Consider the following 55,182-nt stretch of genomic DNA (forward strand, 5'->3'; position numbering starts at 1 on the left):
GCCCGTCCGCGCCGAACCGGGCACCGAGGATGGGCTCCCCGGGCGCACCATCCGCAACGTCGTGCACACCAGCATCGGCGGGGAGGTCGCCCGGATAACCCTGTCCAACCTCTTCGGCACCGGCCCCCTCGTCATCGACCAGGCCACCGTCAACACCCGGCCGGTGACTTTCAAGGGCGCCGCCGCCGTCACCGTCGCGGCGGGCGGACGGGTCATCAGCGACCCGGTCGTGGTGCCCGTGGCCCCCGACTCCGACCTCCAGGTCGGCTTCCGCACCCCGCGGGCGGGCGGCCCGGTCACCTACCACCCGAACACGCACCAGACCTCGTACCTGATCGACGAACGCGGCACCTGGTCCACCACCAACTGGCGCTATCTGACCGCCGTGGACGTCCGCAGCCAGAGCGCGCGCGGCGCGATCGTCGCCCTCGGGGACTCCCTGACCGCGGGCAGCGGCTCCACCACCGACGCCAACGCCCGCTGGACCGACGTCCTCGCCGACCGGCTGGGCGGCCGGTACGGAGTCGCCAACGCGGGGATCGCGGGCAACCGGGTCGTGGGCATCGGCCGAGGCACCGGGGGCCAGTCGGGCACCGACCGGCTCGACCGCGACGTCCTGGCGGTCGCCGGGGCCCGGACGGTCGTCGTGGCGCTCGGCATCAACGACGTGCAGCAGCACCCCCAGGAAGCCGACCCGCAGCGGATCGTGGACAGCCTGCGCGCCCTCACCGACCGGGCGCACGCCCGCGGACTCAGGGTCGTCGGCGCGACGCTGACCCCGTTCGAGGGCTTCGCCACCTGGACGCCCCAGCGCAACGCCGTGCGCCTGGCGGTCAACGAGCAGATCCGGGCGGGCGCGGTCTTCGACGCGTACGTGGACTTCGACGCGGCGGTACGCGACCCCTCCGCACCGAACCGGATCCTCGCCCCGTACGACTCCGGCGACCATCTGCACCTCAACGACGACGGATACCGGGCGCTCGGCGACCGGCTGGACCTGAAGGTCCTGGACCGGGCCGGCGCACCCCGGTCCGACGCGCTGTGAGGCCCCGGGGGTGAGGCGCACGGGCCCTGAGGCGCACCGGGCCGTGAGGCGCACGGGGCCGGTAAGGCGCACCGGGCCGGTAAGGCGCACCGGCCCGTGAGGCGTCGAGGAGGGCCGCGGGTGGATGCCGAGGCCCGGGGCCCCGGCCCGCCCCCTCAGAGTTCCTTGCGTCCGCCGCTGCCCGAGCCGCCGTCCGGGCCCCCCAGCTCGCGCCCGCGGCGCGCCTCCCGTTCGGCCTCCTTCGCCTCCTTCAGCCGGCGGCGCTCCGCCTTCGTCCGCTTGCGGTCCACGCCGACGCCGCCCATCAGGGCGAAGCCGGTGATCCGCACGTACGGGGCGTCCGGGGCCGGCTCGCCCTCCTCGTTGGAGCCCTCCCCGAAACCGCCCATGATGCCGACGCCCCGGACATCGACGTTCAGCTCGGGCGGCGCCGTCACATGGACGCCGCCCATGATGGTGATGCAGCGGATGACGGTCTCGCGGTCCTCGAAGTTGGCCTCGCGCAGATCGATCTCGCCGCCGCCCCACATCGCGAACGCGGTGAACACCCGGCCGACCGTCCAGCGGCCCTTCCGGTTGAACCCGCCCCACATCGCGAACGCCCCCGTCGACGTGGCGTTGCCGCCGATCCTCGCGGGCCAGTTCGCCGCGGGGCTCCCCAGGGTGGCGGGCGCGGACGAGCCGACCGGGGCGACCACCGAGCCCGGTGCCGGAAGGTCCTGGACCAACGGCTCCAACTCCCCGTGCGTACGGGCCTTGTAAGCCGTTTCGAGACGCTGGTCGAACTCGTCCATATCCAGTCGGCCCTCGGCCACCGCCTCGCGCAGCATTTCCGCGATCCGCTCACGCTCGGCATCGGAGGCACGCATGTCCGGACTCTCACTTGTCATACCGCGCAGCCTATTGAACGCACCCGTTCCCGGCACAGACATGCAGGCCCATGACCTGCGCGCGCCGCTCCCCGAACGGGCCCGTCACGGTGCGGACTCGTACATCCTGGCGATCACGGCCTCGATGTCCGGTTCCCGCACCGACAGGTCGACCAGCGGGTAGTCCGCGGCGATCCGCGCCACCAGCGGGGCCGCCGACGCGGCGGCGGGGAACGCGAGCCACTGGCGGGGGCCCTCCACCTTGACCGCCCGCAGCACCGGCCCGCCGCCCGGCGCGGCCGACTCCAGCACGATCGGGGGGAGTTCGCTCTCCAGGTCCACCACGAGCATGCGCTCGCTCTCCCCCACCTCGTGGAGGCCCGCCAGCGAACCGTCGTACATCAGACGGCCGTGGTCGATCACCATCACCCGGTTGCACAACTGCTCGATGTCGGTGAGGTCGTGCGTCGTCAGCAGGACCGTCGTCCCGCGTTCGGTGTTCAACTCCTTCAGGAACCGGCGCACCTTGGTCTTGGAGATCACGTCGAGGCCGATCGTCGGCTCGTCCAGATAGAGCACCTCCGGATCGTGCAGCAACGCCGCGGCGATGTCGCCCCGCATCCGCTGCCCGAGCGAGAGCTGCCGCACGGGAACGTCCAGCAGTTCGCCCAGGTCGAGGAGTTCGACGCAGCGGTCCAGGTTCTCCCGGTAACGCCGGTCGGGAATCCGGTACATGCGGTGCATCAGCCGGTACGAGTCGCGCAGCGGCAGGTCCCACCAGAGGGTGGTCCGCTGGCCGAAGACGACACCGATGCGGTGCGCCAGGCGCGTACGTTCGCGAGAGGGGTCGATGCCCGCGACCCGCAGCCGGCCGCCGCTCGGCGTGAGGATGCCCGTCAGCATCTTGATCGTGGTCGACTTCCCGGCCCCGTTCGGACCGATGTAGCCGACCATCTCGCCGCGGGCCACCGTGAAGCTGATGCCGTCCACCGCCCGCACCTCGCGGCGTTCACGGCGCAGCAGGCCGGTGCGGCGGCGGACCTGGAAGACCTTCTCGACGCCGTCGAGCGTGATGAAGCCGTCGCTGTCCACACCCGTGGCCGGGGCCTTGCCCGCGGCTGCGGGAGAGGCCGCGCCCGAGGCCCCGGGCGCGTCCGTGGCCGCGTCCGTGGCCGGGCTCGTGCCCACACCTGCGCCCGTACCCGTACCCGTATCCGTGCTCGTACCGTCACCCATGCCCATGCCCGTGCCCTCCTCCGTGCTCACTGCCGCTCAACTGCCCGTGCTCCGATAGGCCCGCAGCCCCGCCCGCCACGCGATCCCCGCAGCGCCCAGCAGGCCACCGCCACCAGCGGCGGCAGGAACGCCACCCACTCCGGCAGATCGAGCGGGTACTCCCGGTCCAGCACGTACAGCGCCGGCAGCCAGCTGACGAAGGCCAGCGGCACCACGAACGTCACCCCGCGCACGAGGTCCTTCGCGAAGATCGTGGGCGGGTACTGGAGCAGCGTCGTCCCGCCGTACGTGAAGGAGTTCTGCACCTCCGAGGCGTCCTGCGCGACGAACTGGAACGCCGCCCCGGCGACGAAGACCGCGCCGAAGATCGCCGCGCCGCTGAGCACCATCATCGGCAGCATCAGCACCTTCAGCGGCGTCCACGCGATGTCCAGCGCGACCAGCGCGTAGCCGAGGACCAGCAGCCCCTGTGTGATCCGCCCCAGCCGGCGCAGCGCGAACCGGTCCGCCGCGACCTGCGCCAGCACCGGGACCGGCCGCACCAGCAGCGTGTCGAGCGTCCCGTCCCGGACCCGCCGGCCCACCCGGTCCATCGAGCCCAGCAACATGTCGCACAGCCCGAACGCGGTGGCCGACAGGCCGTACAGCAGGGCGATCTCCGGCAGGGTGTAGCCGCCCAGCGCGTCGACGTGCGTGAACATCAGCAGGATCGTCACGAAGTCGAAGGCCGTCACCGCGAAGTCCCCGAGCACCGTCATGGCGAACGAGGCCCGGTACGCCATCGTCGAGCGCACCCACATGGCCATGATCAGCCCGTACGCCCGGACGCCCTCCAGCAGCCGGGGGTGCTCCGGGAACGGGAACGCCTCCGGCGCCCGGGACACTCCGGGCTCCCGGTCCGTCCGCACCACGCTCTCAGCCACCCTGCACCACCACCCTCCTGGTCGCCACGGTCTGCAGCAGACGGCCCGCCAGCAGCAGCACCACCGCCCAGCCGCCCTGGAACGCGTACGCCTCCACCAGCCCCCACCCCGTGTGCTTGCCGAGGAACACATCGGCCGGGACCTGGAGCAGCGAGGACCACGGCAGCGCCCGCGCCACCTCGCCCAGCAGCCCGGGGAACAGGTTCAGCGGCAGCAGCATCCCGGAGAAGAACAGTCCGGCGAGCGACACGATCCGCATCGCGCCCGCCCCGTCCATCAGCCAGAACGCCGACATCGCGACCAGATAGCGCACCGCGAAGCTGACCACCACCCCGAGGAACACCGAGACGAGGAAGGCCGGCCAGGTCCACAGCGAACCGGGGAGCGCCAGGTCGAAGGCGAGCGCCCCCAGGAACATCGGCGCGACGCCCCGGCCCAGCAGATGGAACGCCGCCCGGCCCAGGTCCCCCGCCAGCCACCAGAGCTGGAGGTCGACCGGGCGGTACAGATCGACGGCGATGTCCCCCGTACGGATACGCTCCGTCAACTCGTCCTCGAAACCGCCGCCCATCATGGCGCAGGTCATCAGCAGGGCCTGCCCGAGCCAGACGTAGGTCAGCGCCTGGGACGTGTCGTACCCGCCGAGCTGCGGACGCACGTCCCACAGGGCGACGTAGGTGTACGCCATGATGAAACCGAAGACCGTGTTGGTGAACACCCCCGCGGCCGTAGCCGTCCGGTAGGTGGCGTAGCGCCTGAACGCACCCCCGGCCACCACCGCGTAGAGCCGCACGTCGTCCCCTCTCCCCCGCCGCCACCGGCTCCCGGCACCAAAGCGCACGAGCCTAGTGCAGGCGCACCGGGCCCCGCGACCGTGTTTTCGGGACGGCGATGACGACCGGTGGAGGGAACGGAACAGAGAGAACCGAAGATTTTCGGACTAAACGGGCACTATGGGAGGACTGACCACGCCCGAGGAGCCCCACGGACATGAGCGACGAGCCACAGCACTGGGCCCCCCGCGACCCCTCGGGCGCGGCGGCCTCACCCGGGAACCACCGGGGAGAACCGCCGGGCGACCTCGGGAGGAACCAGAAGGACACCGGGACCGGCGGGCCCGGCGGGAAGGGCCGGAAGGGCCGGAGCGGGAGGAAGCCCCGCACGGGGTGGCGGCGCGCCGTCCCCACCTGGCGGATGACCCTCGGCACCGTCCTCGGCCTCGCCGTCCTGCTCGGCGCCGGAATCTTCGCCGCCTACCGGCTCGTCGACATCCCGGCCGCCAACGCGGCGGCCACCGCCCAGTCCAACGTCTACCTCTACCGCGACGGCAGCGTCATCGCCCGGGACGGCGACGTGAACCGGGAGAAGGTCAAGCTCTCCCAGGTCCCCACGACCGTCCGGCAGGCGGTCCTGGCCGCCGAGGACCGGGACTTCTACTCCGACGACCGCGCCGTGGACGTGAAGGCGATGGTCCGCGCCGGCTGGAACACCGTGACCGGCAAGGGCAAGCAGGGCGGCTCGACGATCACCCAGCAGTACGTGAAGAACTACTACCTCGGCCAGGAACGCACCGTCCTGCGCAAGGCCAAGGAAGCCATCATCGCGGTCAAGCTCAACCGCGAGGAGACCAAGGACCAGATCTTCGAGGGCTACCTCAACACCAGCTACTTCGGGCGCAACGCCTACGGCATCCAGGCCGCCGCCCAGGCGTACTACAGCAAGAACGTCGAGGAGCTCACCACCGCCGAAGGCGCCTACCTCGCCTCCCTCCTGAACGCCCCCAGCGCCTACGACGTCGTCGCCCACCCCGACAACGAGCCCGCAGCCCAGCGCCGCTGGAACTACGTCCTGGACGGCATGGTCAAAGAGGACTGGCTCGACGCGGCCGAACGGGCGACGACGGAGTTCCCCACCCCCGGCGAGACGAAACCGTCCACCGGCCTCTCGGGACAGCGCGGCTACATCGTGCAGGCCGTCGAGGACCACCTCGACCGGCACGGCATCCTCGACGGGAAGACCCTCGCCACCGGCGGCTACCGCATCACCACGACCCTCGACAAGGCCAAGCAGGACGCCTTCGTCAAAGCCGTCGACACCAACGTGACGTCCCGGACCAGCGCCGAACGCAAGGCCGACCGCAACGTCCGCGTCGGCGGGGCCTCGATCGTCCCCGCCACCGGCGAGGTCGTCGCCCTGTACGGCGGTATCGACTACACGAAGCAGTACGTCAGCAACGCCACCCGCCGCGACTACCAGGTCGGGTCCATCTTCAAACCCTTCGTCCTCACCTCCGCCGTCGTCAACGGCTCCACCACCCAGGACGGCCGGCGCATCACGCCCAACACCGTCTACGAAGGCACCAACAAACGCATGGTCGTCGGCCCGCAGGGCCCCACCGACTACGCCCCCGCCAACGAGGACGACGTCGACCACGGCGACATCACCGTGCGCACCGCCACCGACAAGTCCGTCAACTCCGTCTACGCGCAGATGGCCCAGGACGTCGGCCCCGAGAAGGTCCGGGACACCGCCGTCGCCCTCGGCATCCCCACCGACACCCCCGACCTCACCGCCTCCCCCTCCATCGCGCTCGGCACCGCCAACGCCAGCGTCCTGGACATGACCGAGGCGTACGCCACCCTCGCCGACCACGGCCGGCACGGCCGCCACGTCCTCGTCGCGAAGGTCACCAAGGACGGCGCGGAGATCGAGCTGCCCGAGCGCACCACCGACCAGGCCGTCAGCCGCGAGGCCGCCGACACCACCACCGCCGTCCTGCGCAGCGTCGTGGAGGGCGGCACCGGCACGGCCGCCCAGGCCGTGGGCCGCCCGGCCGTGGGCAAGACCGGCACCGCGGAGGAGGACCGGGCCGCCTGGTTCGCCGGATACACCCCGGACCTCGCGACCGTCGTCGCCGTGATGGGCCAGAACCCGGACACCGGCGTCCAGACCCCGCTGTACGGCGCCCTCGGCCTGCCCCGCGTCAACGGCGGCGGCGCCCCGGCCGAGACCTGGGCCGCCTACACGGAAGCGGCGCTGCGCTCCTCCCCGGCCCAGGAGTTCGACCTGGAGACGGCGCCCGGCTCCGACGAGGAGGACGAACCCGAGCTCGACGAGGACTCCGACGGCGGAACGGACCCGTCCTCCTCCGCGGAGCCCACCACCGGCCCCTCCGGCATCACGGAGAGCAGCCCGGCCGGCAGCAGCCCGCCCACGACCGGCACGGACGCCGACGGGGCCGACGGCGGAACGGACAACGGGACGGACGGCGGGACGGACGGCGGAACGAACGGCACCGGCGGTGACGGCGGCAGCGGACGGAACAGGGACAGCCGGGGCGACGACTGACGGAACGGGGACAGCCGAGGCGACGACAGGACGGGACGGGTACAGCCGGGGCGACGACAGGCGTCTTTTCGGTCCGGCCGGTCGGGTCCTACAGATACAACCCGGTCGAATCCACCGAACCCTCGAACCGGTCGGCGGCCACCGCGTGCAGATCGCGCTCCCGCATCAGGACGTACGCCACGCCCCGCACCTCGACCTCGGCACGGTCCTCGGGGTCGTACAGCACCCGGTCGCCCGGCTCCACCGTCCGCACGTTCTGCCCGACCGCGACGACGACGGCCCAGGCCAGCCGCCGCCCCACCGCGGCCGTCGCCGGAATCAGGATGCCGCCGCCGGAGCGCCGCTCGCCCTCCGACGCGTCGTTCCGCACCAGCACCCGGTCGTGCAGCATCCGGATGGGCAGCTTGTCGTCCTCGGCGGAGCCGGTGGCCCCGCGCCGGCCCTCGTGGGTGTTGTCGCTCACGCCCGCAACCTACCTGCCCGGCCCCGGACCGTACGCGTCCGGGTGCGGAACACCACCGGACGCGCACCGGCCGGGCAACGCCACCGGCTACCCGCTGCGGCGCTTGGACAGCGTGAGCAGCCCCACCACGCCGACCACCAGCAGAGCCGCGGGAATCACCCGCTCCAGCCGCGGGGAGCCGTCCTCCGCGACGAACTGAGCCTTCACCTCCGACACCGAACGGTTCACCGCGACGAAGGCCCGGCCGGCCGTCCGGTCCACGGACTGGGCCGCCTTCGCCTTGGCGTCTCCGATGATCGTCTTCGGGTGTACCCGCACCCCGATCTCGTCGAGCACCACAGCGAGCTGCTCGCGCCTGCTGATGATGTCCGCCTCGATCTGCGCAGGGGTCCTGGCATCCGACACTGCGCCGCCTCCGTGGTCGTCGTCCGGTAAACCTTCGTCTGAACCTTCATCGACAGTCTGTCAGCTCGAACCTCCGCACACCCGGCGGCACCCCTATTACCCTCGGTCCCGTCCGACCCGCGCACCACCCGAGGAGAACCACATGAGCGAGCGACTGAAGCCCGGCGACACCGCTCCCGCCTTCACCCTTCCCGACGCCGACGGCAACCAGGTGTCGCTCGCCGACCACAAGGGCCGCAAGGTCATCGTGTACTTCTACCCCGCCGCACTTACCCCCGGATGCACCAAGCAGGCCTGCGACTTCACGGACAACCTCGACCTCCTCGCGAGCGCCGGATACGACGTCATCGGCGTCTCCCCCGACAAGCCGGAGAAGCTCGCGAAGTTCCGCGACACGGAGAACCTCAAGGTCACCCTGGTGGGCGACCCGGCCAAGGAAACTTTGGAGGCCTACGGAGCCTTCGGCGAGAAGAAGCTCTACGGCAAAGTGGTGACGGGCGTGATCCGCTCCACCGTCGTCGTCGACGAGGACGGCAAGATCGAGCACGCGTTCTACAACGTGAAGGCGACCGGCCACGTGGCCAAGATCATCAGGGATCTGGGGATCTGACACCCCTCGGCGCCGACCCGAACAGACCCGCCCCGCACCCGATCCCGACACGCTCCCCGACCGGAGAACGTGTCGAGATCGTGTGAGGGACGTCGCATCGCCCCCCGAAGTCGGTTTGCGACCGCCATGACCGCGCAGAAGCCTTTCCTGGAACACACTCCGAGGAAAGGACCCGGCCATGGCGGCCCCCGACCCCCACCAGGCGGCCGACCCCGAAGCGGTCAAACGCCACCCCACGCTCTTCCGGGCCATCCGGAAACGGCGGAACCCGCGGCTGCGCCGGACGGACATCACGGTCACGGACGACGCGGCGGTCAAGCGGGCCGTCAAAGCGGCCTCCCTGGGTAACGCCATGGAGTGGTTCGACTTCGGGATCTACTCCTACCTGGCCGTGACGATCGGACACGTGTTCTTCCCGTCCGGGAACGAGACCACGCAGCTCCTCTCCTCCTTCGCGACCTTCGCGGTCGCCTTCCTCGTACGGCCGCTCGGCGGCATGTTCTTCGGCCCGATGGGCGACAAGGTCGGCCGCAAGAAGGTCCTCGCGCTGACGATGATCCTGATGGCGGTCAGCACCTTCGCCATCGGCCTGATCCCGTCCCACGAGACGATCGGCATCGGGGCGGCGGCCCTGCTGATCTTCTTCCGGATGCTCCAGGGCTTCTCCACCGGCGGCGAGTACGGCGGCGCCTCGACGTTCATCGCCGAGTACGCCCCCGACAAGCGGCGCGGCTTCTTCGGCAGCTTCCTGGAGTTCGGCACCCTGGCCGGCTACGTCGGCGCGGCCGGCCTCGTGACGGCCCTGTACGCCCTCCTGAACGACGCGCAGATGGAGGCCTGGGGGTGGAGGATCCCCTTCCTCGTCGCGGGCCCGCTGGGCCTGGTCGGCCTCTACCTGCGACTGCGCCTGGACGAGACCCCGGCCTTCCAGAAGCTGGAGGGCGGCACCGCCCACGCGACCGAGGCGGCGGACCACGTCGAGTCCACGGCCAAGGGCGACCTCGCGAAGATCTTCCGGCAGTACTGGCCGACGCTGATCCTCTGCATCTGCCTGGTCGGCGCGTACAACATCACCGACTACATGCTGCTGTCGTACATGCCGACGTACCTCTCCGACGAGCTCGGCTACAGCGAGACCCACGGTCTGCTGATCCTGCTGGCGGTGATGGTCTTCCTGATGACGATCATCAGCCAGGTCGGCAAGCTGTCCGACCGCTTCGGCCGCAAACCGCTGCTGATGACCGGCATGCTCGGCTTCCTCTTCCTCTCCCTCCCCGCGTTCCTCCTCATCCGGGTGGACGGCATCCTCCCGATCACCATCGGCATGCTGATGCTGGGACTCTCCCTCGTCTGCATGCTCGGCACGATGTCGGCGGCGCTCCCGGCCCTGTTCCCGACGAACGTCCGCTACGGATCCCTGTCCGTCGGCTACAACCTCTCCGCGTCGATCTTCGGCGGCACGACCCCGCTGGTGATCACGGCCCTGATCAGCTGGACCGGCTCCAACCTGATGCCCGCGTACTACGCGATGGCGGCGGCGCTGGTCGGCCTGATCGCGGTCGCCTGCATGAAGGAGACGGCCCAGCAGCCGCTGATCGGCTCCCCGCCGTCGGTCGAGACGGACGAGGAAGCCGCGGAACTGGTCCAGTCCCAGGCCCCGGACCCGAAGTTCTGACCCCGGTCCCTCCCGGCCGCCTCGGGCCGCCTTCCTCGGAGGAACGGCCCGTACCGCTCGCGTCGAGCGGTACGGGCCGTTCCGCGTTCCCACCGGATTCCGGGCGTGACTGTCCGATAAACGGTTCGTTACTCCGTACGAGGTCGCGAACGCGCGGCCGGAACGGAGGGGGTCATGGGGTCGGTCCGCTACACGCGCGAGGTCCTGGAAGAGGCGGCGCGCAGGTCCACGAACGCGACAGACGCGGTGCGGTGGTGCGGCGGTGAACCGACGCCCGGCAGCCGACGCTACCTGCGCAAGAAGATGTCGGATGCGGGCGTGGACATCTCGCACTTCGCCACCACCCGGGTACGCCACACGGAAGAAACGCTCCGCGAGTTGGTCGCCCTCTCCACAAGCGTGGCCGAAGTGGTGCGCCGCCTGGGCATCAACCCGGTCGGCGGCAACCAGGCACACATCGGCCGCCGCATCGCCGTGCTGGGGATCGACATCTCGCACTTCGCTCCGGCGGGTCCCGGCAGACGCGGCGCCAAGGCCTCGAAGGACAGTTCCCTGGTACTCCGCACGCCGTCGGAAGGCAGAACCCCCGGGGAACGGCTGCGTCGAGACCTCACACGCCGGGGCGTCGAGCACGCGTGCGTCGAATGCGGCAACAGCGGGGAGTGGCTCGGACAACCGCTCCGGCTCGAAGTGGACCACGTCAACGGCGAGTGGTGGGACAACCGCCCGGAAAACCTTCGCCTGCTCTGCCCCAACTGCCACGCCGCAACGAACACTTACCGAGGCCGCAGGCGCAGGAGCGCGACATGAGCGCCACGTACCCGCGCGATCTGCTGGAGCGCACCGCCGCGGCAGCGAGCAGCCTCGTCGACGTCCTGCGCCGCCTGGACGCGCCCCTGGGCTGCCGATCGCTCCGCTACGTACGCGACCGCCTCGCGCACTACGGCATCGACACGTCCCACTTCGTCGAGGAGAGTCTCCCCGCGCGAGAGCACTGCCGGTATCCGCCGGAGGTGCTCGCCGAAGCCGCCGCCCGCTCGTACAGCATCAGGGAGATGTTCACGCACATGGGCCTGCCGCCGAGCGAGAGCCCGTACGGCTACCTGCGCAGGAGGTTGGACCGGCTCGGCATCGACACCTCTCACTTCACCAGCGGACGCAGGTACGGAACGGGCCCCACGCCGCGTACCGCACTCACCGAGGCGGTCGCCGCTTCCCGCAGTCTGGCCGGCGTTCTGCGGGCCTTGGGGCTGGGCGACGGCAACACCGCTCGCGCTCGGGTGAAGCGGGACATCGAGACGTACGGGTTGTCCACGGCCCACTTCACCGGACAGGCCCACGGCCGCGGCACGCGCTCCCCGAGCCGCAAGACGGCGGCACAGACACTTCGGCGTCTGGACACCGGAGCCTCCCGGACGAAAACGGCTCAGCTGCGGCGAGCCCTGGATGACATCGGAGTGCCGCACGCCTGCGCGAACTGCGGCACCGGCGACACCTGGCGGGGCAGACGGCTCGTCCTGGAGATCGACCACATCAACGGCGACCGGCTCGACAACCGCCGCGAAAACCTCCGATACCTGTGCCCCTCGTGCCACAGCCAGACGCGAACGTTCTCGAAGACGCGCGGGCTCGCACAGTAGAGTGGGGCGCGCGGGTCCGTACCCCAGCTGGCCTAGAGGGCGCCGGTTTAGGTCCGGTGTGTCGTGGGTTCGAGTCCCACCGGGCCCACAGGTGCAGGGCGGCTGCCCCCTTCGTTTCGAAGGGGGCAGCCGCCCGCGCTGTTGTCACCCCGCCAACTCCCGCACCACCGGCACCAACGCCCGGAACGCCTGCCCCCGGTGGCTGATCGCGTTCTTCTCCGCCGGGGTCAGCTCCGCACAGGTGCGGGTCTCGCCCTCCGGCTGGAGGATCGGGTCGTAGCCGAAGCCGTTCGTGCCCGACGGGGTGTGGCGCAGGACGCCGTTCAGGCGGCCCTCGACCACCCGTTCCGTGCCGTCGGGGAGGGCCAGGGCGGCGGCGCAGGCGAAGTACGCGCCGCGGTGTTCGTCGGCGATGTCGCCGAGTTGGGCCAGGAGCAGGTTCAGGTTGGCCTCGTCGTCGCCGTGGGTGCCGGACCAGCGGGCCGAGAAGATGCCGGGGGCGCCGCCGAGGACGTCCACGCAGAGGCCGGAGTCGTCGGCGACGGCGGGGAGGCCGGTGGCGCGGGCCAGGGCGTGGGCCTTGAGGAGCGCGTTCTCGGCGAAGGTGACGCCGGTCTCCTTGACGTCGGGGATGTCGGGGTACGCGTCCGCGCCGACGAGGTCGAGGTCGAGTCCCGCGTCGGCGAGGATGGCGTGCAGTTCGGTGATTTTCCCGGCGTTGCGGGTGGCGAGGATCAGGCGCTTCATGGGGCGATTATCGCCCGGGGCCGCCCGGGCGGGCCGTGGCGCCCGCCCCGTGACGCCGTCGATCGGGCGGGGGCCGCCTCGGTCCTGTCGTCGAACTGCCGTCGTCGCCCGCAGGGCGGCCCCGCGGGGCAGGCGGCAGTGTGACGCCAGGGCCTACGGGCTGCAGACCTTGCCGATCTCCGTCGCCGCGTCGGTCACCGGGGTGATGTCGGGGGTGGCGTCGCCGCCCTCGATGGACGTGCGGACGCTGGTGACGCCTGCCTGGAGGTCGTCGACGGCCTTGGAGAGGTCGGCGTTGTCCGTGGTGTCGTCGAGCTTCTTCAGCTCGCGGTCGATCTCGTCCAGGGACTCGGAGGCCTGGGTGACGTCCTCGGAGGCGTTGGAGACGGCCTGCTGGAGGTTGTTGACGCTGGTGGCGATGGCGTCGGCGGTGCGGACGCAGTCGAGCGCCTTGTCGAGGCCGGCGCAGCCCGCGGCCGTGGTCAGCGTCAGCAGGGTGGCGGCGGTGGCGAGTGCGATACGTCGGTGGCGGCGCGATGCCATGGTTCGGTCCCTCCCCGGGGATCGTTACGTGGACGGACGCACGGTTCGACCCGTGCGCCCGTATCCGTAACGACGCTCTGCGGTGCGTATTTGGTTGCTTCTTTACCCGCGGGAGGGTGGTGCTCACGCGTCCTGGGTGCGAACGAGCGCGTCGCGCTGGAGGGCGGCGAGGTCGACGCAGCCGGCGGTGGCGAGGTCGAGGAGCGCGCCGAGCTCCTTGCGGTCGAAGGGGGCGCCCTCGGCGGTGCCCTGGACCTCGACGAAGCGGCCGTCGCCGGTGCAGACGACGTTCATGTCGGTCTCGGCGCGGACGTCCTCCTCGTAGCAGAGGTCGAGGAGGGGGGTGCCGTCGACGATGCCGACGCTGATGGCGGCGACGGTGTCGGTGAGCGGCTTGCGGCCGGCCTTGACGATCTTCTTGCCCTGGGCCCAGGCGACGGCGTCGGCGAGGGCGACGTAGGCGCCGGTGATGGCGGCCGTGCGGGTGCCGCCGTCGGCCTGGAGGACGTCGCAGTCCAGGACGATGGTGTTCTCGCCGAGGGCCTTGCAGTCGATGACGGCGCGCAGGGAACGGCCGATCAGGCGGCTGATCTCGTGGGTGCGTCCGCCGATCTTGCCGCGTACGGCTTCGCGGTCGCCGCGGGTGTTGGTGGAGCGGGGCAGCATGGAGTACTCGGCGGTGACCCAGCCCTCGCCGCTGCCCTTGCGCCAGCGCGGGACGCCTTCGGTGACGGAGGCGGTGCAGAAGACCTTGGTGTCGCCGAAGGAGATGAGGACTGAGCCCTCGGCGTGCTTGCTCCAGCCGCGTTCGATGGTGACGGGGCGGAGCTGTTCGGGGGTGCGGCCGTCGATGCGAGACATGGGGCCGACTTTATCCGGTGGCGGGGGTGGCTCCGTTCGGGTGCGGCGCCGGGTGGGGTGGGGGTGCGGCGGGGGGTCGGGTGGGGTGGGCGCGCGGGAGGCGCGGCGCCGGGTGCCGGGTGGGGCCGCGTGGGCGGGCGGGTCGGAGCGCGGCGCGGGCCCCGTCCTCCGGTGGGGAGGGCGGGGCCCGTGGTTTCCGGCGTGGGGTCAGCCGGTCACATCATGTCTTCGATGTCGGCGGCGATGGGGTCCGCGTCGGTGCCGATGACGACCTGGATCGCGGTGCCCATCTTGACGACGCCGTGGGCGCCGGCGGCCTTGAGGGCGGCCTCGTCGACCTTCTCGGGGTCGTGGACCTCGGTGCGGAGGCGGGTGATGCAGCCTTCGATCTCGTCGATGTTGTCGATACCGCCGAGCCCGGCGACGATCTTCTCAGCCTTGGTGGCCATGTCCTTCTCCCTGTTTCACGCGCAGACGGCCGCCCGCTGCGGGTCCGTTTCGTCACGGTAACGCACGGTTGGCCCAACTTCACGGGCGGGTAACCCGACGATCCCGAAAGATGACGATCACCGGCGCCCTGCCTTCGGGACGGACCCCGGTCCGTGACGCAACTGGTCTACACCAGTTTGCAACGACCGCCAAACGTGAAGTGTTCCGGGAGGACGCCCATGAGTTCGAGCGCCGCTGCGGCCCCGCAGCAGAAATGGTGGAACGGACCGGTCCAGGGGCTCCAGAAGGTCGGGCGGAGCCTTCAGCTCCCGGTGGCCGTCCTCCCCGCCGCCGGGCTGCTCGTCAGCCTCGGCAACCTCTTCAGCTCCTACCTGCACGGCGCCTTCTGGGACAAGACGTCCAAGGTCCTGCTCAACGGCGGCGGCGCGATCCTCGACGGCGAGCTCGGTCTGCCGCTGCTGTTCTGCATCGGTGTGGCCATCGGTTTCGCGAAGAAGGCGGACGGTTCCACCGCGCTGGCGGCCGTCGTCGGCTTCCTGGTCTACCGGGGGGTGCTGACCGCCTTCCCCATCGACGGCACCGTGACCGAGGAGCTTCCCGACGGTGAGCCGCAGAACCCCGGCGTGCTCGGCGGCATCCTCATCGGCCTGCTGACCGCCGTCGTCTGGCAGCGGTTCCACCGCACCAAGCTGGTCGACTGGCTCGGGTTCTTCAACGGGCGGCGGCTGGTGCCGATCCTGATGGCGTTCCTCTGCGTGATCCTCGGCGTGCTGTTCGGTCTGCTGTGGCAGCCGGTGGGCGACGGACTGACCTGGTTCTCCAAGCAGCTGATCGACCTCGGCTCCTGGGGTGCGGCGATCTTCGGCTTCGCAAACAGGTTGCTGATCCCGATCGGCATGCATCAGTTCCTGAACACGTTCTTCTGGTTCCAGGCGGGCGAGTACACCGGAACGGACGGCCAGACCGTGCAGGGCGACATCTCCCGGTTCTTCGCCGGGGACCCGACGGCCGGTCAGTTCACCTCGGGCTTCTTCCCGATCATGATGTTCGGCCTGCCGGCCGCCGCGCTCGCCATCACCCACTGCGCGCGGCCCGAACGCCGCAAGGAAGTGGCGGGCCTGATGGTCTCGGTGGCACTGACCTCGTTCGTCACGGGCGTGACGGAGCCGATCGAGTTCTCGTTCATGTTCGTCGCGCCGCTGCTGTACGGCGTGCACGCGGTGCTCACCGGGGCGTCGATGGGCATCACCTGGCTGCTGGGGGTGCACGCGGGGTTCAGCTTCTCGGCCGGGTTGATCGACTACGTCGTCAACTGGCATCTGGATACGAAACCCTGGCTGATCATCCCGATCGGCGCGTGCTTCGCGGTCGTCTACTACGTGGTCTTCCGTTTCGCGATCACCAAGTTCGACCTCAAGACACCCGGGCGAGAACCGGAGGAGATCGAGAAGGAGATCGAGAAGGACCTCACGAAGTAGCGCCGAACGGCGGGACGCCGGGGTTGCGAGCCCGGCGCGGACGGCACGTACGAGGCCCCCGGACCACCTGGTCCGGGGGCCTTCGGCATGTCACCGAAAGTGCCGGATCTGCTACTGCGAATAAGCAGGTAATTGCAGGTTCCTTATCTAACCCTCACCGTGCTAAAACTGGTCTACACCACTGAGTGGTCCAGACCACGGCTGTCTGCCGGCGTCTGTCGAGTCGCCGCCTCCCCACATCAACGACCTGGGCGGCACCGTGTCCCATGGAGGAAGTTGATGACCACGGCTGAGACCGCACCCGCGGCCGAGAAGAAGAAGGGCGCCGGCGCGATGGCCGTCATGCAGCGCATCGGCCGCAGCCTCATGCTGCCGGTCGCCGTGCTGCCGGCCGCCGCACTCCTGGTCCGCCTCGGCAATGACGACATGCTGGGCCGCGAGACGTTCCCGACCGTCATAACGAAGCTCGCCGGCTACATGTCCGCGGGCGGCAACGCGCTCCTCGACAACATGGCGCTGCTGTTCGCGGTCGGCATCGCCATCGGCTTCGCCAAGAAGTCGGACGGCTCCACCGCCCTCGCGGCCGTCACCGGCTACCTGGTCTTCCAGAAGGTGCTCGCCACCTTCACGGACGGCAGCCTGCCGCAGAAGGCCACCGTGGTCGACGACAAGATCGTCATGGTCGACGCCCCCGTCAACGCCGGTGTCCTCGGCGGTGTCGTGATGGGCATCGTGGTGGCCCTGCTCTACCAGAAGTTCTACCGGACCAAGCTGCCCGACTGGGCGGGCTTCTTCAGCGGCCGTCGGCTGGTCCCGATCCTCTCCGCCTTCGCGGGTCTGCTCATCGGTATCGTCTTCGGTCTGATCTGGCCGGTCCTCGGCGCGGGTCTGCACAACTTCGGCGAGTGGCTGGTCGGCTCCGGCGCGGTCGGCGCGGGCATCTTCGGTGTGGCCAACCGTGCGCTGATCCCGGTCGGCATGCACCACCTGCTCAACTCCTTCCCGTGGTTCCAGGCGGGCGAGTACAACGGCAAGAACGGTGACATCGCCCGCTTCCTGGAGGGCGACCCGACCGCCGGACAGTTCATGACCGGCTTCTTCCCGATCATGATGTTCGCCCTCCCGGCGGCCTGCCTCGCGATCGTCCACTGCGCCCGCCCCGAGCGCCGCAAGGTCGTCGGCGGCATGATGTTCTCGCTCGCGCTGACCTCGTTCGTCACCGGTGTGACCGAGCCGATCGAGTTCACCTTCATGTTCGTCGCCCCGGTGCTGTACGCGATCCACGCGGTGCTGACCGGTGTGTCGATGGCCCTGACCTGGGCGCTCGGCATGAAGGACGGCTTCGGCTTCTCGGCCGGTCTGGTCGACTTCCTGCTGAACCTCGGCATCGCGTCGAAGCCCTGGCTGCTGGTCCTGGTCGGCCTCTGCTTCGCGGCGGTCTACTACGTGGTCTTCCGCTTCGCGATCACCAAGTTCAACCTGCCGACCCCGGGCCGGGAGTCGGACGAGGAGCTCGCCGAGCTCCAGAAGGCCGAGGCGAAGTAGCCTCCGCCGCGCCCGTACGCCGAAGCCCCCGCCCCGAGGACGTCTTCCGGGGGGCGGGGGCTTCGGCGTATCCGCCGTCGGCGGGCTCAGACCTCGTACACCGCGCCCGGGGCCGCCAGTTCCACCGGGCCCGGGTAGACGGCACGGGCGTCGGCGGCGTTGCGGTCGGCGTCGGTCCACGGCGGGATGTGGGTGAGGACGAGCCGGCGCGCTCCGGCGCGGGCCGCCGCCTCGCCGGCCTCGCGGCCGTTGAGGTGCAGGTCCGGGATGTCCTCCTTGCCGTCGACGAACGACGCCTCGCAGAGGAAGAGGTCCGCGTCCCGGGCCAGGTCCTCCAGGGCGTCGCAGGTCCCCGTGTCGCCGGAGTAGGCGAGGACGGAGCCGCCGTGCTCGACCCGGATGCCGAAGGCGTCGACGGGGTGGCGGAGCTTCTCCGTACGGACCGTGAAGGGGCCGATCTCGAAGGACTGCGACGTGAGGGTGTGGAAGTCGAAGACCTCGCTCATCGCCTGTTCGGAGGGGGTGTCGCCGTGGGCGGCGGTCAGACGCTGCTCGGTGCCCTCGGGTCCGTAGACCGGGAGGGGGACGGGGCGGGCGCCGTCGTGGCGGTAGTAGCGCACGACGAAGTACGCGCACATGTCGATGAAGTGGTCGACGTGCAGATGGCTGAGGAAGATCGCGTCGAGGTCGTAGAGACCGACGTGGCGCTGCAGCTCGCCGAGGGCGCCGTTGCCCATGTCGAGGAGCAGCCGGAAGCCGTCGGCCTCTACGAGGTAGCTCGAGCATGCCGAACCCGTGGAGGGGAACGAGCCGGAGCAGCCGACGACGGTGAGCTTCATGGAGCGTGAACCTCCGGTACGCGGGAACGGGGAGGGTTCGAGCGATTCCGCCGGAGCTTCGTGCGCGCCCTGCGGAATGGGTTCTGCGGTTCGTCGAGCGTAAGGCGCGAAACTCCACGTCGCTCCTTTGCTGCCCTCCGTTGTGGGGGAACTCACCTGCTCTGTCACCGGTTCGATGGAAGCGCGCCCACCGGCCGCCCGGTCGTGCCCGGTCCGGCCGCCGGTACGGTCGGGGGATGAACACGTTCTGGTGGGTGGCGCTGGTCGCCGTGGTTCTGCTGGCGCTCGTGGCCGCGGTGGTGGACGGCCGGGGGCGTTCGGACCGGGGCCCCCGGTCGCGCCGGTCGGGTCGGCCGGCGGGGTCGGTCCGGCCGCCGTCGCGGCCGTCGCGCCCGTCCGGTCCGGACGGGCGGGGGGAGGGGCGTGCGCCTCGGGCCGGTGAGGTGTGGTGGGCCGATGTGCCGTACGAGGACGGGCCCGGGTCGAAGGACCGGCCGTGTCTGGTGATCTCGGTGCGGGGGCGGGGCCGGGGTCGCACGGCCCTGGTCGCGAAGATCACCAGCAAGCATCACGAGGAGCGGCCCGGGGTGATCGCGTTGCCGTCGGGGACGGTCGGGGACCGGCGGGGGCGGCAGAGCTTCCTGGAGACGGACGAGCTGCGGGAGGTCCGGTTCGTCGCGTTCCGGCGGCGGGTGGGGGCCGTGGATCCGGAGCTGTGGGAGCGGGTGCGCGGGCTGGGAGCGGGGTGAGGGGCGGGGCCCGTCCGGGGTGCTGCCCCGGGCCGGCCCGTCCGGGGTGCTGCCCCGGGCCCCGCTCCTCAGGGGCCGGAGGGGCTTGAGGGATGTCCGGGACCGGCGGACGGGCCGGTGCGGCCCGGGCCGGTGGAGCGGACGTCCTCGGACGCCGGGTCCGCCGGGGCCGGCCCGGGCCCCCGGCAAGGACGTCGTCGGACGCCGGACGGCCGGAGGGGTGCGCCCGGGCAGGGGTGTCCGGGCTCGGCTCGGACGGCCCGGCCCGGGTGCGGGGTCACGCCCAGAGCTGGCCCTGGAGGGTCTCGATGGCCGCTTCTGTCGTCTCGGCCGTGTAGACGCCCGTCGACAGGTACTTCCAGCCGCCGTCCGCGACGACGAAGACGATGTCGGCGCTCTCCCCCGCCTTGACCGCCTTGTTGCCCACGCCGATCGCGGCGTGGAGGGCGGCGCCGGTGGAGACGCCCGCGAAGATACCCTCCTGCTGGAGGAGTTCGCGGGTGCGGGTGACCGCGTCGGCGGAGCCCACGGAGAAGCGGGTGGTGAGGACCGAGGCGTCGTAGAGCTCGGGGACGAAGCCCTCGTCGAGGTTGCGCAGGCCGTAGACCAGGTCGTCGTAGCGCGGTTCGGCCGCGACGATCTGGATACCGGGGCGGTTCTCGCGGAGGTAGCGGCCGACGCCCATGAGAGTGCCGGTGGTGCCGAGGCCGGCGACGAAGTGCGTGATGGACGGGAGGTCGGTGAGGATCTCCGGTCCGGTGGTGGTGTAGTGGGCGCCCGCGTTGTCGGGGTTGCCGTACTGGTAGAGCATCACCCAGTCCGGGTGCTCGGCCGACAGTTCCTTCGCGACGCGGACGGCGGTGTTGGAGCCGCCCGCGGCCGGGGAGGAGATGATCTCGGCGCCCCACATGGCGAGCAGGTCGCGTCGTTCCTGGGAGGTGTTCTCCGGCATGACGCAGACGATGCGGTAGCCCTTGAGCTTGGCCGCCATGGCCAGCGAGATGCCGGTGTTGCCGCTGGTGGGCTCCAGGATGGTGCAGCCGGGGGTGAGCCGGCCGTCCTTCTCGGCCTGTTCGACCATGTGGAGCGCGGGGCGGTCCTTGATCGAGCCGGTGGGGTTGCGGTCCTCCAGCTTGGCCCAGATCCGGACGTCCTCGGACGGGGACAGCCGGGGCAGACGCACCAGAGGTGTGTTGCCCACGGCTGCCAGCGGGGAGTCGTACCGCATCAGCGCATGCCGCCGGCGACGGCCGGGAGGATGGTGACGTTGTCGCCGTCGCTGAGCTTGGTGGAGATGCCGTCGAGGAAGCGGACGTCCTCGTCGTTGAGGTAGACGTTCACGAAGCGGCGGAGCTGGTCGCCGTCGACGATGCGCTCACGGATGCCGGTGTGGCGGCTCTCCAGGTCGGCGAAGAGGTCGGCGAGGGTGTCCCCGTTGCCTTCGACGGCCTTGGCGCCGTCGGTGTAGGTGCGGAGGATGGTCGGGATGCGGACCTCGATGGCCATGGCGTGGGCTCCTGTCGAAAGCGGGGAGGTGGCGTGGGGCGCGCGTTTCTGCCCCCGCGCAGGGGGTGGTGCGTGTGGGTGGGCGCGCGGACCGCGGCTCAGGCCGGGCGGCTCACGGGCAGGCTGGGGCGGGACAGATCGCGCTGGCGAGCCTGCACAGGTCGACGTGCAGCCGCGCGACGAGCAGCGTGCCCGGCGTCTTGTTGCTCACGTCATGGGGAACCATGCGGGCATCGTATCGATTCCCTGTGCGGAAACCCGAGTGTGATCCCACATCGTGGATGGTGAGCGACCGCTATATGGACAGAGTGGCGTGGGTGGGCCCTTCCGGCAGGTAGACGACGGTGGGTGCGCCGGTCTTCGGGTGGGTGCTGACCTCGGCGGCGACGCCGTACACGTCGCCCAGCAGTTCGGCCGTGAGGACCTCTTCGGGGGTGCCGGAGGCGACGACGCGGCCGTCCTTGAGGACGTAGAGGCGGTCGCAGTAGTACGCGGCGAGGTTGAGGTCGTGCAGGGCGAGGAGGTTGGTGGTGCCCAGCTCGCGGACCAGGGAGAGGATCTCCAGCTGGTAGCGGATGTCCAGGTGGTTGGTCGGCTCGTCCAGGACGACGAGCGAGGGCTGCTGGACCAGGGCGCGGGCGACCAGGGCGCGCTGGCGTTCGCCGCCGGAGAGGGAGGCGAACGTACGGGGTTCGAGTGCGGCGATGCCGACCCGGGCGAGGGCCCCGGTGACCAGGGCGGTGTCGGCGGCGGTGTCCGCCTCCCAGAACCGCTTGTGCGGGGCGCGGCCCATCGCGACGACCTGGCCGACGGTGAGCTCGAAGCCGGCGTGGCCGTCCTGCGGGACGGTGGCGATGCGCTGGGCGCGGGCCTTCACGGGGAGGGCGGCGAGGTCGTCGCCGTCGAGGAGGACGCGTCCGTGGGTGGGGCGCAGGGTGCCGTAGACGCAGCGCAGGAGGGTGGTCTTGCCGCTGCCGTTGGGGCCGACGAGGCCGACGGTCTCGCCGTCGGCGGCGGTGAGGTCGACGGCGTCGACCAGGTGGCGGCCCTCGCCGGTCCCGTACGAGAGGCCCTCGGTGCGCAGGGTGGTCATGGGCGGGCTCCCTCAGCCGTGCGTACGGTCGTCGTGGGGGTGCTCCGGACCGGAAGAGGCCTCGTGCGGGGGCTCCTTGCGGCGGGCCTCGTGCCGGTGTTCCCTCGGCTCGGAGGTACGGGCCTCATGCCGGTGCTCCTTCCGGCCTGCGCCGCAGCATCCAGAGGAAGAACGGGCCGCCGGTCAGCGCGGTGAGCACCCCGACCGGGATGTCCTGCGGGGCGGCGAGCGTGCGGGCGGCCAGGTCGGCGAGGACCAGGAACACCGCCCCGCCGAGGGCGACGACCGGGAGGAGGGCGCGGTGTGCGGCGCCGACGGCCATCCGGGCCATGTGCGGGACCATCAGGCCGACGAAGCCGATCGCCCCGCTGTACGCGACGAGCGCCCCGGTCATCAGGGAGGCGAGGACGAAGACGGCGGCCCGGAAGCGGGCGGTGTCGAGGCCGAGGACGGTCGCGCCCTCCTCCCCCACCAGGAGCAGGTCGAGGGGGCGGGCCAGGGTGATCAGGACGGCGGTGCCGGCGACCAGGGTGACCGTGGGGAGCGCGAGCATGTCCCAGCGGGCCGCGCCGAGGCCGCCGAGGGTCCAGTAGAGGACTTCCTGGAGGTGGTCGGCGCGGGCGGAGGTGACCAGGATCAGGCTGGTCAGGGCGGACAGGACGTAGGAGACGGCGACTCCGGCGAGGACGAGCCGGTTGGTGGTGAGGCCTCCCCCGCCGCGCGCCAGGGTGTAGACGAGGAGCAGGGAGAGCAGGGCGCCGGCGAAGGCGGCGGCGGGGATCGTGACGGTGGTGGCGAGGGTGGCGCCGATGCCGAGGACGATCACGAGGACGGCCCCGGTGGAGGCCCCGGAGGAGACGCCGAGGAGGAAGGGGTCGGCGAGCTGGTTGCGGACGAGGGCCTGGAGGACGGTGCCGATGACGGCGAGTCCGGCGCCGACGACGATGCCGAGCAGTACCCGGGGCAGCCGGACGTCCAGGACGATCGTGCGGAAGGGGCTCGCGTCCGCCCGCCCGGTCAGGATGTCGAGGACCTGGCCGGGCGGGATGCGGACGGAGCCGAGGGCGAGCGCGGCGAGCACGGCGGCGGCGAGGAGCACGGCGAGGGCGCCGAGCACCAGGGTGTAGCGGAGCGGCCGCCGCGGTGCGGGGGTGCGGCAGCTCACGGGGTGGTGGCCCCCGGGTGGAGCTGGGCGGCGAGCTTCTCGACGGCGGCGGGGACGCGGACGCCGAGGACGGCGTCGGAGAGCGGCATGACCGCGAAGCGCTTGTTCTTGATGGCGGGGACGTCGGCGAGGGCCGGGTCGGTGAGGAGGCGCTTCTTCTTCTGTTCGACGGTGGTGGCCCCGTAGTCGTAGATCACGATGACCTCGGGCTTGCGGTCGACGACGTTCTCCCAGGAGGCGTCGCCGAAGGGCTTGTCGAGGTCGGCGAAGACGTTGGTGCCGCCGGCGCGCTCGATCAGTTCGTTGCCGATGCCCTCGCCGCCCGCGGTGAAGGCGGTCTTGTCGCCGCTGTCGTAGACGAAGACGGGGACGGGCTTCAGGCCGGCGAGCTTCTTCGCGGTGGCGGCGTTGTCGGCCTTGGCCTCCTTGATCCAGGCCTCGGCGCGGTCGGGGACGCCGAAGGTGCGGCCGACCTCGCGGATCTCCTCGTAGAGGGTGTCCATGGGCTGGTCGCCCTCGGTGCAGCTCTCGGTGTTGAGGCGGGTCTCGATGCCGGACTTCTTCAGTGCCTCGCGGCCGCGGCCGTCGGCCGCGGTGAAGGCGCTGCTGTAGCCGCCGTAGACGAAGTCGGGATCGGCGGCGAGGACCTGCTCGTAGGAGGGGTACTCCTTGGCGATGACCGGGACGGAGGCGTAGTCCTGCGCGTACTTCGGCAGGACCTGGTCGTCGAGGTAGGCGGTGCCGACGAGGGACTTCTTCAGGCCCAGTTCCAGCATGATCTCGGTGACGTGCTGGTTCATGGTGACGACGCGCTCGGGCGGGGCCTCGAACGTGGTGGTGACGCCGCAGTTCTTCACGGTGTACGGGAATCCGTCGCTCCTGGCGTCCGCCGTGTCGCCGGTGGCGGCGTCGCCGTCGGCGGAGGAGGTGGAGCAGGCGGTGAGGGCGAGCGGGAGCAGCACGGCGGCGGCTATGAGCGCGGGGGTGCGCCGGGACATGGCGAGGCCTCTCCGGGGGATTTCCGCGTCCCCTGGTCGATGCGAGAAGGCGGCGGGCCAGTTCCTGACTTCCGGGCCGCCCTCCGGTGCGACGTCTTCCGCTGGGGAGTCGTCCGCGTGGGAGGGGGCCCGGTCACAGTGGCGGGACCGTGCCGGATTCGCACCGGCTTCCTGGTTTCCTGCTGCCTTGATGGGTCTGGGGGCAGTGTGCCAGACCCGTGCGGGGGGCCTGCGGCCCGCCCTGGTGGGTCAGTACGCGTCGACGACCTGCACGTCTTCCTCGGTGATCTCGCCGTCCACGATGCGGAACGAGCGGAACTGGAAGGGTCCGGCGTCGTCGGTGTCGGCGGTGGAGACCAGGACGTAGTGGGCGCCGGGTTCGTTGGCGTAGGTGACGTCGGTGCGGGAGGGGTAGGCCTCGGTCGCGGTGTGCGAGTGGTAGACGATCACGGGCTCCTCGTCGCGGTCGTCCATCTCGCGGTAGAGCTTGAGGAGGTCGGCCGAGTCGAACTCGTAGAACGTGGGCGAGCGGGCGGCGTTGAGCATCGGGATGAAGCGCTCGGGGCGGTCCGTCCCGGCCGGGCCCGCGACCACTCCGCACGCCTCGTCGGGGTGGTCGGCGCGGGAGTGGGCGACGATCTGGTCGTGGAGCGTCTGGGTGATGGTCAGCATGGCGCCAGGATAAGCAGCGGGCCCTCGCGTACCGGTGGGTGGTACGCGGGGGCCCGCATGCTGGACGCGTCGGCCGTTGGGGCGGCCGGGACGGTCCGGGAGGGGGCGGTGTGGGGCCCGCCCCGGGGTCACGGGGTCAGTGGGTGCCGGTGGTGGTCTTCTCCGGGGTGCGGGTCCGGAGCGCCCGGTAGGAGACAAAGAGGATGAGCGCCCACAGCGGTGCGCAGTAGAGCGAGATCCTGGCGTCCTTGTCGATCGCCATCATCACGATGACCATGCCGATGAACAGGAGGGCGAACCAGCTCGTGTACGGGGCTCCGGGGGCCTTGAACGAGGACTGCGGCAGCAGGCCGGCGTCGGCCTTGCGGCGGTAGCGGATCTGGCTGATGAGGATCATGATCCAGGCCCACATGCCGGAGATGGTGGCGAAGGAGACGACGTAGTTGAACGCCTCGCCCGGCCACTGGTAGTTGATCCCGACGCCGACGAGCATCAGGGCGGCGGAGAAGGTGGTGCCGACCAGCGGCAGGCCGTTCTTCGTCAGCTTGGTGAAGGCGCGGGGGCCCTGGCCGTTGAGGGCGAGGTCGCGGAGCATACGGCCGGTGGAGTACATGCCGGAGTTGCAGGAGGAGAGCGCCGCGGTGAGGACGACGAAGTTGACGATGGCCGCGCCGACGCCGAACCCCATCTCCTCGAAGGCCTTCACGAACGGGGAGACGCCGGGCTTGAAGGTGGACCAGGGCACGACCGAGAGGATCATGATCAGCGCGCCGACGTAGAAGACGGCGATGCGCCACGGCACGGTGTTGATGGCCTTGGGCAGCACGGTCTTGGGGTCCTTGGACTCCCCCGCGGTGACGCCGACGAGTTCCACGGCGAGGAAGGCGAACATGACGATCTGGAGGGTCATGAGCGTGCCGGTGATGCCGTTGGGGAAGAAGCCGCCGTCGTTCCAGAGGTTGGCGACGGTCGCGGTGTCGCCGGCGTCGGAGAATCCGACGGTGAGGACGCCCGCGCAGATCAGGATCATGCCGATGATGGCGGTGACCTTGACCATGGAGAACCAGAACTCCAGCTCACCGAAAAGCTTCACGGAGATCAGGTTGGCGCCGTACAGAATGACGGTGAAGACGAGCGCGGACAGCCACTGGGGAATGTTCCACCAGTACGTCATATAGGTGGCGGCGGCGGTGACTTCGGTGATTCCGGTGACGACCCAGAACAGCCAGTAGGTCCAGCCGGTCACGAATCCGAAGAACGGGCCGATGAATTCCCGGGCGTACTCCGAGAAGGAGCCGGAGACCGGGCGGTACATGAGGAGTTCGCCGAGGGCCCGCATGATGAAGAAGATGACCAGGCCCGCGATGACGTAGGCCAGGATGAGGCTGGGCCCGGCCCGGTCGATGGCTTTGCCCGCGCCGAGGAAGAGCCCGGTGCCGATGGCTCCGCCGATGGCGATCATCTGGATCTGACGAGCGCCCAGACCGCGCTGGTATCCCTCGCCACCGGTCCCGGTGTCGCCACCGGGCCGACCCTTGTCGACCTGTCCCTCGTCGACCTGCGCCGATGTCATGGTGATGCGCCTTTCTCCACGCCGATCCGCGCCTCACAAGGCAGCGGATCAGGTCCTGATCCCCCCGGATATGGATGGAGTGCCGCCGGCGTTCGGCCGGTTTGCGGCGCCCCCGGGAACAGGGGTGGCGTCCCCGGGCGGTCGTGAAGATTTATCACGGCCGTCACGGGACACGGTGGGACATTCTGTGGCGCACGACACAGGAAAAAGCGGGCAAGGGGTTCTGTCCGGCACGAAAAGGCCGGATCACTTGGTGCGATCGTTATGCGGATCTGAGCGTCCGTTGAGCGAACGGAGGGCGCCCCCCGGCGTGGCGGGGGGCGCCCTCCGTGTTCACGGCATCCCGGTTCTCGGGCTCGCGGTATTACGGCCTTACGGCATGAGTGCCTCGACGAGCGTTTCCTGGAGTGCGCCGAGCCAGAGGTAGGCCATCACCATGGGCTTGCGCGGATCGGTGTCGGGGAGCCGGTAGAGCGAGCCCTCGCCGCCCTCGTCCTCGTCGGAGACCTCCAGCCGGGTGCCGATGGTCAGGCGCAGGTCGTTGAGGGAGCGCAGCCAGCTGTGGCACTCGTCGCCGGTGAGAGTGAGGACGGCGCCGCCGTCCCCGGCGGGCGAGAGCGCGTCCAGGGTGCGGACGACGGTGACGGCGTCATCCCGCTTGCCGGAGCGCAGGTCGTTCTCGGTGAAGCGGCGGAACTCGGAGGACAGCTCGCGCAGCTCCTCCTGCGGCTTCCCGCCCTCCGCGGGGCTGCCGGGGCCGCCGTAGGCGTCGGGAAAGAGCCGGGCGAGCGCCGGGTCGGTGGGCGGCTTGCTGGGACCCTCGGCGAAGAGGGCGGCGAGCGGGTCCTCGCCGTCGGCGGGCGTATCGCCGGGCCCGATCAGCTCCAGCAGCTGGACGGCGAGGGAGCGCAGGATGGAGATCTCGACCTCGTCGAGCGCGACGGCCGCGCCGCCGCCTGGGGTGGCCTCGAAATGGCCGGCCATGGATTCTCCGATGGTGGGTCGAACGGGGCGGATGAGGGCGGGCGGGCGAGGGCGGGGCGGGGCGGTCCCCGGAGGGGTCAGTTGCGGTCCTGGGTGAGGGTGGCCCACAGCCCGTATCCGTGCATGGCCTGGACGTCGCGCTCCATCTCCTCGCGGCTCCCGCTGGAGACGACGGCGCGGCCCTTCTGGTGCACGTCCATCATGAGCCGGTGGGCCTTGTCCTTGGGGTAGCCGAAGTAGGCCTGGAAGACATAGGTCACGTAGCTCATGAGGTTGACCGGGTCGTTGTGGACGAGCGTCACCCACGGGACGTCCGGCTCGGGGACCGCGAAGGCCTCCTCGGCCGCATCGGGACGTTCGATCTCTAGCGGGGTAGCAACGCTCACCTGTCCCATGCTGCCACCCGGGCGGGTCCCGCGCACAAACGGACCCCACATCTCGTCACTTTGACGAATAGGGGGTAGCATCCCAGCCATGAACTCAGCGGACCTCGGGCGACGGGTCGGCGTTCCGTCGACCGCGCTCTTCACCGACCAGTACGAGCTGACCATGGTGCAGGCGGCCCTCAAGGCCGGCACCGCCGACCGGCACGCGGTCTTCGAGGCGTTCACCCGACGGCTGCCCGAGGGGCGGCGCTACGGAGTCGTCGCGGGCACCGGGCGGGTGCTGGACGCGGTGGAGAACTTCCACTTCGACGACGAGATGATCGGCTTCCTGCGCCAGCAGGAGATCGTCGACGAGCCGACCCTCGAATGGCTGGCCGGCTACCGCTTCAGCGGCGACATCTGGGGCTACCCGGAGGGCGAGGTCTACTTCCCCGGCTCCCCGGTCCTGCGGGTGGAGGGCTCCTTCGCCGAGTGCGTGCTGCTGGAGACGGTGATCCTCTCCATCCTCAACCACGACTCCGCCATCGCCGCCGCCGCCTCGCGGATGTCGGCCGCCGCCGGGGGACGCCGGCTGATCGAGATGGGCGCGCGCCGCACCCACGAGCTCTCCGCGGTCGCCTCGGCCCGCGCCGCGTTCGTCGGCGGTTTCGACGCCACCTCCGACCTGGCGGCGGGCTTCCGCTGGGCGATCCCGACCGTCGGCACCAGCGCGCACGCCTTCACCCTGCTGCACGACACCGAGCGCGACGCGTTCCGGGCGCAGGTGGACTCGCTGGGCCGGGGCACGACGCTGCTGGTCGACACGTACGACGTGGCCGAGGCGGTCCGGGCCGCCGTGGAGATCGCGGGGCCCGAGCTGGGCGCCGTACGGATCGACTCCGGGGACCTTCTGCTGGTGGCGCACCGGGTGCGGCAGCAGCTGGACGAGCTGGGGGCGACCGGCACGAAGATCGTGGTCACCTCGGACCTGGACGAGTACGCCATCGCCTCGCTGGCCGCCGCGCCGGTGGACGCGTACGGGGTGGGCACCCAGCTGGTCACCGGGAGCGGGCACCCCACCTGCTCGATGGTCTACAAGCTGGTGGCCCGCGCCGCGTCGGGGGAGCCGGACGCCCCGCTGGTGCCCGTGGCGAAGAAGTCGCTCGGCGCGAAGTCGTCGAAGGGCGGCCGGAAGTGGGCCGTCCGCCGGACCGACGCGCACGGTGTCGCCGAGGCCGAGGTGATCGGCACGGGCGACGCGCCCGGGGAGTCGGCGGGCCGGCCGCTGCTGGTGGAGCTGGTGCGCGCGGGCGAGGTCGTCGCGCGGGAGCCCCTGGAGGCCGCGCGGCAACGGCACGTGGCCGCGCGCGCGGGGCTGCCGATGTCCGCGATCCAGCTGTCCCGGGGCGAGCCGGTGATCCCGACCGAGTACGCCTGAGAACGGCCCGGTGCGGGACGCGGGGCCGCCCCCGGCGTCCCGGACCGGCCGGATCCGGAACCGGCGGTTTGGCGGACGGGCTTGATTGTGACGTTCCAGTGCCTAGGCTCGGACCCGCGGACCCACCCGGAGACCCCGGTATCCCCCTCCGCTCGGCGCCACCCCGCTCCGGCCCCACGCACCCCGCCCCGTTCCGCCCCATCCGCTCCCGCCCCCACCGAAGGACACCCGCCATGCACCGCGCATTGATCGTCGTGGACGTTCAGAACGACTTCTGCGAGGGCGGCAGCCTCGCGGTGGCGGGCGGCGCCGATGTCGCCGCCGCCATCACCGACCTGATCGGCGACGCCCGGCCCGGCTACCGCCACGTGGTGGCCACCCGCGACCACCACGTCGACCCGGGCGACCACTTCTCGGCCGAACCGGACTTCGAGCACTCCTGGCCGGTGCACTGCGTCGCCGGTACGGAGGGGGTCGGCTTCCACCCGAACTTCGCGCCCGCCGTCGCCTCCGGCGCGATCGACACGGTGTTCGACAAGGGGGCGTACGCGGCCGCGTACAGCGGGTTCGAGGGCTCCGACGAGAACGGGATCGGCCTCGCCCAGTGGCTGCGCGACCGCGACGTCACCGAGGTCGACGTGGTCGGCATCGCCACCGATCACTGTGTGCGGGCCACCGCGCTGGACGCGGCCCGTGAGGGCTTCGTCACGCAGGTGCTGCTCGACCTGACCGCGGGCGTCTCCGGGGCGACCACGGAACGGGCCCTGGACGAGATGCGCACGGCGGGCGTGAAGCTCTCCGGCACACCGGTCGTCGCCTGAGGGCCGCCCGCCCGCTCCCGTCCGCCGCGGGGGCGCCGTCCGCCGGTCCCGGACGGCGCCCCCGCGCCTATGCGGCCGGGCGGGCCGGCCCGGCGTACCCGGCGGGGCCCAGCAGGGCCCTGATCGGGTGCCACAGCTCCTGGCACGACTGGGCCGGCAGGGCCGACGGGGAGGACGGGGGCGCGAGGCCCGGGAGGCCGGCCGGGTCCGCCTGCGGGGCGGCCCGCCACAGCAGACCGTCCGGATGGTGCAGCACCGCCGTGACCTCGTCCGGCGTGGGCGGGCGGTCGTTGCCGCGGAGGTAGACCGCCCGCAGCCCCAGGTTGCGCAGCCTGGTCAGGGCGCGCGCCCGGTTCGCCGCGTGCACCAGCACCCGCACGGGGGCCCCGGGCCCCGCTCCCGTACCCCCGTGGGGTCCTGTGCCGTCGGCCGGTCTGGTGAGGGTCAGTGCGACCACCACCGTGCCGTTCGGCAACCTGCAGAAACCTCCGCCTGCCATGCTCCGCGCTCCCCCGTGAGACGTCGTGTCAATAAGGATGTGAACAAGACGCACCTAAACACGATCGGCCGCCGCCCGCTAGGGGGCGACGGCCGATCATGCTTTGACCTGCGGTTTTACTTGATCAGCGGCCCGAGGGGCTGACCAGCACGCTCATCGTCGAGCCGTTGCGGGGCTCGTGGACGATGGAGATGCGGGTGTTCGTGTCAGAAACCTTGACACTGCCCGTGGGGTTCTCCTTGTACCAGTAGGTGCCCTTGCGGTCGTCGAAGACCGGGTTGCCCAGGGCGGGCTTGATGTACTGCGGCACGTCCGCGTTGTGCAGCGTGAAGCCCTTGTTCGGGTACCAGCTGAACGTCGCGTCGAACGGCTGGATCTTGTTGCGCAGGAGCGAGCCGTCCTTCCACTTCAGCGGCTTGGCGTGCGCGTCGATCGGCAGGATCAGACCCTGGCCCGGGTGGACGGAGGTGTTGTTGTCCTTCTGGGAGGTGTCCCAGAGCCAGAGCAGCAGGCCGTTCTCGTAGGCGTAGTGCTCGACCCAGTCCGGACGGGTGCCGGAGAAGCCGAAGTTGTACGGGCCGACCTTGAGGGTCTCGTCGTACGAGACGTACTGGCGGTTCTCCGCGATGTAGTACTGCGGGTAGTCCTGGGTGAAGGACTCGCCGATCCGCGAGAAGCCCTTGGCGGTCCAGCCGTTGTCGTCGCCCTCGGCGTTGTCCGAGAAGATCGCGGCGCCGTCGGCCGTGACGGTGATGGCGTCGGCCGCGAAGCCCTTGCCGCCCGCGCCGCCGTCCGTCTGGTAGCGGAAGCGGAGGTCGACCTTCTTGCCCGCGTAGGCGTCCAGGGAGAAGGACAGCTTCTGGTACGCGCCGGAGACGCCGGTCAGGGCCGGCTTGTCACTGGCGTCGCGCGGGAGGGCCTTGCCGTCGGCGGTGCCGTCGAGCGCGGTCCAGTTGGCGCCGCCGTTGTCGGACACCTCGGTGTAGAGGTAGTCGTAGTCGGCCTCGATGTCGTACCAGCCCGAAAGGTCCAGCGTGGCCTTGGACTTGCCCGTCAGGTCGACCGAGCGGGTCAGGGTGTTCGACAGGTCGTCGCCCATGTCGCTCCACCACTGCTTCGCACCCTCGGCGGGCTTGACGACGGTGGTGGTGACGGCCTTCTTGGGCAGCTCGACGACGAGCGCCTGCGGGTTCTCGGTGTTGTACTCCGAGACGCCCAGCTTGTGCAGCGAGGTCTTGCCGGCCTTGGCCTTGTCGTAGTCGAGCCAGCCCAGCTGGAGCTTGTCCCACGAGGTCATGTCGCCCGGCAGGTTGCCGATCTCGCCCTCGCCGGTGCCGAGCCAGGAGCCCGCCGACATCAGGGACCAGAAGCCGACCGAGTTCTCGCCGCCGCCGGAGGTGTCGTACAGGTCCGGGAGGCCGAGGTCGTGGGCGTACTCGTGGGCGAAGACGCCCAGGCCGCCGTTCTCGGGCTGGACGGTGTAGTCGCCGACCCAGATGCCCGTGTCGCCGATCTGGGCGCCACCGGCCTTGTTGTTCGCGGGGCCCGTCGCACCGGCGTTGGTGCCGTACGCGTACCAGCGGTGCGCCCAGATGGCGTTGGTGCCCTCGGCGCCGCCGCCGGCCGACTCGTCCTCGCCGGCGTGGACCAGCTGGAAGTGGTCGATGTAGCCGTCGGGCTCGTTGAAGTTGCCGTCGCCGTCGAAGTCGTAGCGGTCCCACTCGTCGTACTCGGCGAGGTTCGCCTTGATCTCGGCGTCGGTGCGGCCCTTGGCCTTCTGGTCGGCGACCCAGGCGTTCACGCCGTCGCGGACCGCGTCCCACACGTTGGCGCAGTTGGACTGGCCGCAGTAATTGGAGCCGTAGCGGGCCTCGTTGTAGGGGACCTTGACCCAGTCGGAGACCTCGCCCTCGACCGAGTAGCGGCCCGAGGAGGTCTTCTCGTAGTACGTCTTGAGCGAGTTGACGCCCTTGCCCTCGCCGAAGTAGAGCTCCTGGAAGTGCTCCTGGTTGTAGTCGGCCTTCCAGGCGGTGCTGTTGTCCTTCTTCGGGTCCGGCTTGGCGATCTTGTTGTGCGCCGGGCCCGGGGCGCCCCCGTACTTCTTGACGGGCGGCTTGGGACCGTCGCCGTCCGGGTCGAACATCGTGGTGTCGTCGACCTGGTCGCCGAACTCCAGCAGGATGGTGAAGATCTTGTCGGTCTTCTCCCGGCCGAGCTCCACGTACTTCTTGTCGCCGAGCTTGACGACCTTGGAGCCGCCCCGGTTCGCCACCTTCTTGTCCCCGGACAGCACCTGCTCCAGCGCGGCTTCGCGCTGAGCCGCCTGCTGCTCGCTGAAGGGGCCCTCCAGGTTGTGCTCCACGTGCCCCTTGGCCGGCGCCGGGTCGCGGCGGTCGACGGTGGAGACACCGGAACCTGATGAGCTGTCATGCGCCTGGGCGGTGGCGAAGGTCGACGCCGTCGCGGCGGTCGCGGCCATGGCCACGACAACGGCGGCGGCGCGAAGCGCCCGTCTCTGATTGGTCACTTGAAGCAGTCCTCCCCGGGCGTCCGCGCTGCGGCCAGGGGGGTATGAAACGGGCCGCGCGCGTAAACGCGTCACAAGTGACGACATTCGATCGGAGTTATGAGAGAAAAGACAGACCTTGACTTGAACAGGCCAAGTGCACTATGCGGAGCGTCCTTCCGGTATGCGGACGGTATGCGGAGGGCATGAGAACGGTAAAGGAACGCCGACCGCCCGGACCGGGCCGTCCTCCGCACCCCAACAGGCGCGTCCGGCCGTCCGGTTGGCGAACAGCGTGCCTCCATGCGCCCCCTGTGCACCGGTACCGTGCGTTAGGTCACGCTTACTACCGGTCCGGCTCGGGCATTCACCGTCGTAGGGTCGTTCGGCGCGCACGACCGTGCCGACCGCAGCCCGCCCATCCGACGTCCCGAGGACGGAAACCGCCATGCCGCGTCCGACTGCCGCACAGTTCGCCTACGGTTCGGCCACCGTCGTCGTCACGACGCTCGCCCTGCTGCTGCTGTTCCGCACGGAGTCCGGCATCGGCGTCGCCGCCGTCGGCACGACCGCGCTGGCCCTCGGCCTCCTGGTCGCCGTGCGCCTGCCCGCCCCCCGTCACCGCGGAGCCGACGGGACGGGACGGACGGCGACCGCAGCCGCCCGAACCTCCCACGCGCCGGAGGGCGTCGGCACCCGGGAGCGGGTCGCGGCGGGCCGCTCGCCGGCGCCGGTGAACGACCATTCGCTGCGCCGCTGAGACGACGGGACCTAGCGGACGGCCACCACGACCGTCTTCGCCGCCTTGTCCTGGAGTCCCTGCCGGTAGGGCTTGTCGGTGAACATCAGCACGATGTTGATCAGCCACCACAGGCAGGGGCAGCACAGCAGCGCCGGGGCCCACAGCACGACGGCCCGCATCAGCGCGGCGCCGGTGTCGGGGACCCGCCCGTCGTTGAGCATCGCGACGCGCAGCTTGAGCAGCCGCTTGCCCAGCGTGCGGCCGTCCTTGTGGGTGAAGTACGTGTCGTAGGCGACGTAGACCACCAGGCCGATGATCGACCAGAGCAGCTGGTGCCCGCTGTACCCGCTGGCGACCGCGTCGCCGAACCCGTCGTCGCCGTCCCCGTTGACGTCGACCGCGCCGCCCCAGGGCAGCGAGATCAGGTACAGCGGGATCGAGATGATGAGGAAGTCGATGAGCCGCGCCAGGATCCGCTTCCCCGGCTCGGCGAGCGGCGGCATTCCGGCCAGCGGATCGGGCGCCCCGAAGCCGCCGCCGCTGCCGTACGGATCGTGCGGCGGGGGCGGAGGCGGCGGCGGGGGCGGCGCACTGCCGTACGGCTGACCCTCGGACGGCGGCGGGGGCTCCTGCGGCTTCTTGAGGAACGGATCGTCGTCCTCGGGCGGCTGGCCGGGCGTCGGCTGGTCGTTGCTCATGGGGGCAGTGCATCCCGCGTCACCGGGCCCCGCAACGGCTCACGTGCGTTCGGGGGAAGCGGAGCGGCATACGAGTCTAGACCGGCATGTCGCCGCCCGCTCGGCCGGATTTTCCGATAAGCGGCCGGGGTGAACGATCCGTTCGACCGGCTCAGCCCGCCACGAACGTACGGGCCGCCTTGTCGTGCCAGCACTGGCGCCAGGGCCGGTCCACCAGGCACCAGAGAACGTTGACCACGCCGATGACGAGCAGCCCCAGCACGCCGTAGACGAGCCAGCGGCGCAGGGCCGCGCCCAGGGTGGGCGATTCGTGGGACTCGATGTCCCGTACGTCGAGCCCGCAGAGCCTCTTGCCCAGCGTCCGGCCCCACTTGGCCGTCGGCAGCGCCTCCAGGAGGAAGCCGATGAGGAGGAACGCGGCGAGCAGGGCCCCCAGCAGCGCCCCGGTGGTGGAGTCCAGCAGCCAGACGGTGACGGTCTCCCCCGTCTCCTTCGCCGCGGTGATCTTCCGGTCGATGTGGTCGAGCGCCCGGGTCGCCAGGGGCACGGCCGCCGCCCCGACGACCGCGCCGAGCACCAGGCTGTCGACCAGACGGGCGGCGAACCGCTTGCCGAGCCCGGCGGGCCGGGCCGCGGCCTGATTGCGGGCGAGTTGCTGGAAGGGGTCGTCGACCGGCGGCTTCCAGGGCACGACGGGCTGGTCCGCGCCCGGCCCCAGGTGCTGACCCGGGTGGGGCTGACCCGGGTGCGGTGGGGGCTGGTGGGACTGGCCCTGGTGCGGTGGGGGCTGGTGGGGTTGCTGCCGCGTTTCGGACTGGGCCGGTGGGTGGACCTGCTGCGCCCACGAGGCCGAGCCGCCGCCGGGGCCCGGGGGCAGCGGCGTCCGCGCGGCCGCCGGCTGTACGGGCACGGGGGCGGGGGCCTGGACCGGGTCCTGCCGGGGCCCCGCGTACTGCGCCGACGGCTGCTGCGGGTGCGGCGACGGTGCCGGCAGCGGCCGGGGCGCGGGAGCCGGTGCGAGGCTGTCGGGTGCCACGCCCACGTTCTGCGGCCCCTGCTGCGTACCGGCGTTCGACGGCGCCGGGGCGGCGGGCTGAAGGGCGTTGGGCTGTGCGGCGTCGGGCTGAAGGGCCGTGGGCTGTGCGGCGTCGGACCGTGGAGCGTCGGCCTGCGCGGGGAGGGGCGGTGCGGCGTCGGGCCCCGCGGCGCGCGGTCCCACCGCGCGGATCGTGACCGTCCCGTCGGCCGGCGGACGCGCCCCGCTCTCCTCGGCGGACCGGCCGCCGTCCCGCATCGCCGGCAGCGCGCCGCCGGCCGGGTCCTGGGCCAGCGGCGCCCTCGGGTCGGCCGTCGGCGAGGGGCGTTCCGCGGGCTCCCGGGCCGCCCCGCCCCAGTCGACCCGGCGGTCCCGTTCGCCGCCGAAACCGCTCTGGCGTGCGGCGTCCGCCTGCCAGACGGACGCGGAGTCGCCGTGGTCCGCGGCGGGTTCACCGGTCCCGCCCGGGGCCGCCGGACCGTCCTGGGGGCCGCCCTGGACGCCGTCCCGGGGGCTGTCCTCCTCGTCGAAGAAGATGGGCCCGGTCTCCTCCACCGGCGCGGCCTGCGCACCGGCGGCGGGAGCGGCGGCGGGGTCCGTCTGCCGGGGCGCGGGGCGGCTGGTGCCGGGGACCCAGGACGCGCCGTTCCAGTACCGGACGTAGCCGGGGATGGAGGGGTCGGGGTAGTAGCCCTCGCGGGGGCTTTCGTCACCGGGTGCCGGAGTTGGCGCGCTCATCAGCGGGTCCCGTATCTCTTCGAGGCCTCAGGCCGTGCCCCCCGGGCGGGCGGACGGCCTCAATACAAGGGTCCACATCTATCAGACCGCCGGCCGCCCCCGGGCCGGTCCACCTGTTTGGGACCACTTTCGGGACCGGGCGAAGTTTTTTTGAGAAGTCGCGTAATAGGTGGCGAGGAGGGCGCTCTCTCCTTGTGCGGGACGGTCACGGGGCCGGCCCACGAGCACCGGAAGGTCGTGCATTCTCATGATGAGCATCGTGGAACGTGAGCTGGAGCTGAAGCTGGTCCTGTCCCCCGAGCGGTCCATTCCGGTACCCGCCCGGCTGACCTATCGCACGGACGACCCGTACGCCGTGCACATCGCCTTCCACATCGGCTCCGAGTCGCCCGTGCACTGGACGTTCGCCCGCGAGCTGCTGGTGGAGGGGGTGTTCCGGCCGTGCGGGCACGGGGACGTACGGATCTGGCCGACGAAGGTCGCGGGCCGCAGCGTCGTCTGTGTGGCCCTCACCTCCCCCGACGGCAACGCCCTGCTCGAGATGAACTCGGCCGCCGTGGCCGCCTGGGTGGAGCGGACCCTGCGGGTGGTGCCGCCGGGTTCGGAGAGCGACCGGCTCGGCATCGACGAGGCGCTGGCGGAGCTGCTGGCCCCGCTGCCGGCCGACGACCTCTGGCTGAGCGACCCGTGGCAGTCGGACGACGCGCCGTCCCAGGACGGCGAGGCGTGAGGGCGGCCGGACGTGAGGGCCGCCGTCAGAAGAGTTTGCCGGGGTTGAGGAGGCCGAGGGGGTCGAAGGCGGCCTTGACGGAGCGTTGCAGTTCGACGCCGGTCTCGCCCAGTTCGCGGGCGAGCCACTCCTTCTTGAGGACGCCGACGCCGTGTTCGCCGGTGATGGTCCCGCCCAGTTCGAGACCGAGCGCCATGATGGCGTCGAAGGACTCGCGGGCCCGGCGGGACTCGTCGGGGTCGTGGTGGTCGAAGCAGACGACGGGATGGGTGTTGCCGTCGCCCGCGTGGGCGCAGACGCCGATGGTGAGGTCGTACTCCTCGGCGATGGCCGCCGTGCCCGCGAGCATCGCGCCGAGCCGCGAGCGCGGTACGCAGACGTCGTCGATCATCGTGGCGGGCTTGACGGCCTCCAGTGCGGTGAGCGACATCCGGCGGGCCTGGAGGAGGAGTTCGGACTCGGCGGGGTTGTCGGCGGGGACCACCTCGGTGGCCCCGGCAGCGGTGCACAGCTCGCCGACGGCGGCGAGGTCGGCCAGCGGGTCCGGGGTGTCGAAGGCGCAGAGGAGGAGCGCCTCGGTGGTCTCGGGCAGGCCCATGGAGGCCATCCGGTTGACGGCACGCACGGTCGTACGGTCCATCAGTTCGAGGAGTGACGGGGTGTGACCGCGTTCCATGATCCGGCACACAGCGTCACAGGCGGCGGCTGCCGAGGGGAACTCGGCGGCGAGGACCAGCTGCTGGGGCGGCAGCGGTTTCAGCGCGAGGACGGCCCGGACGACGATTCCGAGGCTGCCCTCGGAGCCCACGAAAAGCCGGGTCAGGTCGTATCCGGCGACGCCCTTGGCGGTGCGGCGGCCGGTGGTCAGGAGCCGTCCGTCGGCGAGGACGACCTCCAGGCCCAGGACGTACTCGGCGGTGACCCCGTACTTCACGCAGCACAGGCCGCCGGACGCGGTGCCGATGTTGCCGCCGATGGTGCACGTCTCCCAGCTGGAGGGGTCCGGCGGGTAGGAGAGGCCGTGTTCGTTCACCGCGCGTGACAGCACCGCGTTGACGACGCCCGGTTCGACGACGGCGATCCGGTCGACCGGGCTGATCTCCAGGATCCGGTCCATCTTCACCAGGGAGAGCACGATGCAGCCGTCCGAGGCGTTGGCAGCGCCGGACAGGCCGGTACGGGCGCCCTGCGGGACGACCGGGACGCGCAGCGCGGTGGCGGTGCGCATGACGTGCTGGACCTGCTCGACCGTGCGCGGGAGCACCACGACGGCCGGGGTGCCGGCCTCGCAGAAGCTCGCCATGTCGTGGGCGTAGGACGCGGTGACGTCCGGATCGGTGATCAGCGCCTCGGGGGGCAGTCCCGCGCGCAGCCGTTCGAGGAGATCGCTCATGATCCAAGCGTGACACCCGGGGCCAATGGTGTGAACCCGTGGGCGGCGGCGATCCCAAGGAGCGGTGTGCTCGTATGACTGACGCAGAGTGATGGCCATGGATGTCATGCCGCAGCAGGACCCGGAGTCGCCCCGGCCGCCCGAGCCGTCCCCGCGGGACCCCTACGTGATGCCCGCCGAAGGCGCCACCGCCGTGTCCCCGCCGCCGCCCACCCTGCGGACGACGTTGCGCCGGGCCGCGTTCGGCGCGGTGGCCGCCGGGGTGCTGCTGGCCGGGGCGCTGGTGGCGGTGGACGGGGAGGGCGACGGGCCGAAGGAGCCGGGGCCGGTCGAGCGGGCCGAGGCGGCGGCGACCGCGGGCTCGCCCGCCTCGCTGTCGGACCTCACCGCGCTGATCGGGGACCGGCAGAAGTGGGTGGAGTCCCACCCGGAGGACGCCCCGTCCCTGGCGACGCTCGGTGCGGCGTACGTGGAGTGGGGGCGGCGTTCGGCGGACAGCGCGTACTACGCCCGTGCCGAGGAGGCCCTGAAGCGTTCGCTGGCGGCCCGGTCGGGCGAGCGCGGGAACGGGGAGGCGTGGATCGGGCTGGCGGCCCTGGCCAACGCCCGGCACGACTTCCTCGCGGCGAAGCGGTGGGGCGAGACCGTGAAGAGGCAGCAGCCGAAGGCCTGGAGCGTCTACCCGGTCCTCATCGACGCGTACACCGGGCTCGGCGACCAGAAGGCGGCGACCGCGGCGACGGAGAGCTTCGGTGAGCTGCGCAAGGGTGTTCCGGCGCTGGCCCGCACCGCGGAGCTGTACCGGGGCCAGGGCTGGCGCGAGGACGCGCTGGCCACCGCCCGGGAGGCGGCGGACCGGGCGACGCAACCCGCCGAGAAGGCCGAGGCGCTGCACCGGCTCGGCGAGCTGGCCTGGGAGCGGGGCGAACCGGAGGAGGCGGTGGCGCAGTTCGACGCGGCGCTGCGGACGGACGCCGGTCACCACGCCTCGCTGGCGGGGCGGGCCCGGGCCCTGGTGGCGCTGGAGCGCACCGACGAGGCGCTGGCCGCGTACCAGAGCGCCCTGAAGAAGCTTCCGCGCCCGGAGTACGCCCTGGAGCTGGGCGAGCTGTGCGAGGCGCTGGGGCTGGACGGGGACGCCCGCACCCAGTACGCGGCGCTGCGGGAGATGGTGGCCGGGGCGAAGCGGGCCGGGGTCGACGAGTCCCTGGTGCTGGCCCGCTTCGAGGCCGACCACGGGGACCCGGACGCGGCGGTGGAGCTGCTGCGGGGCCAGTGGGCGAAGCAGCACCGCAGTGCGGCGGTGGCGGACGCGCTGGGCTGGGCGCTGCACCGGGCGGGGAACTCCGAGGAGGGCCTGGAGTACGCCCGGCGGGCCGCCGACACGGGCGTGCGGGACGCCTCGTACGCGTACCACCTGGGGGTGATCCAGCGGGAGTTGGAGGACTACGGTCCGGCGCGCCGGAATCTGGAGCGGGCCCTGCGCACCCATCCGGCCTTCTCGCCGCTCGCCGCGCCGCTGGCCCGGGAGGCGCTGGAGGCGCTGGGTGAGCCGCCGCCGGGCGGCCCGGGTGACATGCGGCCGTCCTCGCCGCCCGCCCCGGAGCCGGAGTCGAAGCCGGAGCAGGGGAGGAAGCCCGAGGCCCCGGCTCCGGCCGCTTCCCGGACGGCCCCCGCGCAGTCCTTGTCGCCCTCGGCGTCGAAGGGGCCCTCGAAGGCGGAGGAGCCCGCGAAGGCCGAGGCGGCTGAGGCGGCCGGGACGGCGGACGCGCCCGGAGGGGCCGAGGCGTCGAAGAGTCCGTGACGAGCGGGCCGTGAACGGCGAACGCCGCCGCGGTCCGGGGTACTGCCCCGGACCGCGGCGGCCTTCCGCGGGGGAGACGCGGCTCAGAGGTTGCCGCGCTTCTCCTGCTCGCGCTCGATCGCCTCGAACAGGGCCTTGAAGTTGCCCTTGCCGAAGCCCATGGAGCCGTGGCGTTCGATCATCTCGAAGAAGACGGTCGGCCGGTCCTGGACCGGCTTGGTGAAGATCTGCAGGAGGTAGCCGTCCTCGTCGCGGTCGACGAGGATCTTCTGCTCGCGCAGGGTCTCGACCGGCACCCGGGTCTCGCCGGCCCACTCGCCGAGGGTGTCGTAGTACGAGTCGGGGGTGTCCAGGAACTGGACGCCGGCGGCGCGCATCGCGCGGACCGAGGCGACGATGTCGTTCGTGGCGAGCGCGATGTGCTGGACGCCCGCGCTGCCGTAGAACTCCAGGTACTCGTCGATCTGCGACTTCTTCTTGGCGATGGCCGGCTCGTTGATCGGGAACTTGACCTTGAGCGTGCCGTCGGCGACGACCTTCGACATCAGGGCGGAGTACTCGGTGGCGATGTCGTCGCCCACGAACTCCTTCATGTTGGTGAAGCCCATGACCTGGTTGTAGAAGCCGACCCACTCGTTCATCCGGCCGAGCTCGACGTTGCCGACGCAGTGGTCGATGGCCTGGAAGGTCCGCTTGGCGGCCGGCTCGACGATCGGCGAGGCGGTGGCGAAGCCCGGGAGGTAGGGGCCGTCGTAGCCGGAGCGCTCCACCAGGGTGTGCCGGGTCTTGCCGTAGGTGGCGATGGCGGCGAGGACGACGGTGCCGTGCTCGTCCTTGACCTCGTGCGGCTCGGTGATGCCGCGGGCGCCGTGCTCGACGGCGTACGCGTACGCGGCGCGGGCGTCCGGGACCTCGATCGCGAGGTCGATGACGCCGTCGCCGTGCTCGGCGACGTGCTCGGCGAGGAAGGCGCCCCACTCGGTGGACGGTTTGATCACGGAGGTGAACACGAAGCGGGCGGAGCCGTTGGTCAGGACGTAACTCGCGGTCTCGCGGCTGCCGTTCTCCGGTCCGGAGTAGGCGACCAGCTTCATGCCGAAGGCGGTCGAGTAGTAGTGCGCGGCCTGCTTGGCGTTGCCCACGGCGAAGACGACCGCGTCCATTCCCTTGACCGGGAAGGGGTCGGCCTGCCGGGCGGTTTCGGGGCTGGTGTGCAGAGTCTCAGTCATGTTCGAAGGCTCTCCCCACATCGCAAGGTGCGCAATAGTTTGCGCATCTGCTGGTCAATATGCCCAGTGAATTGCCATGATGGCCGGACTATCTGTACAGGGTGACCATCGAAGGCGGGCTCATGGCGATCGATCATCTGGACGGGCGGCTCATCGTGCTGCTCGCGCGCGAACCGCGGATCGGCGTCCTCGAAGCATCCCGGCGGCTCGGGGTGGCGCGCGGGACCGTGCAGGCGCGGCTGGACCGTCTTCAGTCGAACGGCGTCATCCGGGGGTTCGGCCCCGACGTGGATCCGGCGGCGCTCGGCTACCCGGTCACCGCGTTCGCCACGCTGGAGATCAAACAGGGCCAAGGGGCCGACGTACGCGCCCATTTGGGCGGTGTGCCGGAGGTGCTGGAGTTGCACACGACCACCGGGCACGGCGACATGTTCTGCCGCCTGGTCGCCCGCTCCAACGCCGATCTCCAGCGGGTGATCGACCGGGTTGTCGGCTTTGATGGCATTGTCCGGGCCTCCACGGCGATCGTCATGGAGAACCCGGTTCCACTGCGGATCATCCCGCTGGTGGAACAGGCGGCCGAGGACACCGACTGAGCGAAGGGCTCGGGAGGCCACCCGATCCGAAGGAGCGCCGTGTGAGCTTCTGGGAGTATCTGAGCACCCGCCACCAGCAGCTCCTCACGGACGCGTTCCAGCACGTCAGCGCGGTCTTCCAGTGCATGGTCATCGCCACCGTGCTGGGCGTGGTCATCGGCGTGGTGAGCTACCGCAGCGGCTGGGGCGGCTCGCTCGCCATCACCTCCACGGCCACGATCCTCACCATCCCCTCGCTCGCCGCGATCGGTCTGCTGATCCCGCTGGTCGGCCTCGGCGTCGCACCGACCGTGATCACCCTGACGCTGTACGGGCTGCTGCCGATCGTCCGGAACTCCATCGTCGGCCTGCGGGGCGTCGATCCGTCGCTGGTCGACGCGGCGACGGGCATCGGCATGTCGCGGCTGGCCCGGCTGTGCCGGGTGGAGCTGCCGCTCGCCTGGCCGCCGATCCTGACCGGCATCCGGGTGGCGACCCAGATGCTCATGGGGATCGCCGCCATCGCCGCGTACGCCTCCGGGCCCGGCCTCGGCAACGAGATCTTCCGGGGCATCGCCTCGCTGGGCAGCGCCAACGCGATCAACCAGGTCCTCGCGGGCACGCTCGGCATCGTGATCCTCGCCCTGATCTTCGACGCCGCGTACGTCCTGCTGGGACGGCTGACCATCCCGAGGGGGATCCGTGCCTGAGACCGAGACCGAGACCGGCACCGGGGCCGCCACCGCGGGCGGGGCCGCCGCCACCTCCGGGGCCACCATCCAGCTGGAGAACCTCACCAAGAGCTACCCGGGCAACCCGAACCCGGCCGTCGAGAACGTCTCGATGGAGATCAGGGCGGGCGAGACGGTGATCTTCGTCGGCCCGTCCGGCTGCGGAAAGTCCACCACCCTGAAGATGATCAACCGGCTGATCGAGCCGACGTCGGGCCGGATCCGGATCGACGACGAGGACGTCACCGACATCGACCCGGTGAAGCTCCGCCGCAAGATCGGCTACGCCATCCAGTCCTCCGGTCTCTTCCCGCACATGACGGTCGCGGACAACATCGCCCTGGTCCCGAAGATGGTCGGCTGGTCCAAGTCCCGGGTGAAGGACCGGGTGGAGGAGATGCTCGACCTGGTGGGCCTGGACCCGCGCGAGTTCCACGGCCGCTATCCGCGCCAGCTCTCCGGCGGGCAGCAGCAGCGCGTGGGCGTGGCGCGGGCGCTGGCCGCCGACCCTCCCGTCCTCCTGATGGACGAGCCGTTCGGGGCGGTCGACCCGATCACCCGGGACCACCTCCAGGACGAGCTGATCCGGCTCCAGCACGAACTGCACAAGACGATCGTGTTCGTCACCCACGACTTCGACGAGGCGATCAAGCTCGGCGACCGGATCGCGGTGCTGCGGGAGCGCTCGCACATCGCGCAGTTCGACACCCCCGAGGCGATCCTGACCAACCCCACGGACGACTTCGTCTCCGGCTTCGTGGGCGCGGGCGCGGCCCTGAAGCGGCTGAACCTCACCCGGGTCCGGGACGTCGATGTCGCGGACTTCCCGACGGTGACCGTCGAGGACCCGCTCCAGACCATCTTCAACAAGCTGCGCAACGGCCCGCACAACGAGCTGCTGATGCTGGACCGCCGCAACCGCCCGTACAAGTGGCTGCGGCGCGGCGACCTGATGCGGGCGCGCGGTTCGCTGGCGCGGGCCGGGCAGCTGGTGCACGACACGGTGACCCGGGACGCCACGCTGCACGACGCCCTGGAGGCGGTCCTCACCGACAGCGGGGGCCGGGTGGCGGTGACGGGGCGGCGCGGCGAGTTCATCGGGGTCGTCGACATGAAGACGCTGATGGACAACGTGCAGGAGCTGCTGGAGGCCGACCGGCTGACGGCGATGGAGCACCAGCACGAGCTGGAGGAGCTGCGGGTCCACCGGACGGAGCAGGAGCTGGAGGGGGGTGGCGGCGGAGCATGAGCCCCAGCCACCAGGCCCGCTCCGGGAAGGAGCCTCCGCCGTCCCGGCCGCCGGGCGAGCACGACGTCAAGGGCCACGCGTTCCACGACGAGGAGAGCGACCCCTCCCCCGCCCCGGCCGCGCCGGAGCGCCGGATCACCTGGCGGAAGCTGGTGGTCCTGCCGGCGGTGCTCGTGGTCATCGTGGTCGTCACCTACGTCTGGATCACCAACATCCACCTGGACTCGATCGCGGAGAACTCGCTGACCGGCGGAAACGTACAGCTGCGCTGGTGGCAGCATGTGCGTCTGACGGCGATCTCCACGTTCTGGGTGCTGATCATCGCGATCCCGCTGGGCATCGCCCTGACGCGGCGGCGGCTGCGGAAGGCGGCCCCGGCGTTCACCGCGCTGGCCAACATCGGGCAGGCGACGCCCGCGATCGGCCTGCTGGCACTGCTGGTGATCTGGCTGGGCATCGGCCCGCGCACCGCGATCATCGGCATCGTGATCTACGCGGTGCTGCCGGTGCTCTCCAACACGGTGGCGGGGCTGCGGGCGATCGAGCCGAACATGATCGAGGCGGCGCGCGGGATGGGGATGTCCGGCCGGGGCGTCCTGCTGAAGGTGGAGCTGCCGCTCGCGGTCCCGCTGATCCTGGCCGGGGTGCGTACGGCGCTCGTCCTGAACGTCGGCACGGCGACGCTGGCGACGTTCGGCGGGGGCGGCGGACTCGGCGACCTGATCACCTCGGGGATCCAGACCCAGCGCATGCCCGTGCTGATCATCGGCTCGGTGCTGACGGTGGTGCTGGCGCTGCTGGTGGACTGGCTGGCCTCGCTGGCCGAACTGGCGCTGACGCCGCGCGGGCTGGAGGAGCGGTGAGGAGGAGACTGCTGCTGGCGCTGGTGCCGGTGCTGCTGGTGGGCGGCTGCGGGCTCAAGAGCGGTTCGCCGATGGTGGACGACGTGTCCCCGGGGTCGGTCGGGCGGGGCGAGCCGCTCAAGGGCGCGACCCTGACGGTCACCTCCAAGAACTTCAGCGAGAACATCATCCTGGGCCAGATGACCGGCCTGGTGTTCAAGGCGGCCGGGGCGGAGGTCCTGGACCGGACGAACCTGCCGGGTTCGATCAGCGCCCGCGAGGCCATCATCAACGGCGACGCCGACGCCCAGTGGGACTACACCGGCACCGGCTGGATCACCTTCCTCGGCCACGCGGAGCCGATCGTCGACCCGAAGAAGCAGTACGAGGCGGTACGGGACGAGGACCGGGGCAACGGGGTGGTCTGGCTGCCGCCGGCGCCGCTCGACAACACGTACGCGCTCGCCATCAGCGAGAAGAACAACGCGAAGTACCGGCTGAAGACCCTCTCGGACGTGGCGGCCCTGGCGAAGAGGGATCCGGGCGCGGTGACGATCTGCGTGGAGAACGAGTTCGCCTCCCGCGACGACGGGCTTCCCGGCATGGAGAAGCGGTACGGGATGAGGATCCCGGCGGGCAACATCCAGAAGATGGACGCCGGGATCATCTACACCCAGGTCTCCACGTCCGACTCCTGCCTGCTGGGCGAGGTGTTCACCACCGACGGCCGGATCAAGGCCATGAACCTGGACGTCCTGGAGGACGACAAGCACTTCTTCCCCAACTACAACGCCTCCCCCGTCATCCACGAGGCCACCTTCGAGAAGTACCCGGTGATCGCGGAGCTGCTGGACCCGCTGGCGAGGAAGCTGACGACGGAGGTCGCGCAGACGCTGAACGCCAAGGTGGACGTGGAGGGCGAGGACCCGCACGAGGTGGCGAAGGACTGGCTGGTGGCGGAGGGGTTCATCGAGGAGGGGTGAGCGGCGGGGACCCGGTGCAAAGGTTTCCTTGCAAAAAAGACTTGCAAAGAACTGTTTGCATCTCTACCGTCGAGTCATGGCAGAGAACGAGGGCGCCCGCCCCTACCGCTACGACGGCACCGACCGGAAGATCCACAACGTCGACGCCCGGACCCTGCGGGCCATCGCCCACCCCCTCCGGATGCGGCTGCTGCGAGCGCTGCGCGAATTCGGCCCGGCCACCGCCTCCCAACTCGGCGATCGGCTGGGCGAGTCGAGCGGCGCGACCAGCTACCACCTGCGCCAGCTCGCCGAGTCCGGCATGGTCGAGGACGCACCGGAGCTGGGCAAGGGGCGGGAGCGCTGGTGGCGTTCGGCCCACGACGGCTCGACCGTGGAGAGCGCCGAGTTCCGGACCCACGCCGACCCGGAGGTGCGCGGGGCCATCGACTTCGTCCTCCACGAGACGGCCAGCGGCCACGCCCAGGAGCTGAACACCTGGCTGGGCACGATGGACGACTGGCCGAAGGAGTGGCAGCGCAGCTGGGACATGAGCGACTTCACGATCCGCCTCACCCCGGAGCTGGCCCTGGAGCTGGCCCGGAAGGCCCAGGAGCTCGTGGAGAGCTACCGGGGCCGGGTCCCCGACGACACCGAGGGCTCGGCCGTCGTCCGGACCCACCTGCACACCTTCCCGCGCCCCTCCGAATGAAGGCGCGGACCACCTCGCCCGCCGGCCTCCCGAAGGGAATCCCGTCATGCACGCCGACGTCCACCACCTCCTGCACACGGTCGTCTCGGCCGAACTCCACTCCCGGGCTCGGGCGTTCCGCCTCCCCCGCACCAGCCTTCGCACCCGGGTCGGCTGGACCCTGGTCGAGGTGGGCCTGCGCCTGACGGCCCGGAGCCAGGAGGCGACCGCGCCTCGCACCGCCGCCGCCTTCCATCCGGCGTAACCATCGAATCGGGGGAGACACGACCATGGGGCACCGCACCCCGCTCGCCGCCACGCTCGCGGCCAACTCCATTTCCACCGCAGGCACGTCACTGACCCTGATCGGCGTCCCCTGGTTCGTCCTGGAGACCACCGGCAGCGCCGGACGGGCCGGGCTCGTCGCCTTCTGCGCCACCCTGCCGATCGTCGTCGCCGCCCTGATCGGCGGACCGTTCATCGACCGCATCGGCCGCCGCAGGGTCGCCGTCGCCTCCGACGCGGTGTGCGCGTCGGCCATCGCCGCCATCCCCCTGCTGCACTTCGCCGGCGTCCTCGACTTCTGGATGCTGTGCGTGCTGATGGCGGTCAACGGGTTCGCCCACACCCCGGGCAACACCGCGCGCTACGTCCTGATCCCCGACCTCGCCGCACACGCCGGCACCACCATCGCCCGGGCCGCCAGCCTCTTCGACGCGGTCTCGCGCGGCGCCCGGATGGTCGGCGCGGCCGTGGCCGGGATCCTCATCGCCTTCGTCGGCGCGGAGACGGCCCTGCTCGTGGACGCGGCGACGTTCGCCGTGTCCGCCCTGCTGATCGCGGCGGGCGTACGGGGAATCTCCGCGGCCGAGCCCCGCGAGGCCGAGGCGCCGGTGTCCCTGCGCGCCTACGGCACCGAACTCCGCGAGGGGTACGCCCACTTGCTGGACAACCGGCTGCTGCTGGCGATCGTGGTCATGGTGATGTTCATGAACGGCACCGACCAGGGCTGGTACGCCGTGCTGCTCCCGGTGCACGCCGAGGCGGAACTCGGCGGCGCCACCGCCATCGGGCTGCTCACCGCCGTGTTCGGGGCGGGCGGACTCGTGGGGGCGCTGCTGTACGGGGCGGTGGGGCACCGGTTCTCGCGGCGGGCGGTGTTCACGGTGTGCGTGATCCTGTGCGGCGCGCCGAGGTTCCTGGTCGCCGCGGTGACCGGGACGACGCCGCCGCTCGCCGTCACCATGCTGCTGGGCGGGATCGCGGGCGGCGTGCTGAACCCGATCCTGACGACGGTGATCTACGAACGGGTGCCGGACCGGCTGCGCAGCCGGGTCTCGGGGGCGCTGACGGCGGGCTGTGAGTTCGCGATGCCGCTGGGCGGGCTGGCGGCCGGGCTGCTGGTGGAGGGCGCGGGCGCGACGGGGGCGCTGCTGGCGATGGGCGGGGTCTACTTCCTGGCCACGCTGAGCCCGCTGGTGTTCCCCTCCTGGCGGACGCTGGACGACGGGCCGGTGGCGGCGGACGGGCCGGGCGCGGAGGAGCAGGACGGGCCGGGCGCGGAGGAGCGGGAGGGGCCGGAGGGGCCGGGCGCGAGGGAACGCGAACGGCCGGACGCGGAGGGCGGACGGCTCGGCAAGTCCTCCGTACCGCCTGCGGGGACCCGGGTCAGCAGCCCGGCACCTTCCCGCCCGTCTCCAGGGCCTTGAGCGAGCCGACCGCGTCCTTCAGCGTGGTGACGGGCACGATCCGCAGCCCGTCGGGCGCCTCGGACTCCGCCTGGGCGCACTCGGCCTTCGGTACGAGGAAGACGCTCGCCCCGTCACGGTGGGCGCCCTGGGCCTTCATCGACACGCCGCCGACCGCGCCGACCTTGCCGTCCGCGCTGATCGTCCCCGTACCGGCGATGGTGCGGCCGCCGGTGAGGTCGCCGCCGGAGCCGTCGCCGTCGAGCTTGTCGATGATGCCGAGGGAGAGGAAGAGGCCGGCGCTCGGGCCGCCGATGTCGCCGAGGTCCACCTCGACGCGCAGCGAACCGGGATCGCGGTCCAGGTAGTTCAGGGCGGCGTCGACGGCGACGTTCTGCGACTCCTTCATGTCGTCGAGGTTGTGCTTCTCGATCTCCTTCTCGGAGCCACCGGTGGGGTAGACGGAGTCGCGCGGCATCACCGCCCGGTCGGTCCGGAACCAGCCGTCGACCACCTCGCCGATCCGGACGTCGGCCTTGGGCCCGGTGGCGAGGATCGTCGTCATCCTCAGCTGCCCCTCGGTGGGCCGGGTCTCGGCGCCGGTGATGGTGATCACCGGCCGCCCGTCGTCCTTGCCGAGCACGTCCGCGGTCACCCCGGGCCGGGCCAGGGTGAACGGCAGCGGCGCGAAGGCCGCCGTACCGAAGAGGGCGAGGACGGGCAGCGCGCAGAGGGCGAGGACGCGGGGGCGCGTGAGACGAGTGAGCACGCACCCAATCTAACCGCCGTCCTCCGGCCCGGACGCGCCAGAGGCGTACGCCGCCCCCGCCGCCTGTGCGGGGGGCCCGGCGCTCGCCGACCGGGGCAGCCCCCGGGCCGTGTCCGCGACGTCCCGTCCGGCACGCGACGTCCGGCACGGGCTACCGCAGCGCGTCCGCCACCTCCCGGGCGGCGTCGAGCACGCGCGGCCCGACCCGCTCCGGCACGGCGTCGGCGAGCATGACGACACCGACGCTGCCCTCCACGCCCGAGACCCCGACCAGGGGCGCGGCCGCCCCGCTGGCCCCGGCCTCCAGCTCGCCGTGGGTGAGGGTGTACCCGGGGTGTCCGGTCTCCGCCGTCTGCCGGGCGGACAGGATGGCCCGGCCCGCCGCACCCCGGTCCAGCGGATGCCGGAAGCCGGCCCGGTAGGCGACGTGGTAGTCGGTCCAGGTGGGCTCGACGACGGCGACCGCGAGGGCGTCGCTGCCGTCGACGAGCGTGAGATGGGCGGTGGCCCCTATGTCCTCGGCCAGGGAGCGCAGTGCGGGCAGCGCGGCCTCCCGGACGAGCGGATGCACCTGGCGGCCGAGCCGCAGCACACCCAGGCCGACCCGGGCACGGCCGCCCAGGTCACGGCGGACCAGGGCGTGCTGCTCCAGGGTGGCGAGCAATCGGTAGACGACGGTCCGATTGACACCGAGCTTGTTGGACAACTCGGTGACCGTCAGGCCGTGATCGGTGTCGGCGAGCAGTTTGAGGACGCGCAGTCCTCGGTCGAGCGTCTGGGAGGTCTCCGCTGTCACGACGCCCTCTCCTCTTCGGGGTGAGCGACGACGGTCCTGCTCCGGCGGGGTTGCGGCGCCGGTCCCAGCGGCGACGCACGGAGAGGCCGCCGGCCTGGCAAGGCACCGGCTGCGCTCCGCGGCGGCGTTGCCACGGGGCGTTCATATGGCGGGGACAGTAGCGAGCCAGTCCGCTCAGCGGAAGTCCTCGTCCAGAATCCGGTCTCCGGACACGGAGCCCCGGAACGGCCCGCACATAAGGGCCGGTCAGCGGGACGGCGTCCGGAAAGCGAACATCTACGCGCGTTCACGTGTCACGACTGGTGTTCGACAGGCAACACGCAGGGGTGAACAGGCGTTAACACCGCGTGAAGAATTGGTACACGATTCCTCGCGCCTCTCCCCCGGCCGGCGGCCCCGGCGGGGACGCGAAGGAGGGCGGGACACGTGGCCGCACGCGTCCCGCCCTCCTCTTCTCTTCCTCCCGCTCACGTCATGCGCGTGGCCCACTCCTGGACCTTCACGATGCGCGTCTGGATCTGGTGGGCCGTGGCCTCCGCGCTCGGCGGGCCGCCGCAGACCCGGCGCAGTTCGTTGTGGATCACTCCGTGCGGTTTGCCGCTCTGGTGGGTGTAGGCGGAGACCATGGTGTTGAGCTGCTTGCGCAGGCTGAGCAGCTGCTTGTGGGTCACCACCGGCCGGGCCTCGGCCGGCTTCTCCAGGAGGTCGGCCTCCTCGGCCGGCTTCTGGCGGCTGTGCGCGATCTGCCGGCTCTGCCGCTTCTGGAGGAGCAGCTGGACCTGGTCGGGCTCCAGGAGCCCGGGGATGCCGAGGTAGTCCTGCTCCTCCTCGGAGCCCGGGTGCGCCTGCATGCCGAACTCGGCGCCGTCGTACAGCACCCGGTCGAAGACGGCGTCGGACTCCAGCGCCTCGAAGGGCAGCTGGTCCTCGGTCTCCTCGTCCTCCAGCTTCTCCGCGTCGGCGAGGAGCTTGTCCTCCTCGGAGAACGGGTTCTCCTCCTCGCCGCCCTTCTTCGGCTTGTCGAGCACGTGGTCGCGCTCGACCTCCATCTCGTTGGCGAAGTCGAGGAGCATCGGGATGGTCGGGACGAAGACGGAGGCGGTCTCGCCGCGCCTGCGGGAGCGCACGAAGCGGCCGACGGCCTGGGCGAAGAAGAGGGGCGTGGAGATCGTCGTCGCGTAGACGCCGACGGCGAGGCGCGGCACGTCGACGCCCTCGGACACCATGCGGACCGCGACCATCCAGCGCGACTCGTCCCCGCTGAACCGGTCGATCTTCTTGGACGCGGCCTTCTCGTCGGAGAGGACGACCGTCGGCGTCTCGCCGGTGACCTTCTTCAGGATCTTGGCGTACGCGCGGGCCGACTCCTGGTCGGTCGCGATGACGAGGCCGCCCGCGTCGGGGATGCCCTTGCGGACCTCGGTGAGCCGCTTGTCGGCGGCGGCGAGCACGTTGGGGATCCATTCGCCGGTGGGCGCCAGCGCGGTGCGCCAGGCCTGCCCGATGGCGTCCTTGGTCATCGGCTCGCCGAGCCGGGCGGCGATCTCGTCGCCGGCCTTGGTGCGCCAGCGCATGTTGCCGCTGTAGCTGAGGAAGATGACCGGGCGGACGACGCCGTCGGCGAGCGCGTTGCCGTAGCCGTAGGTGTAGTCGGCGGAGGAGCGGCGGATGCCGTCGTTGCCCTCCTCGTACGCGACGAACGGGATCGGGTTGGTGTCCGACCGGAACGGCGTACCGGTCAGCGCGAGCCGCCGGGTCGCCGGGTCGAACGCCTCCTGACAGGCCTCGCCCCAGGACTTCGAGTCACCGGCGTGGTGGATCTCGTCGAGGATCACGAGCGTCTTGCGCTGCTCGCAGCGGTTGCGGTGCAGCATCGGACGGACGCCGACACCGGCGTACGTCACGGCGACCCCGTGGTACTCCTTGCTCAGCGGTCCCGCGCTGTAGTCGGGGTCGAGCTTGATCCCTATCCGCGCAGCCGCCTCCGCCCACTGCTTCTTGAGGTGCTCGGTCGGGGCGACGACGGTGATCTGCTGCACGACATGGTGGTGCAGCAGCCACGACGCGAGGGTCAGCGCGAACGTGGTCTTGCCCGCGCCGGGCGTCGCGACGGCGAGGAAGTCGCGCGGCTGCTCCTGGACGTACCTCTCCATGGCGCCCTGCTGCCAGGCTCGCAGCTTGCCGGCGGTGCCCCAGGGGGCGCGGCCGGGAAAGGCGGGTGAGAGGTGGTGGGAGGCGGTGGTAGTAGTCACGGTCTCCGGTTCGGGGCTCTCGGGTACGTGGGGTGCTGTCCGCACCGGAGCGGCCCTGATCGGCCCGGCCCGCGATACGACAACCGGGCCACCCTACCGGTGGGCCGGTGGATAGGCCGTACGAACGAGCCGTGGTCCGGTTCCGTTGAGACTCTCTTCACAGGGAGGCGCCGGGGCCCGGTCCCCGGCTCGCGGCACCCCCGGAGCCCGCCCTCCGGCACCCCGCCCGGCGGGCCCCCGGCCGCCCCCACCGGCCCCTCGCACCAGCGGCGTTCCGCCGCCCCGGCACGCTCCGGGGCCCGCCCCTCGCCGCTCACTTCTCCCGTACGACGACCCGGGTCGCCACCCAGGCCCCGACCAGCGCCACCCCCGCCATCGGCAGGAACACGGCGGCGAACGCGCCCGGGTGCGAACCGGAGGCTCCGGCCTCCACCGCCCCGTGCGCCGCCGCGCCCACCGCCCCGCCGCCGAGCGCGGCGAAGGCCGCCCCGCCGGCGGCCAGGAGCAGCACGTTGGAGAGCCCGTCGGAGATCTGGAGGGCGGCGGAGTTGGAGCCCGCCTCCTCGGGGGCCGACAGCTTCAGCAGCAGCACGCTGGTGGAGGCGATCACCATGCCCATCCCGAAGCAGCCGAAGGCCCAGGCGACGGCGACGATCCAGACCGGCACCCCCTCGATCAGCACGGAGGGCGCGACGGCGATCGAGGCGGCGACCAGCACCATGCCGCTGACCATCAGCCGCTCCCGGTGGGGCTCCATGCGCGGCCGGGACTGCACGAACGAACCGAGCGCCCAGGTCGCCCCGCCCACCGCCAGCGAGAGTCCGGCCATCGTCGGGGACAGCCCGCGCTGGGTGACCAGCATCAGCGGTACGAAGGACTCGGCGGCGATGAACGACCCGGCGGCGACCCCGCGCAGCAGGACCACCGAGGGCAGCCCGCGCCCCGCCCGTACGGTCCCGGTGGGCAGCAGTCCGCGGACGGCGGGCACCAGCAGGGCGACGCCGAGGGCGGCGGGCAGGAGGGCGAGCCAGTTCAGCTCCTGTCCCGCGTACTGGAGCAGCCCCGCCCCGGCCGATATCCCGAGGGCGAGCCTGATCCGGCGGCGGTCGTACGGTTCGTCGGCGGCGGCCGGGTCCGCGGGCCCGGACGCCGTCCGCCGGATCGCCGGGAGGGCCAGGGCGAGCGGGATCACGATGAGGGCGGGGATGCCGACGAAGACCCAGCGCCACCCGAGCTGTTCGGTGACCGTCCCGGAGGCGAGCGGACCGACGACGGAGGGGATCACCCAGCTCGCGGCGAAGGCGGCGAGGATCGCGGGCCGGATGCGCTCGGGGTAGGCCCGCCCGATGACCACGTACAGGGCGACGATCACCAGCCCGCCGCCGAGGCCCTGGACCGCCCGGCCCGCGATGAAGACCCACATGCTGGTGGCTGCCCCGGAGAGCAGCAGGCCGACGCCGAACGCGGTGATCCCGGTGGCGAGCGGCTGGAGCGGACCGCGCCGGTCGGCCCACTGCCCGGAGAGGACCATGGCGAACAGGCTGGTGGTGAAGTACGCGGAGAAGGCGAAGGCGTAGAGGGGGATCCCGTTCAGCTCGCGCGCGGCGACCGGCATGGCCGTGCCGACCGCCGTGGCCTCGAACGCGATGAGGAACACCACGGAGACGATGCCGATGCTGAGCGCCCGGTAGGTGCGCCCGAGGACCCCTTCGACGGCTGCGAGGGGGAGGTCGGACAGCGGGTCCGAGGAGTGATCGTCGGTCGCGGGCGGCGCGAGGTGTGCGGCATCGGCGCCGTCACGCGGTTCGAGGGCGGTCATGGGCCCAGCGTAAGGGGCATGGAACGGTTTGAACCCTGTCGATGTACGGTCCTCCGCTCGGCCCTTGGTCGTAGGTCCCGGGCCCCGGCGCCCGACCGGATGTGAACGGCGTATGGCAGTCGCGTTGCGGGCCCGCCGGATGCCTTGAGGCGGCGGGCGACGGCCCGTAGCGTCAGGGACGGCGGGAGAACAGGACACGCGGCACCGCACCGCACCCGACCGTGTGCCCGAGAGGCTCAGGGGCTCGACTGCAACTCGAGTTACACCGGTTCGAATCCGGTCACGGTCTCCGTCGCGAAGCGGCCGCCCCCACGGCAGGGGGCGGCCGCTTCCGTTTCGCGCCTCGCAGCGGTCCTCACGACTTCAGGGCCTTCATCACCTCGCGCGTGTCACTGATCAGCTCGGCCCGGTGGGCGAGCATCTCGGGCTGGTCCACCACCTCGGGCAGCGATTCCGTTCCGTTGTCGATGTCCGGCGGGGACATCCAGGAGGTCAGAGTGAGCGTCACGACGGCACCGCCGTCCACCACCCGTACGCTCATCGATTCGTCCTCCATGATCAGCAGGTACGCCAGATCGCCGAGGCCCGGTACGCGCTCCACCCGGTCCACGCCCGTGCCGTCGATCTCCGTCAGCGTGCTGCTCGCCTCGAACTCGGGACGCGGGTCGGTCTCCTTGTGCAGCTCGGCCGTGAGGGACGCCTGATAGCCGGTGGACCAGCCCACGCCCTCCTCGCCGTCCGGCGCGCGCACCACCGCCACCGTGAAGTCGACGGTGCAGCGGATGCGGTGGAGGGCGGGGTGCTCGATGCCGTCCAGCTCGGTCGACGGCGCGCCCGCCGGCCCCACCGCGGCGGAGAGCGCCTTCAGCTCCACCGCCGCGCAGGAGCCGGACTCCACGCGGTAACCGCGCGGGTCGGGCTTCCGGTCGCCGCCGATCCCGTACGCGAAGACCGCCGTGGCCCACACGGCGGACGCCACGACCGCTCCGGCGGCGGCCCACAGCAGCCCCCGCCCCCGCCGCCGGCCGCCCGCCGACGGACCCCGGTCGAACCCGCTCACCTGGTCCGGGGGCCCGTCCGGCCCGGCCTCGCCCACCAGTTCCGGCTCAGTGATCACGTACGGGCTCTCCCCTGGTCGGACGACGGGCGGTACGAACCTTCGGACGGTTCCGGCCCCTCGGGGCATTCTCCAGCTCGGGGGGCCGGCCGGGAAGTCTCGGGCGGGGAACCCGAAGGGCCCCGCACGGAACCCGAAGCCCGGGGTTCACGTGCGGGGCCGCCGGCGGGGCCCGTCAGACGGCGTCCAGGGAGTACGTCCCCGTACCGTCCTGCCTGCCGCTGGAGTACTGGCGGACGAACTCCCCGTCCGCGTACCGGTCGTGGCCCATCATG

At 71.5% G+C, this 55,182-nt stretch carries 54 protein-coding genes, 2 tRNA genes, 1 pseudogene and 1 riboswitch (2 of these 58 only partly in view); of the genes and pseudogenes, 24 read left to right on the forward strand and 33 right to left on the reverse strand.

Annotation, left to right across the window (positions count from 1 at the left end):
• Nucleotides 1-1,045, forward strand: partial view of an SGNH/GDSL hydrolase family protein gene (locus tag DTB53_RS13240; protein ID WP_042497090.1) — the 3' portion only. The gene continues 203 nt to the left of window position 1, outside the view; 1,045 of the gene's 1,248 nt are visible here — the last part of the coding sequence; its start codon lies beyond the left edge, outside the window; its stop codon occupies nt 1,043-1,045.
• 155 nt (nt 1,046-1,200) lie between these two features.
• Here the strand turns inward: DTB53_RS13240 and DTB53_RS13245 are convergent, their stop codons facing one another.
• The 4 genes and pseudogenes from DTB53_RS13245 to DTB53_RS13260 all read right to left on the reverse strand — a co-directional run bounded on the left by DTB53_RS13245 (nt 1,201) and on the right by DTB53_RS13260 (nt 4,866).
• Nucleotides 1,201-1,914 (reverse strand): DUF1707 SHOCT-like domain-containing protein, encoded by a 714-nt coding sequence (locus DTB53_RS13245; RefSeq protein ID WP_003968879.1) that lies wholly within the window; start codon nt 1,912-1,914, stop codon nt 1,201-1,203.
• A gap of 105 nt (nt 1,915-2,019) precedes the next feature.
• Nucleotides 2,020-3,156, reverse strand: a complete 1,137-nt coding sequence (locus DTB53_RS13250) for an ABC transporter ATP-binding protein (protein WP_202464914.1) — start codon at nt 3,154-3,156, stop codon at nt 2,020-2,022.
• Between the two features lie 30 nt (nt 3,157-3,186).
• Nucleotides 3,187-4,073 (reverse strand): annotated as a pseudogene (locus tag DTB53_RS13255) (ABC transporter permease).
• Nucleotides 4,066-4,866 (reverse strand): ABC transporter permease, encoded by an 801-nt coding sequence (locus tag DTB53_RS13260; protein ID WP_003968876.1) that lies wholly within the window; start codon nt 4,864-4,866, stop codon nt 4,066-4,068. Before DTB53_RS13260 ends, DTB53_RS13255 begins: the two are co-directional and overlap by 8 nt.
• Before the next feature lie 197 nt (nt 4,867-5,063).
• Here DTB53_RS13260 and DTB53_RS13265 point away from each other — a divergent pair, with 197 nt between their 5' ends.
• Complete coding sequence (locus DTB53_RS13265) at nt 5,064-7,421, forward strand: transglycosylase domain-containing protein (protein ID WP_012380754.1); 2,358 nt, start codon at nt 5,064-5,066, stop codon at nt 7,419-7,421.
• A gap of 88 nt (nt 7,422-7,509) precedes the next feature.
• Here the strand turns inward: DTB53_RS13265 and DTB53_RS13270 are convergent, their stop codons facing one another.
• Nucleotides 7,510-7,884: a GroES family chaperonin gene (locus DTB53_RS13270; RefSeq protein ID WP_012380753.1), complete on the reverse strand. Its 375-nt coding sequence runs from the start codon at nt 7,882-7,884 to the stop codon at nt 7,510-7,512.
• 87 nt (nt 7,885-7,971) lie between these two features.
• The gene (locus DTB53_RS13275) at nt 7,972-8,289 is read right to left on the reverse strand and encodes a DUF3618 domain-containing protein (protein WP_003968874.1); all 318 of its coding nucleotides are present in this window, start codon (nt 8,287-8,289) and stop codon (nt 7,972-7,974) included.
• 142 nt (nt 8,290-8,431) lie between these two features.
• On the opposite strand from DTB53_RS13275, the gene bcp reads away from it, so the two are divergent.
• From bcp to DTB53_RS13300, 5 genes are all read left to right on the forward strand, one after another.
• Nucleotides 8,432-8,899: a thioredoxin-dependent thiol peroxidase gene (bcp, locus tag DTB53_RS13280; protein ID WP_003968873.1), complete on the forward strand. Its 468-nt coding sequence runs from the start codon at nt 8,432-8,434 to the stop codon at nt 8,897-8,899.
• A gap of 178 nt (nt 8,900-9,077) precedes the next feature.
• Nucleotides 9,078-10,574 (forward strand): glycine betaine/L-proline transporter ProP, encoded by a 1,497-nt coding sequence (gene proP, locus DTB53_RS13285; protein ID WP_003968872.1) that lies wholly within the window; start codon nt 9,078-9,080, stop codon nt 10,572-10,574.
• A gap of 174 nt (nt 10,575-10,748) precedes the next feature.
• The gene (locus DTB53_RS13290) at nt 10,749-11,384 is read left to right on the forward strand and encodes an HNH endonuclease (protein WP_012380751.1); all 636 of its coding nucleotides are present in this window, start codon (nt 10,749-10,751) and stop codon (nt 11,382-11,384) included.
• Nucleotides 11,381-12,214 (forward strand): HNH endonuclease signature motif containing protein, encoded by an 834-nt coding sequence (locus DTB53_RS13295; protein ID WP_012380750.1) that lies wholly within the window; start codon nt 11,381-11,383, stop codon nt 12,212-12,214. The genes DTB53_RS13290 and DTB53_RS13295 overlap by 4 nt, the downstream gene beginning before the upstream one ends.
• Before the next feature lie 12 nt (nt 12,215-12,226).
• Nucleotides 12,227-12,302 (forward strand) — tRNA-Leu (locus DTB53_RS13300).
• 56 nt (nt 12,303-12,358) lie between these two features.
• Here DTB53_RS13300 and rdgB read toward each other — a convergent pair.
• From rdgB to DTB53_RS13320, 4 genes are all read right to left on the reverse strand, one after another.
• Entirely contained in the window at nt 12,359-12,961 is a 603-nt protein-coding gene (rdgB, locus tag DTB53_RS13305; RefSeq protein WP_003968869.1) for an RdgB/HAM1 family non-canonical purine NTP pyrophosphatase, read from the reverse strand.
• A 153-nt stretch (nt 12,962-13,114) separates the two neighbouring features.
• Complete coding sequence (locus tag DTB53_RS13310) at nt 13,115-13,504, reverse strand: hypothetical protein (protein WP_003968868.1); 390 nt, start codon at nt 13,502-13,504, stop codon at nt 13,115-13,117.
• A gap of 123 nt (nt 13,505-13,627) precedes the next feature.
• Nucleotides 13,628-14,365, reverse strand: coding sequence for a ribonuclease PH (gene rph / locus DTB53_RS13315; protein WP_012380749.1), 738 nt, complete (start codon nt 14,363-14,365; stop codon nt 13,628-13,630).
• Nucleotides 14,366-14,580: 215 nt separating this feature from the next.
• The gene (locus DTB53_RS13320; protein ID WP_003968866.1) at nt 14,581-14,814 is read right to left on the reverse strand and encodes a PTS sugar transporter subunit IIB; all 234 of its coding nucleotides are present in this window, start codon (nt 14,812-14,814) and stop codon (nt 14,581-14,583) included.
• Between the two features lie 219 nt (nt 14,815-15,033).
• Between DTB53_RS13320 and DTB53_RS13325 the strand changes: the two genes are divergently transcribed.
• Complete coding sequence (locus DTB53_RS13325; protein ID WP_012380748.1) at nt 15,034-16,293, forward strand: PTS transporter subunit EIIC; 1,260 nt, start codon at nt 15,034-15,036, stop codon at nt 16,291-16,293.
• A gap of 279 nt (nt 16,294-16,572) precedes the next feature.
• Nucleotides 16,573-17,838, forward strand: coding sequence for a PTS transporter subunit EIIC (locus DTB53_RS13330; RefSeq protein WP_003968864.1), 1,266 nt, complete (start codon nt 16,573-16,575; stop codon nt 17,836-17,838).
• A gap of 86 nt (nt 17,839-17,924) precedes the next feature.
• Here DTB53_RS13330 and DTB53_RS13335 read toward each other — a convergent pair whose 3' ends face one another.
• Nucleotides 17,925-18,677, reverse strand: coding sequence for an MBL fold metallo-hydrolase (locus DTB53_RS13335; RefSeq protein ID WP_012380747.1), 753 nt, complete (start codon nt 18,675-18,677; stop codon nt 17,925-17,927).
• A 236-nt stretch (nt 18,678-18,913) separates the two neighbouring features.
• Here DTB53_RS13335 and DTB53_RS13340 point away from each other — a divergent pair, with 236 nt between their 5' ends.
• Nucleotides 18,914-19,426 carry a type II toxin-antitoxin system PemK/MazF family toxin gene (locus DTB53_RS13340; protein ID WP_012380746.1) on the forward strand — a complete coding sequence of 171 codons (513 nt, stop codon included), beginning with the start codon at nt 18,914-18,916 and terminating at the stop codon, nt 19,424-19,426.
• 277 nt (nt 19,427-19,703) lie between these two features.
• Here DTB53_RS13340 and DTB53_RS13345 read toward each other — a convergent pair whose 3' ends face one another.
• The 10 genes from DTB53_RS13345 to clpS form a co-directional block, all read right to left on the reverse strand.
• A complete protein-coding gene (locus DTB53_RS13345) occupies nt 19,704-20,654 on the reverse strand; it encodes a PLP-dependent cysteine synthase family protein (RefSeq protein ID WP_003968861.1) in 951 nt (316 codons plus the stop codon).
• Nucleotides 20,654-20,932: a MoaD/ThiS family protein gene (locus DTB53_RS13350; protein ID WP_003968860.1), complete on the reverse strand. Its 279-nt coding sequence runs from the start codon at nt 20,930-20,932 to the stop codon at nt 20,654-20,656. The genes DTB53_RS13345 and DTB53_RS13350 overlap by 1 nt, the downstream gene beginning before the upstream one ends.
• A gap of 112 nt (nt 20,933-21,044) precedes the next feature.
• Nucleotides 21,045-21,158, reverse strand: a complete 114-nt coding sequence (locus tag DTB53_RS37990; RefSeq protein WP_007450628.1) for a putative leader peptide — start codon at nt 21,156-21,158, stop codon at nt 21,045-21,047.
• A 69-nt stretch (nt 21,159-21,227) separates the two neighbouring features.
• On the reverse strand, nt 21,228-22,025 hold the full coding sequence (locus tag DTB53_RS13360) for an ABC transporter ATP-binding protein (RefSeq protein ID WP_012380744.1): 798 nt from the start codon (nt 22,023-22,025) through the stop codon (nt 21,228-21,230).
• A 124-nt stretch (nt 22,026-22,149) separates the two neighbouring features.
• Complete coding sequence (locus DTB53_RS13365; protein WP_003968858.1) at nt 22,150-23,190, reverse strand: FecCD family ABC transporter permease; 1,041 nt, start codon at nt 23,188-23,190, stop codon at nt 22,150-22,152.
• Nucleotides 23,187-24,188, reverse strand: coding sequence for an ABC transporter substrate-binding protein (locus tag DTB53_RS13370; RefSeq protein ID WP_012380743.1), 1,002 nt, complete (start codon nt 24,186-24,188; stop codon nt 23,187-23,189). Before DTB53_RS13370 ends, DTB53_RS13365 begins: the two co-directional genes overlap by 4 nt.
• A 53-nt stretch (nt 24,189-24,241) precedes the next feature.
• A riboswitch (cobalamin riboswitch) is annotated at nt 24,242-24,407 on the reverse strand.
• Between the two features lie 30 nt (nt 24,408-24,437).
• Nucleotides 24,438-24,860: a M67 family metallopeptidase gene (locus tag DTB53_RS13375; RefSeq protein WP_003968856.1), complete on the reverse strand. Its 423-nt coding sequence runs from the start codon at nt 24,858-24,860 to the stop codon at nt 24,438-24,440.
• Nucleotides 24,861-24,996: 136 nt separating this feature from the next.
• Nucleotides 24,997-26,433 carry an amino acid permease gene (locus tag DTB53_RS13380; RefSeq protein WP_003968855.1) on the reverse strand — a complete coding sequence of 479 codons (1,437 nt, stop codon included), beginning with the start codon at nt 26,431-26,433 and terminating at the stop codon, nt 24,997-24,999.
• 372 nt (nt 26,434-26,805) lie between these two features.
• Nucleotides 26,806-27,417 (reverse strand): DUF2017 domain-containing protein, encoded by a 612-nt coding sequence (locus DTB53_RS13385; protein ID WP_003968854.1) that lies wholly within the window; start codon nt 27,415-27,417, stop codon nt 26,806-26,808.
• 77 nt (nt 27,418-27,494) lie between these two features.
• Nucleotides 27,495-27,812 (reverse strand): ATP-dependent Clp protease adapter ClpS, encoded by a 318-nt coding sequence (gene clpS, locus DTB53_RS13390; RefSeq protein ID WP_012380742.1) that lies wholly within the window; start codon nt 27,810-27,812, stop codon nt 27,495-27,497.
• Nucleotides 27,813-27,891: 79 nt separating this feature from the next.
• Here clpS and DTB53_RS13395 point away from each other — a divergent pair, with 79 nt between their 5' ends.
• Together DTB53_RS13395 and DTB53_RS13400 are read left to right on the forward strand one after the other, a co-directional pair.
• Nucleotides 27,892-29,220, forward strand: coding sequence for a nicotinate phosphoribosyltransferase (locus DTB53_RS13395; protein ID WP_012380741.1), 1,329 nt, complete (start codon nt 27,892-27,894; stop codon nt 29,218-29,220).
• 233 nt (nt 29,221-29,453) lie between these two features.
• Nucleotides 29,454-30,041: an isochorismatase family protein gene (locus DTB53_RS13400; protein ID WP_012380740.1), complete on the forward strand. Its 588-nt coding sequence runs from the start codon at nt 29,454-29,456 to the stop codon at nt 30,039-30,041.
• A 67-nt stretch (nt 30,042-30,108) separates the two neighbouring features.
• On the opposite strand, the gene DTB53_RS13405 is transcribed toward DTB53_RS13400, so the two are convergent.
• Complete coding sequence (locus tag DTB53_RS13405) at nt 30,109-30,540, reverse strand: hypothetical protein (protein ID WP_012380739.1); 432 nt, start codon at nt 30,538-30,540, stop codon at nt 30,109-30,111.
• A 124-nt stretch (nt 30,541-30,664) separates the two neighbouring features.
• The gene (locus tag DTB53_RS13410; protein WP_012380738.1) at nt 30,665-33,067 is read right to left on the reverse strand and encodes an immune inhibitor A domain-containing protein; all 2,403 of its coding nucleotides are present in this window, start codon (nt 33,065-33,067) and stop codon (nt 30,665-30,667) included.
• 427 nt (nt 33,068-33,494) lie between these two features.
• Here DTB53_RS13410 and DTB53_RS13415 point away from each other — a divergent pair, with 427 nt between their 5' ends.
• The gene (locus tag DTB53_RS13415; RefSeq protein ID WP_012380737.1) at nt 33,495-33,806 is read left to right on the forward strand and encodes a hypothetical protein; all 312 of its coding nucleotides are present in this window, start codon (nt 33,495-33,497) and stop codon (nt 33,804-33,806) included.
• Between the two features lie 11 nt (nt 33,807-33,817).
• Here the strand turns inward: DTB53_RS13415 and DTB53_RS13420 are convergent, their stop codons facing one another.
• On the reverse strand, nt 33,818-34,486 hold the full coding sequence (locus DTB53_RS13420; RefSeq protein ID WP_003968847.1) for an RDD family protein: 669 nt from the start codon (nt 34,484-34,486) through the stop codon (nt 33,818-33,820).
• A 151-nt stretch (nt 34,487-34,637) separates the two neighbouring features.
• Nucleotides 34,638-36,260 (reverse strand): RDD family protein, encoded by a 1,623-nt coding sequence (locus DTB53_RS13425; RefSeq protein ID WP_012380735.1) that lies wholly within the window; start codon nt 36,258-36,260, stop codon nt 34,638-34,640.
• Nucleotides 36,261-36,507: 247 nt separating this feature from the next.
• Here DTB53_RS13425 and DTB53_RS13430 point away from each other — a divergent pair, with 247 nt between their 5' ends.
• The gene (locus DTB53_RS13430) at nt 36,508-36,990 is read left to right on the forward strand and encodes an SsgA family sporulation/cell division regulator (protein ID WP_003968845.1); all 483 of its coding nucleotides are present in this window, start codon (nt 36,508-36,510) and stop codon (nt 36,988-36,990) included.
• A 25-nt stretch (nt 36,991-37,015) separates the two neighbouring features.
• On the opposite strand, the gene DTB53_RS13435 is transcribed toward DTB53_RS13430, so the two are convergent.
• Nucleotides 37,016-38,383, reverse strand: coding sequence for an FAD-binding oxidoreductase (locus DTB53_RS13435; protein ID WP_012380734.1), 1,368 nt, complete (start codon nt 38,381-38,383; stop codon nt 37,016-37,018).
• Nucleotides 38,384-38,480: 97 nt separating this feature from the next.
• Here DTB53_RS13435 and DTB53_RS13440 point away from each other — a divergent pair, with 97 nt between their 5' ends.
• Nucleotides 38,481-40,187, forward strand: coding sequence for a tetratricopeptide repeat protein (locus tag DTB53_RS13440; RefSeq protein ID WP_042498707.1), 1,707 nt, complete (start codon nt 38,481-38,483; stop codon nt 40,185-40,187).
• A gap of 83 nt (nt 40,188-40,270) precedes the next feature.
• Here the strand turns inward: DTB53_RS13440 and hppD are convergent, their stop codons facing one another.
• Complete coding sequence (gene hppD, locus DTB53_RS13445) at nt 40,271-41,416, reverse strand: 4-hydroxyphenylpyruvate dioxygenase (protein ID WP_003968842.1); 1,146 nt, start codon at nt 41,414-41,416, stop codon at nt 40,271-40,273.
• A 122-nt stretch (nt 41,417-41,538) separates the two neighbouring features.
• Between hppD and DTB53_RS13450 the strand changes: the two genes are divergently transcribed.
• The 8 genes from DTB53_RS13450 to DTB53_RS13485 all read left to right on the forward strand — a co-directional run bounded on the left by DTB53_RS13450 (nt 41,539) and on the right by DTB53_RS13485 (nt 48,175).
• Nucleotides 41,539-42,012 (forward strand): Lrp/AsnC family transcriptional regulator, encoded by a 474-nt coding sequence (locus DTB53_RS13450; protein ID WP_003968841.1) that lies wholly within the window; start codon nt 41,539-41,541, stop codon nt 42,010-42,012.
• Between the two features lie 41 nt (nt 42,013-42,053).
• Nucleotides 42,054-42,701 (forward strand): ABC transporter permease, encoded by a 648-nt coding sequence (locus DTB53_RS13455; RefSeq protein WP_012380731.1) that lies wholly within the window; start codon nt 42,054-42,056, stop codon nt 42,699-42,701.
• Nucleotides 42,694-43,971 carry a betaine/proline/choline family ABC transporter ATP-binding protein gene (locus DTB53_RS13460; protein WP_012380730.1) on the forward strand — a complete coding sequence of 426 codons (1,278 nt, stop codon included), beginning with the start codon at nt 42,694-42,696 and terminating at the stop codon, nt 43,969-43,971. Before DTB53_RS13455 ends, DTB53_RS13460 begins: the two co-directional genes overlap by 8 nt.
• Nucleotides 43,968-44,834 carry an ABC transporter permease gene (locus DTB53_RS13465; RefSeq protein ID WP_012380729.1) on the forward strand — a complete coding sequence of 289 codons (867 nt, stop codon included), beginning with the start codon at nt 43,968-43,970 and terminating at the stop codon, nt 44,832-44,834. Before DTB53_RS13460 ends, DTB53_RS13465 begins: the two co-directional genes overlap by 4 nt.
• On the forward strand, nt 44,831-45,796 hold the full coding sequence (locus DTB53_RS13470; RefSeq protein WP_012380728.1) for a glycine betaine ABC transporter substrate-binding protein: 966 nt from the start codon (nt 44,831-44,833) through the stop codon (nt 45,794-45,796). Before DTB53_RS13465 ends, DTB53_RS13470 begins: the two co-directional genes overlap by 4 nt.
• A 76-nt stretch (nt 45,797-45,872) precedes the next feature.
• Nucleotides 45,873-46,487: a winged helix-turn-helix domain-containing protein gene (locus DTB53_RS13475; RefSeq protein WP_003968836.1), complete on the forward strand. Its 615-nt coding sequence runs from the start codon at nt 45,873-45,875 to the stop codon at nt 46,485-46,487.
• A 46-nt stretch (nt 46,488-46,533) separates the two neighbouring features.
• Entirely contained in the window at nt 46,534-46,731 is a 198-nt protein-coding gene (locus DTB53_RS13480) for a hypothetical protein (protein WP_012380727.1), read from the forward strand.
• Nucleotides 46,732-46,756: 25 nt separating this feature from the next.
• On the forward strand, nt 46,757-48,175 hold the full coding sequence (locus tag DTB53_RS13485) for an MFS transporter (RefSeq protein ID WP_012380726.1): 1,419 nt from the start codon (nt 46,757-46,759) through the stop codon (nt 48,173-48,175).
• On the opposite strand, the gene DTB53_RS13490 is transcribed toward DTB53_RS13485, so the two are convergent.
• The 4 genes from DTB53_RS13490 to DTB53_RS13505 form a co-directional block, all read right to left on the reverse strand.
• On the reverse strand, nt 48,135-48,923 hold the full coding sequence (locus tag DTB53_RS13490; protein ID WP_003968833.1) for a S16 family serine protease: 789 nt from the start codon (nt 48,921-48,923) through the stop codon (nt 48,135-48,137). The genes DTB53_RS13485 and DTB53_RS13490 overlap by 41 nt on opposite strands.
• Before the next feature lie 151 nt (nt 48,924-49,074).
• Nucleotides 49,075-49,719 (reverse strand): IclR family transcriptional regulator, encoded by a 645-nt coding sequence (locus DTB53_RS13495; protein WP_003968832.1) that lies wholly within the window; start codon nt 49,717-49,719, stop codon nt 49,075-49,077.
• Between the two features lie 467 nt (nt 49,720-50,186).
• Complete coding sequence (locus DTB53_RS13500; RefSeq protein ID WP_030701623.1) at nt 50,187-51,971, reverse strand: DEAD/DEAH box helicase; 1,785 nt, start codon at nt 51,969-51,971, stop codon at nt 50,187-50,189.
• Nucleotides 51,972-52,284: 313 nt separating this feature from the next.
• The gene (locus DTB53_RS13505; RefSeq protein ID WP_012380724.1) at nt 52,285-53,790 is read right to left on the reverse strand and encodes an MFS transporter; all 1,506 of its coding nucleotides are present in this window, start codon (nt 53,788-53,790) and stop codon (nt 52,285-52,287) included.
• Between the two features lie 217 nt (nt 53,791-54,007).
• On the opposite strand from DTB53_RS13505, the gene DTB53_RS13510 reads away from it, so the two are divergent.
• A tRNA-Cys gene (locus DTB53_RS13510) sits at nt 54,008-54,079 on the forward strand.
• 66 nt (nt 54,080-54,145) lie between these two features.
• Here the strand turns inward: DTB53_RS13510 and DTB53_RS13515 are convergent.
• Nucleotides 54,146-54,907, reverse strand: coding sequence for a hypothetical protein (locus tag DTB53_RS13515; protein WP_042497080.1), 762 nt, complete (start codon nt 54,905-54,907; stop codon nt 54,146-54,148).
• A 175-nt stretch (nt 54,908-55,082) separates the two neighbouring features.
• Nucleotides 55,083-55,182, reverse strand: partial view of a hypothetical protein gene (locus tag DTB53_RS13520; RefSeq protein WP_161243076.1) — the 3' portion only. It continues 1,214 nt past the right edge of the window; only the last 100 of its 1,314 coding nucleotides appear in the window; its start codon lies beyond the right edge, outside the window; the stop codon is at nt 55,083-55,085.

Source organism: Streptomyces griseus, from assembly GCF_900460065.1.
In the GTDB taxonomy this organism is placed as follows: Bacteria; Actinomycetota; Actinomycetes; order Streptomycetales; family Streptomycetaceae; genus Streptomyces; species Streptomyces griseus.

Bases quoted from the DNA above. Each gene is read 5' to 3' on its own strand.
- DTB53_RS13435 (WP_012380734.1), bottom strand. From the start codon at position 38,383: ATGAGCGATCTCCTCGAACGGCTGCGCGCGGGACTGCCCCCCGAGGCG.
- DTB53_RS13465 (WP_012380729.1), top strand. From the start codon at position 43,968: ATGAGCCCCAGCCACCAGGCCCGCTCCGGGAAGGAGCCTCCGCCGTCC.
- rdgB (WP_003968869.1), bottom strand. From the start codon at position 12,961: ATGAAGCGCCTGATCCTCGCCACCCGCAACGCCGGGAAAATCACCGAA.
- clpS (WP_012380742.1), bottom strand. From the start codon at position 27,812: ATGGGACAGGTGAGCGTTGCTACCCCGCTAGAGATCGAACGTCCCGAT.
- DTB53_RS13250 (WP_202464914.1), bottom strand. From the start codon at position 3,156: ATGGGCATGGGTGACGGTACGAGCACGGATACGGGTACGGGTACGGGC.
- DTB53_RS13420 (WP_003968847.1), bottom strand. From the start codon at position 34,486: ATGAGCAACGACCAGCCGACGCCCGGCCAGCCGCCCGAGGACGACGAT.
- DTB53_RS13375 (WP_003968856.1), bottom strand. From the start codon at position 24,860: ATGCTGACCATCACCCAGACGCTCCACGACCAGATCGTCGCCCACTCC.
- DTB53_RS13290 (WP_012380751.1), top strand. From the start codon at position 10,749: ATGGGGTCGGTCCGCTACACGCGCGAGGTCCTGGAAGAGGCGGCGCGC.
- DTB53_RS13440 (WP_042498707.1), top strand. From the start codon at position 38,481: ATGGATGTCATGCCGCAGCAGGACCCGGAGTCGCCCCGGCCGCCCGAG.
- DTB53_RS13295 (WP_012380750.1), top strand. From the start codon at position 11,381: ATGAGCGCCACGTACCCGCGCGATCTGCTGGAGCGCACCGCCGCGGCA.
- DTB53_RS13480 (WP_012380727.1), top strand. From the start codon at position 46,534: ATGCACGCCGACGTCCACCACCTCCTGCACACGGTCGTCTCGGCCGAA.
- proP (WP_003968872.1), top strand. From the start codon at position 9,078: ATGGCGGCCCCCGACCCCCACCAGGCGGCCGACCCCGAAGCGGTCAAA.
- DTB53_RS13370 (WP_012380743.1), bottom strand. From the start codon at position 24,188: ATGTCCCGGCGCACCCCCGCGCTCATAGCCGCCGCCGTGCTGCTCCCG.
- DTB53_RS13505 (WP_012380724.1), bottom strand. From the start codon at position 53,790: ATGACCGCCCTCGAACCGCGTGACGGCGCCGATGCCGCACACCTCGCG.
- DTB53_RS13330 (WP_003968864.1), top strand. From the start codon at position 16,573: ATGACCACGGCTGAGACCGCACCCGCGGCCGAGAAGAAGAAGGGCGCC.
- DTB53_RS13415 (WP_012380737.1), top strand. From the start codon at position 33,495: ATGCCGCGTCCGACTGCCGCACAGTTCGCCTACGGTTCGGCCACCGTC.
- DTB53_RS37990 (WP_007450628.1), bottom strand. From the start codon at position 21,158: ATGGTTCCCCATGACGTGAGCAACAAGACGCCGGGCACGCTGCTCGTC.
- DTB53_RS13400 (WP_012380740.1), top strand. From the start codon at position 29,454: ATGCACCGCGCATTGATCGTCGTGGACGTTCAGAACGACTTCTGCGAG.
- DTB53_RS13340 (WP_012380746.1), top strand. From the start codon at position 18,914: ATGAACACGTTCTGGTGGGTGGCGCTGGTCGCCGTGGTTCTGCTGGCG.
- DTB53_RS13385 (WP_003968854.1), bottom strand. From the start codon at position 27,417: ATGGCCGGCCATTTCGAGGCCACCCCAGGCGGCGGCGCGGCCGTCGCG.
- DTB53_RS13345 (WP_003968861.1), bottom strand. From the start codon at position 20,654: ATGCGGTACGACTCCCCGCTGGCAGCCGTGGGCAACACACCTCTGGTG.
- DTB53_RS13320 (WP_003968866.1), bottom strand. From the start codon at position 14,814: ATGGCCACCAAGGCTGAGAAGATCGTCGCCGGGCTCGGCGGTATCGAC.
- DTB53_RS13360 (WP_012380744.1), bottom strand. From the start codon at position 22,025: ATGACCACCCTGCGCACCGAGGGCCTCTCGTACGGGACCGGCGAGGGC.
- rph (WP_012380749.1), bottom strand. From the start codon at position 14,365: ATGTCTCGCATCGACGGCCGCACCCCCGAACAGCTCCGCCCCGTCACC.
- DTB53_RS13310 (WP_003968868.1), bottom strand. From the start codon at position 13,504: ATGGCATCGCGCCGCCACCGACGTATCGCACTCGCCACCGCCGCCACC.
- DTB53_RS13475 (WP_003968836.1), top strand. From the start codon at position 45,873: ATGGCAGAGAACGAGGGCGCCCGCCCCTACCGCTACGACGGCACCGAC.
- DTB53_RS13245 (WP_003968879.1), bottom strand. From the start codon at position 1,914: ATGCGTGCCTCCGATGCCGAGCGTGAGCGGATCGCGGAAATGCTGCGC.
- DTB53_RS13325 (WP_012380748.1), top strand. From the start codon at position 15,034: ATGAGTTCGAGCGCCGCTGCGGCCCCGCAGCAGAAATGGTGGAACGGA.
- DTB53_RS13335 (WP_012380747.1), bottom strand. From the start codon at position 18,677: ATGAAGCTCACCGTCGTCGGCTGCTCCGGCTCGTTCCCCTCCACGGGT.
- hppD (WP_003968842.1), bottom strand. From the start codon at position 41,416: ATGACTGAGACTCTGCACACCAGCCCCGAAACCGCCCGGCAGGCCGAC.
- DTB53_RS13405 (WP_012380739.1), bottom strand. From the start codon at position 30,540: ATGGCAGGCGGAGGTTTCTGCAGGTTGCCGAACGGCACGGTGGTGGTC.
- DTB53_RS13350 (WP_003968860.1), bottom strand. From the start codon at position 20,932: ATGGCCATCGAGGTCCGCATCCCGACCATCCTCCGCACCTACACCGAC.
- DTB53_RS13430 (WP_003968845.1), top strand. From the start codon at position 36,508: ATGATGAGCATCGTGGAACGTGAGCTGGAGCTGAAGCTGGTCCTGTCC.
- bcp (WP_003968873.1), top strand. From the start codon at position 8,432: ATGAGCGAGCGACTGAAGCCCGGCGACACCGCTCCCGCCTTCACCCTT.
- DTB53_RS13380 (WP_003968855.1), bottom strand. From the start codon at position 26,433: ATGACATCGGCGCAGGTCGACGAGGGACAGGTCGACAAGGGTCGGCCC.
- DTB53_RS13450 (WP_003968841.1), top strand. From the start codon at position 41,539: ATGGCGATCGATCATCTGGACGGGCGGCTCATCGTGCTGCTCGCGCGC.
- DTB53_RS13425 (WP_012380735.1), bottom strand. From the start codon at position 36,260: ATGAGCGCGCCAACTCCGGCACCCGGTGACGAAAGCCCCCGCGAGGGC.
- DTB53_RS13265 (WP_012380754.1), top strand. From the start codon at position 5,064: ATGAGCGACGAGCCACAGCACTGGGCCCCCCGCGACCCCTCGGGCGCG.
- DTB53_RS13485 (WP_012380726.1), top strand. From the start codon at position 46,757: ATGGGGCACCGCACCCCGCTCGCCGCCACGCTCGCGGCCAACTCCATT.
- DTB53_RS13395 (WP_012380741.1), top strand. From the start codon at position 27,892: ATGAACTCAGCGGACCTCGGGCGACGGGTCGGCGTTCCGTCGACCGCG.